Source organism: Haloarchaeobius salinus (assembly GCF_024464185.1).
Lineage (GTDB): Archaea > Halobacteriota > Halobacteria > Halobacteriales > Natrialbaceae > Haloarchaeobius > Haloarchaeobius salinus.
The window spans coordinates 1-56,603 of sequence record NZ_JANHAU010000006.1; the positions used below are offsets into that span (position 1 = coordinate 1).

The window sequence follows — 56,603 nt, forward strand, 5'->3', positions numbered from 1 at the left end:
TCGTCGAGACCGACCTCGGCGTCGCCGAGATGACGCTCGACGACCAGCACGGGGCGGTCAGTGCGTTCGGGCCCGACGAGTTCCCCGACCTCCACGAGTACACCACGGCGTACCTGCGAGACGCCGACGCCGTCGACTACCCGGCTGCCGGCGGTCCGGACGACGACCACCCGGCGGACGAACACCTATAAGTCGGCCCCGGGCACTACCGGTAGGTGTGACAGCCTCCTTCGTCCCGTCCGTTCGAACGAACCGCATCGCCGGCCGACCGACGAGCCAGTCGTCAGTCCACAGATGAAGGGGCTGATACTCTCCGGCGGCCGCGGAACGCGCCTGCGCCCCATCACGCACACCGGCCCGAAGCAGCTCGTCCCGGTCGCGAACAAACCGGTCATCCAGTACGCCATCGAGGACCTCCATGAAGCCGGCGTCACAGACATCGGCGTCGTTCTCGGCAACGTCGGCCGCGAGGCCATACAGGAGTTCCTCGGGGACGGCAGCCAGTTCGGCGTCGACATCACCTACATCGTGCAGGGCAACCCGCTCGGACTCGCCCACGCCGTCGGCTGCGCCGAGGAGTTCGTCGACGGCGACGACTTCGTGATGTACCTCGGCGACAACATCCTCAACGACGGCATCACAGAACTCGTCGACAGCTTCCGCGACGGCGACTACGCCGCCGGGCTGGCGCTCCAGCATGTCGACAACCCCAGCCAGTTCGGCATCGCCACCGTCGACGACGACGGCGACATCACGTCGCTCGTCGAGAAGCCCGACGACCCGCCGAGCGACCTCGCCATCATCGGCGTCTACGTCTTCTCGCCGGCCATCTTCGACGCAGTCGCGGCCATCGAACCGTCCGCCCGTGGCGAACTCGAAATCACTGACGCTATCCACCTCCTGCTCGAAGAGGGTGGAGCTATCGACTCCCACGTCGTCCAGGGCTGGTGGAAGGACACCGGCAAGCCCGAGGACATCCTCTCGGCGAACCGGCTCGTCCTCGACGACATCGACGCTTCGCGTGACGGCACCATCGAGGACGGCGCAGAGGTCGTCGGACAGGTCGACATGCACGAGACGGCGGTCATCGAGTCGGGTGCGGTCGTCCGGGGTCCGACCAGCCTCGCCGCCGACGTGACCGTCGAGTCCGGCACCTACGTCGGTCCCTACACCTCCGTCGGCGAGCAAAGCCGGCTCGCCAACGTCCAGATCAGCAACAGCGTCGTCATCGGGGACAGCGACATCACCACGGACGAGGCCATCGTCGACAGCCTGCTCGGCCGTGGCACGACCATCGGCTCCTCGGCCGAGATGCTCCCGGAGGGCCGTCGCCTCGTCGTCGGCGAGAACTCGAAGCTCCGACTATGAAGGTCTACACACTCACCTGTCCGGACTGTGGCACCGTCGTCGCCGCGAACGAACTCGAGTCCAACCGGGTCCAGAAGTGCCCCGGACTGGACTGCGAGAACGTGCTGCGCTTCGAAGATCTGTCGGCGGAGGCCCGGGAGCATATCCTGCGCCACGCCGAGAAGTACGACATCTGAGTCCGTCCGTCCCCCGGTTCGTCGAGGCTGTGAGCACCGTCTCCCCCGACCAGAATACTGATAACGCGCGCTGGATTCGGGTCAGGTATGCGGCTACTGGTCACCGGCGGCGCGGGGTTCATCGGGTCGAACTTCGTCCATCACTGCATCGAGGAGACGGACCACGAGGTGGTCACGCTCGACGCGCTCACGTACGCGGGAGACAGGCGTAATCTCGAGGGCGTGCTCGACCACGAGCGCCACCGCTTCGTCGAGGGCGACGTACGCGACACGGAGCTGGTCGACGAACTCGTGGCGGAGGTCGACGCGGTGGTCAACTTCGCCGCGGAATCGCACGTCGACCGGTCCATCGACGGCGCGGCGGAATTCGTGGACACGAACGTGGGCGGGACACAGACCCTGCTCGCGGCGTCGACCGAACACGGCGTCGATCGGTTCCTCCAGGTGTCGACCGACGAGGTGTACGGACACATCCTCGAGGGCGAGTTCGACGAGGACGACTGCCTCGACCCGCGGAACCCCTACGCGGCGACGAAGGCCGGCGCGGACCTGCTCTGCCGGAGCTACGAGCGCACGCACGACCTGCCGGTCGTCATCGTGCGCTCCTCGAACAACTACGGCCCGCGCCAGCACAGGGAGAAGCTCATCCCGAAGTTCATCGAACTCGCCGCCGACGGGGAGGACCTGCCGGTGTACGGCGACGGGACGAACGTCCGCGAGTGGACCTACGTCGAGGACACCTGCCGGGCGTTCGAGCTGGTCCTGCGCGAGGGCGGAGTCGGCGAGATATACAACGTCGGCAGCGGCGAGGAGCGCCAGAACATCGAGATCACGCGGACCATCGTCGACCTCGTCGGCGCGGACGAGGACCAGATAACCTTCGTCGAGGACCGCCCGGGCCACGACCAGCGATACGCCCTGAACACCGAGAAGGTAGAGGCACTCGGCTGGGAGCCGGAGTGGTCGTTCGACGAGGGTATCGAAGCGACGGTCGAGTACTATCTGGGCTGAGTCCGTCGGCACCACAGATGCCACCCCAGCCGGCACATCGGCACCCTTATCGGCGCGCCGGAGGTACGGCGAGCCAGCTATGGGCGACGACGGCCGGACGGTCATCCTGCTGGGCGACTACGACGGCGACTACTACCGCGAGGTGTCGCTGCGCGACGGCCTCCGCTCGCAGGGGGTCCGAGTCCACGAGTGTCGCTACCGGGCGGCCCCGCTGTTCATCGGGCCGAAGAAACTCGCGCTGCTGCCGGTGTTCTACTTCCGCATCTGGAGAGGCATCCGACAGATTCGACGGGAGACGGGTGACGATGTCGACGCCATCGTGCTCACGAAGTTCAACCCGCTCATCCTGCCCATCGCGGCACTGCTGGCCTGGCGGCTCGGGGCGACGCTTGTCTACGACCTGTTCGTCTCGCTCTCCCGGACGGTGGAGATGCACGGCTACGCCGACTGGAAGGCGAAGGTTGTCTACTGGATCGAGTACCTCGCCCTCCGGTTGCCGGACCACAACCTAACCGAGACCGACGCCTTCGCCGACCTCTATAGCAATTTGTACGATATTCCACGTGAGAAGCTGCTAGGGGTGCCAATCGGGGCCGACGACACCTGGTTCCACCCGGACAATGACGAAGGAGCTTTCGACGACTTCACCGTCGTTTACTGGGGCAACTTTCTGCCCCACCACGGGCTAGATACAGTTGTCGACGCTGCCGGGCAGCTTCAGGACGAGGGCGTCCGCTTCGAGCTCTACGGCGAGGGACCCGAGGACGAGCGCGTCCGGCGAGCCATCGACGAACGTGGGCTCGACAACGTCGCCATCCACGGTAGAGTTCCCTGGGAGGAACTCTCGGTCGCGGCAGCTGGTGGTGACGTGGCGTTGGGCATCTTCGCCGACGACCCGCGCTCTGACGCGAGCATCACGAACAAGGTGACCGAGGGTGTCGCCGCCGGCACCGCGGTCGTGACGATGGACGCCAGCGGCATCCGCGAGTGGTTCGAGCACGGTGAGGACATCTACCTCGTCCCGCCCACCGACGGCGAGGCGCTCGCCGAAGCGGTTCGGACGCTGCGGGACGACCCCGAACTCCGCGAACGAATCGGCGCTGCAGGGCGGGAGACGTACGAGGAGGTGTTCTCCGTCGAGCGGATCGGTCGGACCATCGTTACGTACCTGGGCTGGGAGCCGGCCGCGTAGCTTGGCAGGCGTCGCCGCCGACGCTCATCCCAGATCCACGCCGACGCCGGAGAAGTACTCGCGTGCGGGCTGTTCCTCCCCGCCCTCGGGCTGGACGTGCTCGACCAGCACCGCGCGGTCCGCGGCGACGACGAGCACACCCTGTCCTCGCGTGCGGGCGACCCGGCCCGGAATCCCCCGTACGTCCTCGTCGGGCACGCTCGTCTCCGTGATTTCGAGTTTCGCCTCGTCGTGGTGGGTGTACGCACTCGGATAGGGGCCGGCGAGCGACCGGACGAGGTCGTGGACGTTGCGTGCGGTCATGTGCTGCCAGTCGATCTCACCGTCGCGCGGCCGGCGGCTGTGCCAGTAGGTCCCCTCCCCGTGGGACTGTGGTGTCCGTTTGACGGTCCCGTCGTCAATGGCGTCGACCGCGTCGACGAGCATCCCCGGGAACAGCTCGTTCGTGCGTTCGACCACGTCGACGATGGTGTCCTCTTCGGCGATGTCGAACCGCTCCTGAGCAACGATGTCGCCGGTGTCGATTCCCTCGTCGGCGAACAGGACAGCGATGCCGCCCTCCTCCTCCCCGTTGATGAGCATCCAGTTGAGCGTCGAGGCGCCCCGGTACGACGGCAGTTTCCCGCCATGGAGGTTCAGCGTTCCCTCGGGGGCGACGTTCAGGACCTCGGAGCCGAGGATCTGGCTGTAGCCAGCCATTACGGTCAGGTCCGGTTCGTGGTCGGCGAGCGTCCGGACGACCTCGGGGTCGTTCACGTCCGCTGGCCGGTGGACCGGGATGCCGTGCTCCTCGGCGACCGGGACCGGCGAGCGATACCAGTCCTCGGTACTGTCGGCCGGCGGTGCGACGACGGCCACGATCTCGTGGCGGGAGTCGAGCAGTGCTTCCAGACACAGCGTCCCCCGTTCCTTGTTCCCGAGGAACAGGACGGAGCAGCTCATCGGAGGTCGTCGAGGGTGTTGACGAGCGTCTCGACGACGTACTCGCGCTCCTCGGCAGTCATCGTCGGGTACATCGGCAGGGTCACGATGTCGCGGGCGACCTGCTCGGTCGTCGAGAGGTCGTGGCGCTGGTACTCCGGACCCTCGTACCTGGGCTGCTCGTGCACCGGCGGGTAGAAGTGCGCCGACGCACCGACGCCGGCGTCGTTCATGCGTTCGAGCAGCTTACCGCGGTCGATTCCCGCACCGGTCAGCACGGTGTACATCTGGTAGACGTGCTCGCGGCCGTCGGGGACGGTCGGCGTCTCGATGCCGTCGACGTCGGCGAGTGTCTCGTCGAAGTACGCGGCGTGCTCCTGACGGGCCGCGTTCATCTCGTCGAGACGCTCCATCTGCTCGACGCCGAGGGCGGCGTGGACGTTGCTCATCCGGAAGTTGTAGCCCGCCTTCGTCGCAGCACGGAACCACGACTTGTCGGCGTCCTCGCGGTCGAACGTCGTCGAGGGCACGCCGTGGCCGAGCAGTGTGCGAACCTCCTCGGCGAGCTCCTCGTCGTCGGTAGTGAGGACGCCTCCTTCGGCGGTGGTGATGTTCTTCGTCGGATAGAACGAGTAGCAGCCCGTCGCGAACGTACCAGCAACCTGACCGTCGTAGGTCCCCCCGATAGTCTCGGCGGAGTCCTCGATGACGTGGAGGTCGTGCTCGTCAGCGATGGCCATGATGCGGTCCATGTCGCAGGCCAGCCCGCCGTAGTGGACCACCATGATGGCCTCCGTCTCGTCGGTGATGGCTTCCTCGACCGCGTCGGGATCGATGTTGCGCGTCTCGCGGTCGATGTCGACGAAGACGGGCTCGGCCCCGCCGGTGACGATGGCGTTGGCGGACGCGACCCACGTGAAGCTCGGCAGGATGACCTCGCCGGTGATGTCGTTCGCCTCGACGGCGAGGTGCAGCGCGGACGTACAGGAGTTCAGGGAGACGGCGTGCTCGGCACCGACGTAGTCGGCGAACGCCTCCTCGAACTCGTCGTTCTTCGGGCCGTGGGCGAGCCAACCCGACCGGAGGACCTCCTCGACGGCGTCTACCTCTGCGTCGCGAATATCGGGGTCACACAGCGGAACTTCCATCTCGACTGTCCGCTTGGCCCCGAACAGAAAGACGCTTTTGGTCTCTCCGGCGGCGGGCGCGGCCGCACGCTCGGGCGGCTACTCGACGACGCCGACCGACCGGACGAACTCGACGTAGCGCTCCATCCCCTCCTCCAGCGAGAACCGCGGCTCGAAGTCCAGGTCCTCACGAGCCTTCGAGTTGTCCAGCGCGCCACGTTTTGGCCGGAAGTCGCCAACGGGCTTCGTCTCCGTCTCGACGCCGTCGACGTACTCCGCGATGACTTCGGCGAGTTCCTTCACCGTCCGGCCCTCGCCGTAGGTGACGTTGTACGTCTCGTTGGCGGCGGCGTCCTCGGTGAGTGCGAGGTCGAACCCCTGTGCGGTGTCCTCTACGTAGGTGAAATCGAGTACCTGCTGGCCGCCGTCGTGGAGTGCGAGGGGTTCGCCGCGGAGCGCACGCTCGACGAATATCTGCGAGACGCGACGGTTCACGTCGGTCGGGCCGTAAACGGCGGAGGGTCGGACGACGGTGAAGTCGAGGTCGCTGTTCCGGCAGAACGAGCGGGTGAGTGTCTCACCGGCGTGCTTCGCGCCACCGTAGACGCCCTTCGGATTTCGGGGATGTTCCTCATCAGCAGGACGGTACTGGAACTCGCCGTACACCATGCTGGAGGAGGTGTAGAGGAATCGCTCGACTGAGTCGGTCGCCTTCGCTGCCTCGAGCAGATTGACGGTACCCTGCACGATGGAGTCGACAGCCGCCTCGGGGTGGTCCTCGCAGGTACCCGTGATGGGGAGGTGTGCAAGGTGGGCAATCCGGTCGGGCTGGACGCGCTCGACCGTCTTCGCCACCTCGATGGGGTTGCGGGTGTCGCCCTCGAGGAACTCGACCTCGTCCTCGAGTCCCTCCATGCGGTGGTCGAGGTACGGTCGGTACTGGCGCGAGGACGGCGAGAGGTAGCTCTCGTAGGCGTCGAACGAGACGACGTCGTGGCCGGCGTCGACGAGGCGGCCGAGGAGGTGGGAGCCGACGAACCCGGCCCCACCCGTCACGAGCAGTTTCATGGTCAGTATGCGGCGGTAGGGTGACCCGCGCAATCAATGTTGTCCGTCGCGTCGGCGCCGTGTGGCGGTCGAAGCTACCGCCCGAGCAGCTGACCGAGCCTGTCGAGCTGTTTTCGGAAACGGAAGCCGGGCGTGAAGAAGAACTGGTACAGGCTGAGACTCGGGACCGAGAGCGCGTACCGGAGCGCGAGCGTGGCGCTCCAGCCGTCGACCTCGCGGGCCTGCCGGAACAGCTCGTAGGCGCGCTCCTTCTCTCCGACGTAGAGGTAGAGGCTGCCGAGCGTCTCCAGCTCGCGGGCGTAGCCCTCGGGGATCGTCCGGAAGTCGTCGCCGAAGCGTTCGAGCTTGGTCTCCCGGGCGTAGATGTCCTTCTGTACGTCCTCGGTCGAGGCGTGGGTGGTGATGCGGTCGTCGTGGACGTAGTAGCGCAGGCAGGGCACGTCGACGTGGGTGACCTTGTACTCCTTCGTCAGTCGCCGGTAGAGGTCCTGGCCGCTCCCACGGGGCAGGTCGTCGAACTCCCCGACGTCGTCCATCGCGCTCATGCGGAGCATGATGGCCGAGGGCATCCCGAGCACCGAGCCCGAGCCGTGGCGGAGGAGGTCCATGTACACGTCGCCCTCGCAGGTCGGACGGAACGTCTTGAACGTCTCCCCGGTGTCCATGTCGACGTGCTCGACGACGCCGGTGCAGAGGCCGTACTCTTCGCCTGCGGTCTCCATGCGGTCGACCTGTGCCTCGAGCTTCTCCGGGAGCCACTCGTCGTCGTCGTCCAGGTAGGCGATGTACTCGCCCTCGGCAACCTGGAGCGCGGTGTTGAACGTCGGCCCCGGCCCCTTGTTCTCCTCGTGGCGGATGTACCGGACGTGGTCGTGCTCCTCGGTATAGGGCTCGACCACCTCCGGGGTACGGTCCTCGGAGTGGTCGTCGACGACCAGCAGCTCGTAGTCGTCGTACGTCTGGGCGAGGACGCTGTCGATCGCCCGCTGGACGAGGTCGGGTCGTTCGTACGTTCGGACGACTGCCGTGACGGTCGGGTTCTCTGCCATGAGTTCCTCGGAGCCCGGAGCTCCAGTCGTTGCGTGGGGTAATCGCACCGGCTATTTAAGCCTGGCAGTCTCGGGACGAGTAACCGGAAGGTATTTTCGCCGCACGCGCCGACACGTCCCACAGCGACCGTGCCACGAAACGTCCTTTTTCTCGTTCTCGACTGTCTGCGAACCGACGCCGTCACCCCGGAGACCGCGCCGACGCTCTCGACGCTCGCCGCCGAGAACCCGAGCTTCGAGTCGGCCATCGCGCCGGCGAACTGGTCGCTTCCCTCCCACGCCTCCATCTTCACCGGCGAGTACGCCCACGAGCACCACGTCTACCATCGCCGGCACGAGATGGACGCCTTGCCGCTCGTCGACGCGATGGGCGACCGGGGCTACCGGACGGTGGGCGTCACCTCGAACATCTACTTCTCCCGCGGGCAGGGCTTCGAAACGGGGTTCGACGAGTTCTACGAGACACGCCGCCCGCTGAACCCGCACGGGCTGAACCCATTCTCGGCGGTCCGGGACCGTGAACCGCTCGAAGGCCCTGGGGCACGGACGTACCTCCAGGTACTCGGCGACGCGCTCCGAGACGACCGCCCCGTCGCCAGCCTCGGCAACTACCTCAGGGCGGTGGCCATCGAACTCGACCGGCGATACGACTACAAGCGTCGGCTACCGGGGTTCGACGCCGACGACTACGGCTTTCTCACCGAGGGTTCGGACCGGTCGGAGTCGATACTCGTCGACCTGTTCGACCGCAGTGCGGGCGACGCACAGCCGTTCTTCGCGTTCGCGAACTTCATGGACACACACTACCCGTACGAGCCCGTCCAGGAGTACCTCGACGCCGTGACCGACGGCGAGTACTCCGTCGGGGATGTCAGGGACCTCGACCCCGATGTCGCCCAGAGCTGGGTGTTCCTCGACGAGCACTACGGCGGGACGCTCGACGAGGACGACCTCGACCTCGTCCGGGCCGCCTACCGCGCCGAGGTCCGGTGCGTCGACGACCGCATCTCGCGGCTGCTCGACGCGCTCGAACGCAACGGGCTCCGCGAGGAGACGCTCGTCGTCGTCACTTCCGACCACGGTGAGGTGCTCGGCGAGACGGACCTCCGGGGCGAGCGATCGATGGGCCACCTCGACTCGCTGAGCGAACACCTCCGGACCGTCCCGCTCGTCCTGTCGAACCCTGTCCTCGACGGCGGGACGGTCGAACGACCGGTGCCGCTCCACGGGCTCACGAACCGCCTGCTCGACGAGGGGACCGACTGGCTCGACTCCGACGGGTCGGTCGGTGAGTTGCTCGCCGTCGACGGCGAGCCGGTGTTCTTCGAACTGCCGGCGAACCCGTTCCACGAGTCGTCGTACGACAACTACGAGCACGTCCCTGACTGGTACGCGGTGCGGGAGGCGAAAACCCACACCGTCCTCGGGATCGACGACGGCTGGTTCGTCGCCGCCCAGTCCGACGGCACCGTCACGGCGTGGGAAGGCGAGACCGAGCGTGATGTCGACGACGCACCGGCAGCGCTCGTCGCCGCGACCGAGGACGCGGTAGCGGCGTTCCCCGGTGAGAACACGGCCGACGACGGCCAGATGTCGGGCGACCTCCAGCAGCAGCTGGAGGACCTGGGCTACATGTGACGTCACCACGCCCTGACCCGTCAGCCGCCATCGTAACCGTGATAGGACCGTCGCCGAATCCCTAAGCCGATGGAGTCGACTGGCGACGTGACCGTCGTCGTACCGACGTACGACCGTCAGGAACTACTGGAGCGGGCGCTGGACTCGGTGCGGAACCAGACGGTCCGACCGGAGCGGGTCGTCGTCGTCGACGACGCCTCCCCCGACCCGGTCAAGTCGTTCGTCGACGACCTGTACGACGCCGACGAGCTTACCGTCGACGTCGTCCGGCACGATGAGAACCGTGGCGCCGCCGCCGCCCGGAACACGGGTGTCGAGGCCGCCGACACCGAGTACGTCGCGTTCCTCGACTCGGACGACTACTGGGACGAGGTGAAGCTTGCGGCCCAGCTCGCGGTGTTCGAGACGGACGACGTTGGACTCGTCTACTGCGACCAGTACGTCGTCGAACCGGACGGTGCAGTCCAGAAGTCGGGCAAGGAGCTCCCGGACGGCGACGTCTGGCCCCCGCTGCTCGACGGCTGGACCGCCCCGAACACGTCGACGCTCGTCTTCGACCGGGACACGTTCCGCGACCTCGGCGGATTCGACACGAGCCTCGACAGCTGCCAGGATCACGACCTCTGGATGCGCCTCGCCCGCGAGGGTGTCCGCGTCGGCGTCGTCGAGGAGCCGCTGTCGTACTTCGCCCGTGACGCCGACGACCGCATCTCCCACGATTACCCCGCCCGGATGGACGGCGTCGACACGTTCCTCGAGAAGTGGCACGGGCCGATCGCCGAGGCCCAGTCGGAGCGGGCGTTCCAGCGCTTCGCGGCCGATTACCGTGCGATGGCCGCACTCCCCATCGCCTACGGGGCCTTGCTCCAGCGCGACCTCGGGACGTTCGTCGAGGTCGTCCGCAGGTACCTCCTGTTCAACCGGTCGACCTACCGGCTCGCGCTCGGGTCGCTGCCGACACTACTCCGCCGACTCGTCCGATGAGTCGGCGACTGGGATCGGGCTGGACGTGTCCACCGCGTCCTGTTTGGTCGCGCGGAGGAACGTCGTCCCACCCCGTTCCTCGATGGCCGTCGTCTCGAAGCCAGCGGCGTGTAGCCGTCCTTCCACCGCGTCGTTCGAGACGCCGTGTTCGTGGTGGACCTCGACGAAGAGGACGCGACAGTGGTCGGTGGCGAGCAGCTCCGGCATCCCGTCGAGCACGCCCAGTTCGGCGCCCTCGACGTCGATCTTGAGCACGTTCGGTGCCGGACCGCCGTCGGCCACGAAGGAGGCACCACGGGCGGTGTCGACCTCGACGGCGTCCTCGGCCTCGTCGACGAGGCTGTGCTGGCCACCGCCGGACTGGTCACCGTGAAGATGGAGGTGCGCGGTGCCGTCGCTGTCCCCCAGCGCCACCCGTTCGACCTGCACGTTCTCGATGTCGTTGAGGGCGGCGTTCTCGTCGATTCGCCGGGCGTTGTCCGGGTGTGGCTCGAACGCGACGACCGTCCCGTCGGGTGCGGCGAGCGCGCCGACGACCGCGTAGGTCCCGACGTTGGCGCCGATGTCCCAGACCACGTCGTCGTGCTGGACGGTCTCGACGAACGCCTCGAGGACGGCCTCCTCTCCGATCATTGTCGTCACGCGGTCGTACTCGATGCGACTGTCGACGTGGAACTCCGCCTCGATTCCTCCGACACGCAAGATCCCGGTGTCGGACGAGAACCGGTAGCCGAGCGAGGTGAACGCCGTGAGGAGCTTGATGTAGAGGGAGACGAAGACCCCGTGGAGGCCGAGCTGCTTGCTGACGCGTTTCACTCGCGGTGTGTACAGCCGGGGGAGGGTCCGCGCGAACAGTTGCTTGACCGCCGGGAGCATACCAGTACCTAGACCAGGCGCTATTTGAACCTGTTTCAACGGTCGCGGTTCGATATCCACTGCCGGGGCGGTCGGGGACAGTAGAAACACGTAAACCCCGGGGCTGGATAGTTGCCGGCGACGATGTTCGGAGTCGAGCGACGAGTCACGGGTGCGGTCGACCGGCTGCTCGGCTCGGAGATGGTCCGGTGGGTGATCGGCCGCCGGACGCTCGATCGGCCGGCGCTATTCGAGGCGTCGACGACCGGGGTCGAGAGCGTACACCGGTACGGCCACGCCGAAACGGTCTCCTTCGAACGGCAGGTGGCGCTTGATCCCGTGCCGAGCCGACTTGCCATGCGTCCGGTGTCGACGGACACGCCACCCTGGACCGTCCTTGAGTGTTCGGACGTCCAGCTCGTCGGTCCCGAGGGGCTGACGTTCCTCCCCGACGGGCGGGTCCTCCTCGAGAATTCGCTTGGCTGGAACAAGCGGGTCGGCGTGAGCGCGGCCCGGTCCGTGCTCGAACGGACGCTTCCGGTCCGGCGCGACGGGCACGCGGCGCGCTCGGTCGACACCGCCGTCTCGCTCGTCGGCCCTTGGACGGACAACTTCTACCACTGGCACTTCGACTACCTCGTCCGGCTGGCCGCCCTCTCGTCGTACACGGCCACGTCAGGCAAGGAGCCGCTACTGTTGCTCCCACCGGAGACGAGCGACTGGATGCGGGACGCACTCTCGCTGGTCGGCTACGACGAGTCCGACTGGCGCGTCTGGGACGGTCGGCGGACGAACGTGGACCGACTCGTCGTCCCGGCGCTTCCGCGCGAGACGGAGGGTTCGGCGCCCCGTCTCCCGAACCACTACTACTCGCTCAACCCCGACGCCGTCCGGTGGCTGGGTGAACGGATGCGATCGCACGTCGCCGATGACGTGCCGAGCCATGCACCGGACACAGGCCGGCTCTACGTCAGTCGCCAGGGTGGGGACAGCCGACGGGTCTCGAACCTCGACTCGTTGGCACCGCTGCTAGAGACGTACGGGTTCGAACGGTTCCGGCCGGAGGAACACTCCGTCGCCGAACAGGTCGCCACGTTCGCCGACGCTGACGTCGTGCTCGGCGTCCACGGGGCGGGACTGACGAACCTGCTGTTCGCCACGGACGCGACCCTCGTCGAGCTGTTCGGATCGTACGTCAACCCCGTGTTCTACGCGCTCGCGGTCCAGACGAACAACGAGTACGCCTGTGCTGGATTCGAACCACGCGGCGACGACCTCCACGTCGACCCCGACCGGTTGCGGGCGCTGTTCGATCTTGCCGGCGTGGCGCCGGTCGCGTGATACGACCGTTCAGAATGGAACCTCGAAGGGGATATTGTCCGCTACAGTGACCCGGAACTTCGGGGAGATGGCCAGGAGCGACCCGAAGTAGACCGCCGCACCGACGCCGACGAGACAGACGACGTAGGCCGCGTTGAACCGGGTGAGTGGGTGACCCTCCGTGACCGCTCGGACTCCGTAGACGACCGCTCCCATCGCCAGCGCGGCGACCCACTGCCGACCAATCTCGCTGGTGGGCACGGACACGTCAAGCAGCCGATTGACGTACCCGGCGGCGAGGACGATGCCGATGACGCCGGAGGCGAGGGTCGCCACCGCCGCGCCGACCCAGCCGTACTGGGAGATCAGGACCACGTTCAGGACGACGTTCGACCCGATGAATAGCGCGTTCGTCCGGAACGCGAGGTCCGGTCTGTCGACCGCGTTGAGCGTGTTCAGGAGCTGTTTCGTGTACGTATAGACCAGTAACGCGAACAACAGGATGGTAAGTACCTCGGTCCCGATGGCGAACCCGTCCCCGTAGATACGGAGCAGGCGGTCACCGACGACGAGCCCGCCGACGAATCCCGGGATGAGGAACAGGCCCGTGAACGTGAGCGCGTCCTCGGTGAGCCTCGCCACCGCCGCGTCGTCGTTGTCGGCGCTTGATACCTTGCTCATCTCGGGAAACATTGTCGTACGGATAGCGTTGCCGAAAATGTCGAGGACGAGTCCGATGGACCAGGCCGCCGAGTAAACCCCGACGAAGCTGGAGGCAACGAACGCCTTCAGCAGCAGGATGTCGAGCGTGTTGAAGACGCGGGACTGGACGTTGCCCAGCCAGGAGAACTTCGCGAAGTCGAACAGGGACTCGAAGTGCCGACGGGAGGGGAGCTTTGGTCGGGTGTCGATGAATCGGAAGGAGACGATACCGGGGACGAACCGCGAGAGCGCGTAGGTCGCGAGCATCGCCTGGAGGCCGAAGCCCGCCAGCAGCAGGCCGATCTGGAGACCACTCCTGACGAGCTGGGCGACCGTCGCCAGCACAGAGGTCACGTGGACAAGGTGCCGACCTTGGAGGGCGGCACTCCCGAACGCGTTGAGTAGCGCTGCGAGCACAATGACCACGAGCACGACGGCAACCGAGGACCCAACGTACCTGTCGACCCAGCCCTGGAACAGCAGCGTCAGGACGACGATCAGCAACGCGATAGTCCCCATGGAGAGGAGACCCGCACCGAGGTACTCGCCGACTTCGTCGCCCTCGCTGAGCCGCTTCGTGATAGATTCGGAGAGGCCGACTTTTCCGACGAGGGTGAACCAGGTGACCAGGGCCAGCACTGCAGCGTACTGGCCGAGGACGGCCTCGCCGAGTATCCGAGCGAACACGACGGTGGCGACGAACCCGATGATCGAGCCGAGGAACTTCGAGGCGAAGAAGACCGCAGATGTCTGTCCGAGACGCATCTACTATCGTCTCCAACTCAAGCGAATCTCGCAGTCGACTCCACGCGTGGGCCGATTCCGGGTCACGGTCACTCCTCGTAGTCGTCCAGCAGGTTCGGTGTCAGAATGGCATAAACGTAGCCGAAACCCACCATCGCGGTGAAGACGAACAGTGCGGCGAGCTGTTTCACCTTCGCCAGCTCGGGCTCCCTACCGAGTGAGACGAGCCGTTCGGGGACGTGTTTCGTGAGCAGGTCCGCGAGGTACTCGTTCTTGTCGCCCGACGCTTCGGGAATGATGTGGTCCATGATGCGCTTCGAGTAGCCCTGCCAGAACGATCGGCTGGCGAGCCACCTGAAGTCGCCGCGGTACTCGAACAGCTTGTGGTGGACCTTCGCGTCGGTGTTGTAGACCACACCGCGCCCGTACTCGCGTCTGATGCGTGCGCCCACGGTGGACTCGTGGGCCTGGATGTGCTTGTCGCCCTTGCGGCCGGTGTTCTCGTCGTAGCCGCCGACGTTCAACAGCACCTCGCGTCGGAACGAGATGTTCGAGCCGTACGTGTTGCGCAGCTCCTCCATGTGCTCGCCGAAGCCCTTCTCGTCACAGCCGACGAGCCAGTAGAACTCGTCGGGGAAGAAGTCGGGCTTTGCGACCTGCCAGTCGGGGAGCACCTGTCCGCCGACGGCGACGGCGTCGGTTTCCTCGTACGTTTCGACGAGGGTTTCGATCCAGTCGGGTTCGGCCTCGGCGTCGTCGTCGATCATGGCGACGACCTCGCCCGTCGCGAGTTCGGCACCCTTCGTCCGGGAGTAGGAGATGCCCCGGTTCTCGTCGTTGCAGTGGATGCGCACGGTCTCCTCGTCGCCGAAGTCGGTGACTGCACGTTCGTGGACCTCCTCGTTCCCGTCGATTACCAGGACGATCTCGATCTCGTCGTATGTCTGGTTCAGAACACTTTCGACAGCTTCGGAGAAGACCTCGTAGCGGTCCGTCGGGTACGTACAGATGACGACGGAGACGTTCATCGTTCGGATTCACCCCCGAAGCGCGAATAAGCGTTTTGCATCGCGCTTTTCCCAACTTGTTCCTCTCCGAAACGATTACACAAGGCTTATTCGTGGCTTCAGACTTTTCCCGTACAATGAGTACGTCGACCGGAGAGGAGACCGAAACCGAGGACGCGACCTCGGGCTCCCTCCTCGAAGCCTTCGAACGCTGGTATCACGTGCCGAGCGTGGGCCTGATTATGCTGTTCATGCTCTGGGTCAGGCTCCAGCCGCTCGACAAGTTCACGCGGAACGGGCAGGTGTTCTTCGCCGGAAACGACGCCTGGTACCACTACCGGCAGGTGTCGTGGACCGTCCGGAACTGGCCGTGGACGATGCCCTACGACGTCTATACCCAGTACCCGACAGGCACCAGAGCCGACCAGTTCGGCACGCTTTTCGATCAGATCGTCGCGACTGGTGCTCTCATCGTCGGGCTCGGTGACCCGTCCCAACAGACGATCGGCATGACGCTGCTCGTCGCCCCGGCCGTCTTCGGTACGCTCGTCGCCGTCCCCACCTACTTCATCGGGAAGCGACTCGGCGGCCGCTCGGGTGGTGTCGCCGCCGCGCTGGTCCTCGCACTCCTCCCTGGCGTCTTCCTCCGCCGCAGCACGGCTGGGTTCTCCGACCACCACGTCGCGGAGGTTCTCTTCCAGGCCTTCGGGGTGCTCGCTGTGATGGTCGCCCTCCGTTCGGCAGAGCGCGAGAAGCCAGTCTTCGAACTGCTGCTCGACCGGGACTGGGCCGCCCTCCGCGGGCCGACGAAGTGGGCTGCACTCGCCGGCCTCGCAGTCGGTCTCTACATGTGGGTCTGGCCGCCGGCAGTCGTCATCGTCGGTATCCTCGGCGTCTTCTACACCATCGCCCTCGTCGTCGAGTATCAGGCCGGCCGATCCCCCGACCACCTCGCCTACACCGGTGTCGTCATCGGCCTCGTGAGTGCGGTGCTGGTGCTTCTGAGCATCGACCAGTTCACTCTCGGCGTCACCTCGCTCTCGCCACTGCAGGTCGGTATCTCGCTCGGTCTCGCTGCCGGCTCGGCGTTCATCGCCTACCTCGCCCGCGTCTGGAACGGGCTGGAGGTCCAGACGCTCCGCGCTGTCGTTCTCCCGCTGAGCGCAGCGTTGTTCCTCGCGCTCGTGCTGGCTCCTCTCTTCGGGTTCACGTTCCTCCCGTATCCGTTCGCGATCGTCTTCCTCATCGCGGGACCGCTCGCGTTCGGGTCCTACTACGTCCACGATGATGAACGCCGCGCCCACTTCCCGCTCGCGGTCGGCTCGCTACTGGTACTCGGCCTCGCCGGCGCTCGATTCCTCGTGCCGCCGGTGTACAACCGGCTGGTCTCCAGCCTCAAGCAGACGGTGGCCCTGAGCGTCAGCGACAACATACTGACTATCGGTGAGGCGCAGTCCGTCGTCGGGGCGGGCGAGCCGTTCTTCCAGACCGCGACGGAGTTCTTCGGCTCGCAGTACGGACTGAGCTACATCCTGGCCCTCGTCGCGCTCGTCTGGCTCCTCTCCTACCTGTATCTCGGTGAGGAGTACCGCGCCGAGCACCTGCTCGTCGCCGTCTGGACCGTCTTCGCGTTCCTGATGGCGCTGACGCAGGTCCGGTTCAACTACTATCTCGTCGTCCCCATCGCGGCGCTGAACGGCTGGTTCCTGGGCCGTATCGTCTCGTTCATCGGAATCAAAAACATCACCGACGAGACGTTCGACATCGAACCCTACCAGGTCATCGCCATCATCTCTGTACTGATGCTCGTGCTCGTGCCTCTCGTCCCGCCGGCGAACATGACCTCCACGACTGTCGATGCCCAGGCGAGCGACCTCTCTCCGGGCTCGGTGCTCATCTGGAACGAGAGCACCGAGTGGATGCAGCAGAACACGCCCCAGCCCGGACAGTACGGTGATGCGGAGAACGAACTGGGCTACTACGACCGCTACCCGAATCAGGACGACTTCGAGTACCCCGAGGGAGCGTACGGCGTGATGTCGTGGTGGGACTACGGCCACTGGATCACAACCAAGAGCGAACGCGTCCCGGTGGCGAATCCGTTCCAGGGGAACGCCGAGATCGCCTCCGCCTACCTGCAGGCCCAGGACGAGACGCGTGCGAACCTCCTGCTCGAGGCGCTCCCGAATAGTGACGATACCGACCAGCGGCTCTACAACCTCAGCAACGACGAGCTCCGGAGCCTCATCGACGAACAGACCGAGCAGGAGGCCAGCGAGGACACGCAGTACGTCGTCATCGACTACCAGATGGCCGGCGGCAAGTTCGGTGCCATCGCGACCTGGACCGGCCCGGGCCCGGGATCGTACTACGACCAGCGGTCGAACGTGACCGTCGGCGGGGAGCAGGCCGCCCTGCCGACCCGCTCTGAGTCGTACGAGAACACGATGCTCTCCCGGCTCTACTTCGACGACGCCGGGGGGATGGAGCACTACCGACTGGTCCACGAGGCGTCGAACCAGCGCGTGTTCACGTCGATCGCGCTCAACGAGTCCGGTACACTCCAACCGACGCAGTTCGTGAACCAGCCGCTCCCCGTCCAGCAGTTCTTCCAGTACCAGCTCAGGCCGCAGTACGAGACGTACAACACCCAGGCCGAGTCCACGGTGAAGACCTACGAACGGGTTCCCGGCGCGACGCTCTCCGGACAGGCCGACGTGAGCAGCCCGACGAACGTCACCGCGCGTGTCGAACTCACCTCGGACACCCTGAACCGGACGTTCAACTACACCCAGACGGTCCAGACCGACGGTGACGGCAACTTCGATATCACCGTCCCGTACGCGACCAACGACGAGCTGGGCCCCGAGGACGGCGCGACCGACGTGGCGGTCGAGGCGACGGGTGACTACGAGGTCACCTACGGCAACGAGTCCGCGCGGGTGTCCGTCCCCGAGACGGCCGTCGTCAGCGAGGACAGCTCGTCCATCGAGGTCACGTTCGACGGGAACGCCTCGACGTCGTCTGACGGCTCCGAGGAGTCCACCGACGAACAGGTACGAACCGACGGCGCGCTCCTCCCCGTCCGCCACCACGCACCGCTGGCGTAGCGAGCCGAAAGCGAACTGTTTTCCCCGCCCCGGGCGGTAGCCACGGTCGATGCGTTCGTCACTCTCCGTCTACCTGAAGGGGTTCCTCATGGGTGCGGCCGACACGGTCCCCGGGGTCTCCGGTGGGACCATCGCGCTCATCACCGGCATCTACGAGCGGCTCATCACGGCCATCACCGCGGTGGACCCTGCAGACCTGCGGCTCCTCTTCGGACTCCACACGGCCGAGGGACGGACCGACTTCCGCGACCTGCTCCTCCGTGCCGACGCGGTGTTCCTCGTCACCCTCGGGCTGGGCATCGCCACGGCGGTGCTGACCCTCTCGCGCGTGCTCGACCACACACTCGAGCGGTTCCCGGCCATCACGGCGGCGTTCTTCTTCGGGCTCATCGGCGCGTCGGCGGTCGTGCTCTACTCCGAGGTGGACGTGCAGTCGCCGCGTCGGCTGGCCGTCGCCGTGACCGGAATCGTGCTCGCGGCCGCCCTGTCCAGCCTGCCGGAGAGCGCGGTCGGGAGCTCGTTGCCGGTCGTGTTCCTCGCCGGGGGGATTGCCGTGTGTGCGATGATACTGCCCGGGATCTCCGGGTCGTTCCTCCTCCTCGTCCTCAACCAGTACGAGTACATGATCTCGAACCTCACGGCGTTCGTCGACGGGGTCATCGCGCTCGCACGGGGGGGCGAGGTCCCTGCGCTCGCCGAGTCCGGCGCAGTCGTCGTCACGTTCTGTTCAGGTGCGCTGCTCGGCCTGCTGACGATGGCACGGGTGGTGAAGTGGGCGTTCGAGGAGTTCCGCGCGGGCACCCTCACGTTCCTCGTGAGCCTGATGGTCGGCGGCCTCGTGAAGCCGCTCTCGACGATCTCGGCCGAGGCCGACGTGGGTTCCGTCTCCGCGCTCGCGCCGATCGTCCTGTTCGCACTCATCGGCGGGGGCCTCGTCCTCGCCGCCGACGCGGTCACGGACGATATCGACTACTAGCAGCGCCGGCCCCGGCCGAACCGATTGGTGATTACTGCGAGCGATTAGAACTGCCCGGGCGTTCAGCAATACTTGTAGTTTTTGGCTGCATCATTGTCAATTAGCAGCATTATTCCACGTTTGATTTGTTTTCCTCGGAAGACACGAAAACACGTTTACCAAAACGGTAAAAAACCGTGAAATTTTATAAGTAATATTAAGATAATTTGATGTATGTGCCCGCGCACCATGCAGTTGCAATGTCGAACAAAGGCACGATGTCCGACTGGCTGTCCGAGCACCCCCGAATGATCGGCGTCCTGTTCATGATCGGCCTGCTGCTCATGCAGGCGGCTCCTGTGGTCGCGACTGGAGCCGAGGCGAGCCCTGGTCCGTAAAACCGGTAGCAATTAGAGGTTCTACTGGAAGTTGACGGTCCCGATAGTGTTGTTCCAGTAGAGTTCATTCTCGAACTCGACAGGCGAGATAGTCCAGGTTAGATAGTCGACGAGCTCCTGTTCTTCGAGTTCAAGCGTCTTCATCCGTCCGGGGAGGAGATAGTACTCCTCGACGGAGTCAATCGTCGGGACCGTCCGAGATCCGAGCTGTAATTCCTTCGTTGGGTAGGTCTGGATACTGAGTTCGAACGTATCGGTCTCACCTGATTCGACGTGACAGACCATCGGTGGTCCACCATCGGACTGGACTACGTCGACGGACCCGTCACCGACGACGAGGTACTGCTCCCCGATGTGGGTGTGTTCATGCACGAGTTCGATAGCTGCGCGTAACGGGAACCCCAGGTTCAAGAAGTGAGCGACTGCGTGTCCGATTTCGACGGCGTGCTCGTTTACGACATCGCCTAGCGTCGCCACGCCACCGAAGGAACCCTTTTCGACGAGTGCTTCGGCTTGTTCGAAGGAGCGACACGCATTGAGGAGGAAGACGTTCACTCCAACCGTTTCGAGCTCGCGTACGTCGAGCTCTCCGTCTGTACACCGGAGTCCAGTTGGCGTCGCATGACCAATGTAATGGAGGAAATCGCAGGAGTTCTCTGTCAGGAGTTCGGCGAGTTCGTCCTGTGGCACTCCGAAATGGGAGTCAATGTTGTAGGGTTGGTCGTCCCTGTCACCGTACACGTCGTCCAGGGTCACCTGCTCGTCGAGCATCCGAGGGTCGTTACAGACCACAGTGATATTGATTGACTCGCTCCGTTGGCCCTGTTCGAGCTGGTGCTCGAAGGAGTCCACCGAGGCTTTGGACGCGCCCATCGGAAGTTGGTCCCCGAACCAGGCGTGTTCAATCGATTCGTCGTTGACCTCCGGCTCGATGAGCTGCAGCGATACTTCCTCCGGTGCGGAGTTCCGCGCAGACCGTCGTACCCGAGTTGCTGAACCCGCGGTAGTCGCCGTACGTGATACGGATCTCGTCTGTCCTCGGGTGGAACGAATCACTCCCAAATCGTTCACGATATGGGGGATTGCCGAGACCTGATCTGGCGTGTTCGGAAGATGCGCAGTCAGGCACCACCGTGGGAGGTGTGGTTCCACGACCTCTTGCGGGACCGCTAGATAGGCCTCCAGTTGTTCCGAGAGGGGGCGACCATACATCGACGCAATGTCGAACGGAAGCTCCGGCTCGATTTGTTTGCGCTCGTAAAGGTCGACTTGGTGAATACCCTCGGTCCTGACGATACAGTCCAGGAACAGCATTCGCTTCAACAGGTCTGCGACGTCGTCCTCGAACCAGTGCCCTGTGGCGAGGTCGTGTTCGAAGCGTTCCGTTCGCAACGTCGGTGCATTGCCGGGAACGAGGTTCGCGCCGAGATAGAACGCGAGTGGCGTTGCCGGATAGATGTAATCGAACTCGGGGGGGATCACTATTTCCACGCCTGTATCCGGCGGTGAGAACCCACGGGGGATATCGAGCTCGTCCCCCAGTTCGACGAGTGGTGGATGTCCGCGGAGTGTTGGATACGAACGCTCTGATGCTGTCGTCTTCAACGCGGACGATAGCGTACTCAATGACTGCATTACGTCGTCCGGATCTTCTGTTGTGGTAATACTACCCGCCGGATGCTTGTGGTAAGTGCGGACGCCGAACTCGACGACCGTCGGATCGGTGAAAGATAGCCGCGTCGAATCCGCTCCTTTCGTGATGTTCGGAGCCCCTTCGAACTGCCAGTAGAGTTTCACAGGTGCGGAGATGTCGAGACTGTACCCGTTCGCCTCGAGTTCCGTGGTCGTATGGGCACTCACTGGGCCGTCATACGTACCACACTCGCTCCGGATGTAGACCTCCTCGGCTCTGGCGATCGATAACTCGCTCGCCTCGATAGTGAACGCCTTGTCGACGGGGAACTCGAAGGACTCGGGGTTCGTGGGTGTCGGTGAGACGGGCGCGTCAGTCACGACCTGGAGGCGTCGCTGTTTGATTTGGTCCGTGATGGCGACGCCGCAGGGATCGTCCGTTTCCTTGTAACTGACCTTCATGGTGTTCCGACGGTGCCTTCGACGGGTGTACCGCGAGGGGCCCCTGACGACCGAGCCACCACCCTCGTGCCGTCTCTCTGGGGGAGTAGGGTGAGGTTTCAGCCGGTCGTGAACGGCCGGGTCGTGCCAGGGGTGCCGCCGACGTTGTTAGGTGTAGATACCCCTCGTGATACTTAAATTTCCTGCTGGTGGTGGTATCATCTGAAAATTAGTAATGGTGGGTTATCGGGGGCAGGGCGGGGGTGACGGGAGGGTCAGGCCGGGAGCGACCGGTCCGTGAGTGCTGCCTCGATGACCTGCAGGGTGTGCTTGACGGGGGAGCCGCTGCCGTGTTCCATCTGCATCGCGCAGGTCGGACACTCGGTCAGGCCGGTCTCCGGTTCGGCCTCGTCCATGTGCTCGAACATCTCCTCGCCGATGGCCATCGAGGTGTCGTAGTTCTCGGACTTCCAGCCGTAGGTGCCGGAGATGCCCGAGCAGGACTCGCCGACGTCGTGGGCGTCCACGTCGTCGAGGTTGGAGAGCACCGCCGTCGTCTGACCGTCCAGTCCCTGGTTGCGAGCGTGACACGGTGCGTGGTAGGCGAAGTCGGGTGCGTCGACGTCGTCGACGGCCGCGAGCTCGCCGTCCAGGTCCTCGTGGATGCGGAGGTACTCGACGGCGTCATAGGTGTGCGCCGAGACGCGCTCGGTGTCCGCGAAGTCGAACAGCTCGGGGTACTCCTGCCGGAGTGCCATCGAGCACGAGGTACACGAGCAGACGACGTCGTAGCCGTCGTCGACGAGGTCGGCGAACGTCTCGACGTTGAACCGTGCGGCGCGTCGGGCGTCGTCGAGCATTCCGTTGGCGAACATCGGCGTGCCCGAGCAGCGCTGCTCCGGGACCGCGACCTCGTAGCCGAAGTGCTCGAAGACGCGGACCATCGCCTTGCCGACCTCTGGGGTGTTGTAGTTCGCGTAGTCGCCGTGGAAGTAGGCGACGCGCCTGTCCTCGCTCTTGACGGCCGCGCCGCCGCGGGCCGCCCACCACTCGCGGAAGGTCTCGGTCGCGAACGCGGGGAACTCGCGCTCGCTGGTGATGCCGAGGAACTGGTCGTTCACCGCCTGGACGAGCGAGTTGCCCATGACGGCGTTGGTGAGCCGCGGGAACATGGAGCCGAAGCGGGCCATCGTGCCGTAGTTCGCGAGCAGCCGGTTGCGCCAGTACTCGACCGAGAGCTTGCTCATCGACTCCTCGACGTACTGCGCGCGGGCCGTGTTGTGCATCTGGCTCAGCGGCACGTCTGAGGGGCACGCGCCGTCACAGCGCATGCAGTTCGAGCACTTCATGATGGAGTCGTCGATCTCCTGGTCCTCCTTGCGCGTGAGCCGCCACTGCTCCGGGCCCTGGAACTTCGGGCCGGGGAACTCGTCGTCCACCTCGGCGACTGGACACGACGAGTCGCACGTCGAGCACTTGTAGCAACTGTCCGCCCCGGGACGCAGGTCTGCGTCGCCCTCGGGGAACACCTGGATCGGTTCGAAGTCGTCCTCGTTGTCCGTACTCATGTCTGGTTCACTGCCGTGGCTGCCCGTGTCCCTGCTCGCCAGCCCGTCGCCAGCGAGACGCCGCTCGCCGCCTTCTGCATCGCCGTGTCCGCACCCCCGACGACCGCGCCGGCCGCCCGGAGGTTCTCGTACGCGACCGACCCCTCAGCGTCCAGGGCCCGCCCGTCGGCGTCGATGCGCACGCCGAAGCGGGCGAACGCGTGCTCGCCGAACGCGGGTTCCTCGGACCAGTCGTACCGGTCCTCGGGGTGTGGCACGTGGAGGTCGAAGACGGGTTCGTACACCCGGTCGCGTTCGGAGTCGATACCCTCGCCGACGAGTCCGCCGGTCGCGAGGACGACCTGCTCGGGTGCGTACGGCACGCGTGCACCGTTGCGGTCGACGACGACCGACTCGACTCTCTCTCCATCCGCCTCGAAGTCGACCACTGGAACCCCGGTGACGAGCTCCACACCCGCGGCCTCCAGTTCGTGTCGGAGTAGGTTCCGGAGTCGCGTGCCGGGGATGCTCGGCGGGCCGGTCGGCACCTCGAACACCGACACCGGTTCGCCGGCCGCGTCGAAGCGCGCCTCCAGCTCGTCCCTGACGAAGGCGGGGTCCTCGCCGAACACTGCCGGGAAGCCGACGCGGTCTGCACCCTCGACCTTCGGCGCGATCTTCTCGACGAGCGCGTCGCGGAACGCCTCGTCCTCTGCGAGGAGCTTCGCGTGTCTGGTCCGCTTGGCGTCGTCGCGCAGGCGTGGGAACCGGACCGTGACGCCCCGCACGTCGCCCGGTACTGTCGCGTCCAGTGACTCCGCCGCACGCTTGGCGTCGAAGTCCGGGTCCGTCGAGATGCCGACGAGCAGCGTCTCCCGGCCGTCGCCCGCGACGCCGGGGGCGACGCTCGCGGGGTACCGGAGCGTCGGTTTGACCGTTCCCTGCGTGGTGGGGACGAGCGCGTTCCGGTCGCCCCCACGGTAGCGGTCGCCGGTCACGTCGTCGAACAGGGCGAGCCCCTCCCGGAGCGCGTCGGTGCCCACGACCGAGTAGGGATGCTCGTCTGGGAGGTCGTCGATGGCCGCGAACGGGTCCGCGACGAGGTCGCCGTCGACCCGCCCCAGCACGTCCACGAGGCCCGAGGCCTGCTTCAGCGTGCTCTCGGACTTCGAGACGAGGGTGACCCGTGCGCCCTCGCGCGCAGCCGACAGCGCGGCGACCGACCCCGCGAGCCCGCCACCGACGACGAGCACCTCAGTCGCGATCATGGGTCCCTCCGTCGGTGGCGGTCCGTGTCGGCGTGGCGAAGGCGTCCCAGTCCACGTCCGAGTCGTCGCCGTCGCGGTTCCAGGTCGTCGCGTGGAGGGTGTGGTTCAGCATCGCCTGCGAGAGCTGCTCGCCCCAGAGCGCGTGCCGGTGGCCCTTCCAGCGCTCCTGCCAGAGCTCGTCGAGGGACGCCTCGGCGGTGTCGGCGTCGTACTCGGGGTGGAGCTCGTTCGCGAGGCGGTGACAGCAGAAGCCGCCCTGGCAGTTGCCCATCGAGGCCCGGGTCCGGAGCCGCACCGCGTTGAGGTCTGTGCCGGCCTGGCCGATGGCGTGCTGGACCTCCGCACGGGTGACTGCCTCGCACTCGCAGAGCACCGGGTTCGGCTCGTCGGTGCCGAGGACGTCCGGCGCGTACGAGCCGAGGCGCTGCTTGCTGCGGCGGGCAACGGGCGAGCGCAGGCCGTAGTCGGCCATCGCCTCGTCGAGCCGGTCGAGGTTCTCGCTGCCCGGTAGGGGTTCGTCGGCGGTCGCACACGACGCGCGCACGCCGAGGCGGTCGCAGACGTGGTCGGTCACCTTCTCGGCCATCAGCCGGTAGGTGGTGAACTTCCCGCCGACGACCGTCGTCAGCCCCTGCAGGTCGTCGCGGTCCGCGTGGTCGAGCAGGAAGAAGTCCCGCGTGATGTCCGTCGGGTCCGTCGTCCCGGTGTCCGGCGGCTCGTACAGCGGCCTGACGCCCCAGAACGAGCGGATGGTCCGCGCGTCGGAGAGGATGGGGACGAGCTTCGACAGCTCGTCGATCATGTGGTCGACCTCCCAGCCCTCCTCGGGGTAGTCCTCGGGGTCGTCGACCTCCTCGTCGGTGGTGCCGAGGATGGCCGTCGTCTCGTGTGGGACGACGATGTCGGCGTCGCCCTTCGGCTTGCACCGGTTCACGACGGTGTCGACCTGGCGGACGTTCATGACGACCATGACGCCCTTCGACGGCCGGACCTCGACGTCGACGCCGGCCATCTCGCCGAGCTGGCCGGACCACGCGCCGGCCGCGTTGACGACGTGCTCGGCGTGGATCTCCTCCGTCTGCCCGGGGAGCCCGTGCTCGCGCTTGCCCGGCCCGGAGTCGTGTTTCACGCGGACGCCCGTGACCTCGTCACCGTCGGTGAGCAGGTCGACGACCTCGGCGTGGGTCTCGATGCGCGCGCCGTGGTCCTCGGCGGAGACGGCGTTCGCGACGACGAGTCGGAACGGGTCGACCGCGCCGTCGGGGACCTCGATGGCCCTGTCGATGTCCTTCGCGAGGTACGGTTCGACCTCGCGGGCCTCCGCGGCGGAGAGCACCTCCGCGGGGATGTCGCACTCCCGACAGCCCTGGAGCTTCTCCTCGAAGTATTCGTCCGTGTCCTCCGGGCGCTTGACGAACAGCCCGCCGGTCATCTCGACGCAGTGGCCGGCGATGTCGCGCAGGACGCGGTTCTCCTCGATACACTCCCTCGCGCTCGCCTGGTCGGCGACGGCGTAGCGGCCGCCGCTGTGGAGCAACCCGTGCATGCGCCCGGTGGTGCCGTGCGTCAGGTTGCCCTGCTCGACGAGCGTGACGTCGACCCCGCGCATGGCGAGGTCGCGTGCGATGCCCGTGCCCGTGGACCCGCCGCCGACGACGAGTACTTCGGTGGTCGTTGCCATCCGGTTATCGACACTGCGGACCGCGAGTACTTCATTGTTTACCCTGGTGCCCGCACCAGCAGTAATACACTCTCCTGCGAGGCTGGAAATCGGAGAGAATCCAAACGTGTTCGGTGAATTAGACCGCCAGCGGCCGTAAGACTGTTCTGATTGTGAACATCACGCACAAGTTTTATCAGGGTTTACCATAGTGTTTACTACTGGTTGTGGGCCAACAGTAAACATCGGCCCGCGGACACGGAGGAACCTATGGCAGGCAAGCACTACGTCGGCGCGATAGACCAGGGGACGACAGGGACTCGCTTCATGGTGTTCGACCACGCTGGACAGGTCGTCGCCAACGCATACGAGAAGCACGAACAGATCTACCCGGAACCCGGCTGGGTCGAGCACGACCCGATGGAGATCTGGGAGAACACGAAGTCGGTCGTCGCGACCGCACTGGAGCAGGCCGATCTCGCTCCGGAGCAACTCGCCGCGCTGGGCATCACGAACCAGCGCGAGACGACGCTGCTCTGGGACGCGGCGACCGGCAGACCGGTCCACAACGCCCTCGTCTGGCAGGACCGGCGGACGACAGACCGCGTCGAGGAGCTCGAGTCCGAAGGGAAGGTGGAGTGGATCCGGGAGAAGACCGGCCTCGAGGCCGACGCCTACTTCTCGGCGACGAAGGTCGAGTGGCTGCTCGACAACGCCGACCCGATGAAGTTAGAGCGCACGGTACCCCAGGACCTGCGGGACCGAGCGGAGGGCGGGGAGCTCCTGATGGGGACCATCGACAGCTGGCTCATCTACAAGCTGACCGGGAACCACATCACGGACGTCACGAACGCCTCCCGGACGATGCTGTACGACATCCGGGAGATGGAGTGGGACCACGAGCTCCTCGAAGAGTTCGACGTGCCCGAGGAGTTGCTGCCCGAAGTCCGGCCGTCGAGCGACGACGCGACCTACGGCAGCACCGACCCCGAGGGCTTCCTCGGCGCGGAGGTGCCCGTCTCGGGCGCACTCGGCGACCAGCAGGCCGCGCTCTTCGGGCAGACCTGCTTCGACGAGGGGGACGCGAAGAACACCTACGGCACGGGTTCGTTCTTCCTGATGAACACGGGGGAGGAGGCCGTCGAGAGCGACCACGGGCTGCTGACGACGGTGGGCTTCCAGCGCTCGGGCGAGCCCGTCCAGTACGCGCTGGAGGGTGCCATCTTCATCACGGGTGCGGCCATCGAGTGGCTCGAGGACGTCAAGCTCATCGACGACCCGGTCCAGACGGCCGAGCTCGCCCGGAGCGTCGACTCGACCGACGGGGTGTACATGGTCCCGGCGTTCACGGGCCTCGGTGCGCCTCACTGGGACGGTCGCGCGCGCGGGACCATCGTCGGGATGACGCGGGGGACCGAGCGCGAGCACATCGTCCGTGCGACGCTCGAGTCCATCGCGTACCAGACCCGCGACGTGGCCGAGGCGATGGAGGCCGACGCCGGTATCGACATGGGTCGGCTCCGCGTCGACGGCGGCGCGGTGAAGAACAACTTCCTCTGCCAGCTCCAGGCCGACATCCTCGGCACCGACATCGTCCGGCCCGAGGTCGACGAGACCACCGCGCTCGGTGCGGCGTACGCCGCCGGGCTGGCCGTCGACTACTGGGAGACGGTCGACGAGCTCCGGGAGAACTGGCAGGTCGACCGCGCGTTCGACCCCGAGGGGGACCAGGACGAGCTCGACGCGAAGTACGACCGCTGGGGTGACGCGGTCGAGCGCAGCCTGAACTGGGCGCAGGACGGGGGTGACTGACGATGTTCGAGCTCGCGATCCAGACGACGGTTCCGGTCGTCGGCTACACGCTCGAAAACTTCCTGCTGCTGCTCATCGCGGCCGCAGCCGGCGGCGCGTTCGGGGCCGCCATCGGTGCGCTGCCCGCGTTCATCTTCACGGGTTTCGTCGTCTTCCTCGGCGAGGGCATCGCGATCCTCAACCGGCAGCTCGGTGGCGAAGCCCTCGCGGTCGGGCAGGGTGAACTCGCAGCGGGCCTGACGGGCATCATCGGCTTCGGTGCCGTCACCGGCCCGCACATCGCCTTCGCGGGCGGTGTCGCGGCGTCGGCCTACGCCGGCAAGAAGTACCCCGAGATGGAGCCCGACGGCTGGGACTACCACTTCGGGAAGAACATCCTGTACGCCTTCGGCACCAAGCCGGACATCCTCGCCGTCGGTGCCGTATTCGGCGTCTTCGGGGCGGTGTTCAACCAGTTCGCCGGCGCACTCCTCGTGGTCAGTGGCACCGGCGTCACCGACTCCATCGCGCTGACCGTCGTCGTGAGCGCGTTCCTGGCGCGGGTCGTCTTCGGCTACCCCATCGTCGGGAAGTCGGCCGGCTCCAGCATCCTCGACATGTCGCCGTTCGAGCGCGAGGAGCCCCGCACCGCCACCGACGGCGGTGAGGACGTCGAGGCTCCCATGGAGCACGAGGGCCGTCTGGCGACCGAGCCGTGGCTCCCGCACCAGTACAGGTGGTCGGGCGTCACCGCCATCGGCCTCGTCGGGGGCATCCTCGGCGGGTACATCTACATCCTCACCGGGAGCATCTTCCTCGGCTACGCCATCTCGGCGATGAGCCTGCTGTTCCTGCAGCTGGGCGTCGAGAAGATCCCGGTGACCCACCACATCACCCTCATCGGGGCGGTCGGTGCGGTCGTGCTCCTGCCCGACTTCGGCCCGGTCGTCGCGCTGCTGGCGGCCGGCGGCTTCGGCGCGGTGAGCGGCCTGCTCGGCGAGGTGACCCAGCGCATCTTCTACGCGCACTCCGGGACCCACGTCGACCCGCCCGCGATGGCCATCGCCATCGCCATGGTGGGCGTGGCGATCCTCGAGATCGTCGCGGTGCTGCCGAACGCGGGCTACCTCTGAGCCGTGACCACCTTCGACGACGGAGGCTCTCGACGCGTCCTTCGGCGCTGTGCCGAGGGTTTTTAGCGTCGGGGCGGATTGAGCTACGACTACCGAACCGACCCAACGCATGGATATCGAAGCACGAATCAGACGACGACAACGGCGCAGCGGCGAGCCCCGTATCGTCCAGGACTACGACGCCCTGTCGCCGGTCGTCCACGTCGAAGAGCCGTCGGGCCGGGGGCCGGTGCTCGAGCAACTGCTCGACCACCTCGACCCGATCTTCGAGCGGTCGCTGCCACCGACAGCCTACGTCTGGGGGGACGGGGGAGTCGGCAAGTCGGCCGTCGTCACCGCCCTGTTCGAGCACCTCGACCGGATGCTGACCGGGACCGGGAGCGTCATCCACACCACGACACGTGCCCGCTCGACGCCGGCACCCGACTTCGTCTACGTCGACGCACGGGTCGACGACAGCGAGTTCGGCCTGTACCACACGGTGCTCGACGGACTCGTCGACGAGCAGGTGCCGAAACAGGGCGTGCGGACGGACTCGCTGCGGTCGCGGCTGATGGAGCGCCTGTCCGGGACGGACCGTGCCGTCGTGGCCGTCGACCACGTCGACGAACTCGACACGCTCGGGTTGGCGACGCTCCACGATGCGTTCGACGGGATGGACGACCGACTCAGCTGGATCGCGGTCGGGCGGACCCCGCCCGAGGAGCTCTCGAGCGAACTGCTGCCGCCAGAGCACATCCACGTGCCGCCGTACCAGCAGCACGCGCTCGTCGACCTGCTGACCGGCAGAGCCTCGGACGGACTCGCCCGCCAGTCGTTCGACCACGAACAGATCAGGCGCGTCGCGGAGTGGGCGGAGGGGGACGCCCACGACGCGCTCACCGCGCTGTTCGGGGCCGCGGAGGTCGCGACGGGCGAGGGACACGGGCGCATCCACGAGCGCGACCTCGGGGCCGGTCTCGACGCGGTTCCCCGGCCGACGGTCGCGCTCGGACGCGTGTTGACGCTGCCGGAGAACAGACAGCTGGTGCTGCGGACGCTGGTCGACCTGCCCGACGAGGCCACGACATCGGTGGGGGAGGCGGCGGAGTCAGTCGCCGCGGCACCGGGTGTCGACCTCTCGCCCTCGACGGTGAAACGGTACCTGTACGAGCTGGCGGAGGAGGGTATCACGGAGCGCGTGACGACGGAACGCCGGGCGGAGAGCGCGGGCCGGCCGCCCAGTCGGCTCGAACCGCGGTTCCCGACGCTCGTGTTCAGTCGACTGTACGACCTGCAACGCGAGTGAGATCCGAGGCTTCTGTCTCCTGTCCCGCGTCGACGGGACCGCATTCGACGTCGACGTCCCGATGGTGTATCAGGCATTGTTCCGCCTGGAAGGCCCGAAGACGATCGACGAAAGCTACGGCCAGGGCGTCGACTACGGCCACGGCGCAGGCGACCTCGAGGAGTCGACACATCACGTGTCCGTGAGAGAGGCCGGCCGCCAGTACCCTGAACAGAAGTACGTGAATCACGACACATATCGTGCCGTCCCCGAGGACTTCGACAAGATGGCAGACTATGACGTCGACGAAACGACCTGGTTCGTCACGAACCACTGCACGGGCCACGAGGTGCTTCCCGTCTTGAACGATCCACCGGAAGGAGAGCTGTGCGTCGAGAAGATTTACAGCCAGGGGATCCCACCACAGCAGTTCAGCATCGAACCCCCGGACTGGCCGCCATCTACCCCCTCGGACACCTCCGAGTGGCCTTGCTCGACGCCGACCATAATTCGGATATCCGAAGACCGGTTTGCGGTGCTATTGACTTCTCACCCTTCGATTCAATCGTCGGTTAGTGAACGTTTCACGTTTTCACATAGTACTTGAGTTGTTATTCCGACCGGGACGGTGATTCAGTAATCACACAAAACTATCGAGGCGCTCGGCACGCTGGACTGGCCCTCGTAAGACGAACACCGCCCACGTCGAGAGTGTATCCGACTGACCGAGTACCGGTTCAGCTAGCCAGCCGAAATATCCCTTTCATCGGAGGCCAGCTCGAACCTGGGATGATCGGACGCCCCTAGATCACCGTGAATTTTCACACTCGGATTTTCGCCTTGAGAGACGTCGACAGCCTTCGAGCGGGGCGCTAGTTCGTTCTCCATTGTTTCACAATCGGGCAAAACACCCGCAAGAGGGATACTACGGCTGTAATTAACCTGAGTGTGAAACGCGAACCGCGGGGAGGCAACCTCCGTTCTATGAAAACAGATTTCGGGCATTCAGTGCCTGGGATACCCGAATATGTGCGTTTCAGAATTACCTGGGTTGCCAGTGAAAACAGCTACTGGCCCTTCCGAGATTCACACGCAGACCAAACCGCAAGACGGGGAACGATTGTGAAAATTCGGGTCAGTGGGCCAACCCATTCGACATGATGTCCGCACTCCCATCAATATCTCCTAAACAGCTTAGCTGAAGTCCCAAAACACATATTTCATCGGAATCGATCTCGGGCTGACTTTCTTCTCCGGCCGGAATACGCCCACACACAATCTTCACAATCGGTATTCACGGGTCTTCTTGCGGGTGGTTTCACCGATTGTGAAACTGAGCGCAGACGCCTAGCGAGGCTCTGGTATCTTCTGTGAGTCGCATATTGAAATTCTCTCGATGTGAAAATAGTACCACTTTTGACAGGGTTTGATGGGTGTGGAACTGCTGGCGTTGTTTGGAAGTCCGGCACCAATTACGCAGCAATCTCCTTGTGACCGCACCACCAGCTACTGAAGTACAGGCCATTCCCTGAGGACCAAGATCTGTGATTCAGAGGAACGACTTGAGACAGAGAAGCGACCTGAGGAGATCCGAGTCGACGGGCGACGGACCCAGTACGAACCTGGATTCACTCCCGTGAAATCACCGACAGTCGCCCCAATTAGTATTGCTTTAATACCACAATACTATGTCTGCGATTGTAGACGAAGGTCACTCGTTCGGGATAGGGCCTGGGCTGGGATCTCGATGACGGGTACCCACCCTACACCGGAACGTGAGTCATTTACCGTCGGTCACCCCAGGGGAGGTATGAGCCACGCCTCGCCGCTCGTCCTCGACATCGACGGTACGCTCACCCGACCCGAGGGCGGCATCGACCCGCGCGTCTTCGAGCCGGTCCGCGACTGGCCCGCACCCGTCGTACTGGCGACGGGCAAGGCGTTCCCGTACCCCATCGCGCTCTGTACCTTCGTGGCCATCGAGGAACGCGTCATCGCCGAGAACGGCGGTATCGCCCACGTGAACGACGAGGTGCTGGTCCACGGTGACCGCCAGCGGACCACCGCGGCCATCGAGGCGTTCCAGGACGCCGGCGGCGACCTCGGCTGGGGCGACGTCGACCTCGTGAACCGCTGGCGCGAGACCGAGGTGGCCATCCGTCTCGACGCCGACGAGGAGCTGCTCCGCAGTGTCGCGGCCGAGCACGGCCTGGAGGTCGTCGACACGGGGTACGCCTACCACCTCAAGCAGCCCGACATGTCGAAGGGACTGATGCTCGAACGGGTCGCGGAACTCATGGGCTACGAGCCGTCGGCCTTCGTCGCCATCGGGGACTCGGAGAACGACGTCTCCACGTTCGAGCGCGCCGGCCGGAGCTTCGCGCCGTCGAACGCCGACGAGCGTGCGCTTTCGGCCGCCGACGTGGTTCTCGACGGTGCCCACGCCGAGGGGACGCTCGCCGCACTCGACCGGCTTCGCTCGGCGGAGTGAGTCCAGCCGCGAACTGTACAGGGTCGTCGACGTTCAGGCGATGGGAACGCCCTGCCTGACGAGGTAGTCGCTGGCGCGGTCGATCTCGACCGGGCTGCCGACGAACCGGTAGGTGTCGCCCTCCTCCAGCATCGTCAGCACGAACTCCTCAGCGAGGCGGTCCCGCAGCTCCGCCGGCGTCCCCGCGGGGAGGACGATCTGCGTGCTGTCGCGCAACTGGGCCGGGTTCGGCATCGTCTATCTCGGCGTTTCTGACGGCGCTGTATGAACGTGTCGAAGTCGTGGTACGTGTCGGGGTCGGACAGGGTGGCGCGACGGCGTGGTCGACGAGACGAGTGGACAGGTTTTTCGGCTCCCACGGCCGAGAGTGGAACGATGGGGCTCGAAGAGGAGATCGAGGCGATCGAGGAGGAGATAGCCAACACGCCCTACAACAAGTCCACCGAGGCCCACATCGGGCGACTGAAGTCGAAGCTCGCCCAGAAGAAGGAGAAGCTGGAGAACCAGTCGGGCAGCGGCGGCGGGCAGGGCTACGCGGTCGAGAAACACGGCGACGCCTCGGTCGCACTCGTCGGCTTCCCCAGCGTGGGCAAGTCGACGCTCATCAACGCGATGACGAACGCCGACTCGGAGACCGGCGAGTACGAGTTCACCACGCTGACGGTCAACCCCGGTATGGTCGACATCAACGGCGCACACATCCAGCTGCTCGACGTGCCCGGTCTCATCGAGGGTGCGGCGGACGGTCGCGGTGGCGGGAAGGAAGTCCTCTCCGTCGTTCGAAGCGCCGACCTCCTCGTGTTCATGCTCTCCGTGTTCGAGATCGAGCAGTACGACCGACTTCGCACGGAGCTGTACAACAACAAGATCCGGATCGACCAGACGCCCCCACGGGTCACCATCCGCAAGAAGATCAAGGACGGCATCAAGGTGACCTCGACCGTCGACCAGCCGATGGACGACGACACCATCAAACAGGTCCTGCGCGAGCACGGCTACGTCAACGCCGACATCAACCTCGGCGAGGAGCTCGACATCGACCGGCTCATCGACGGCATCATGGACAACCGGGTGTACACGCCCTCCATCGTGACCATCAACAAGACCGACCTCATCGAGCCCTCCTACAAGGAACAGGTCGACGAGGAGCTGCGGAAGCGCGACATCGACCCCGAGGAGGCGACGTTCATCTCCGCCGTGGAGGAGAAGGGCCTCGACGCGCTGAAAGAGCGCATCTGGGAGCAGCTCGGTCTCATCCGGGTCTACATGGACAAACCCGGCCGCGGCGTCGACTGGGAGGAACCCCTCGTCGTGCCCGAGGGCGCGACCATCGAGGACGCCCTCTCGAAGCTCGGCGGCGACTTCGAGGACCGCTTCCGGTTCGCCCGTATCCGCGGCCCGAGCGCGAAACACGACGGCCAGCAGGTCGGCGAGGATCACGTGCTCGAGGACGAGGACGTGCTGAAGCTCGTGCTGCGCAAGTAGTCGACGGCGGCTTCTCCGCTCGCGTGTGCGTTAGGGTTCACTCGAAGCTCAGTCCCCCGAGTTCCGCATCCGCTACTGGTTTCAACGCGCTGGCCGTACGGCCGCCCATGCAGGCGACACTCGACCACACGATGATGCGCGTGGAGGACCTCGACGCCAGCCTCGACTGGTACACCACCCACCTCGACTACGAGGAGAAGGGGCGCTGGGAGGCCGACACGTTCACCAACGTCTTCCTCGGGCCCGAGGACGTCCACGAGGAGGGCGCGCTCCTCGAACTAACCTACAACCACGACGGCCGCACCTACGACCACGGCGACGCGTGGGGCCACATCGCCGTCCGCGTCGAGGACGTCTACGACGCCTACGAGGAGCTCATGGACGAGGGCGTCGAGGACTACCGCGACCCCGACTCCTGCGGCGGTTCCTACGCGTTCGTTCGCGACCCCGACGGCCACGAGGTCGAGATCGTCGAGCGCGACCACGGCGCGAAGTGGAGCCTCGACCACACGATGCTCCGCGTCGAGGACGCCGACGCCGCCATCGGCTGGTTCACCCGCAAGCTCGAGTACGGGCTGTTCCGCCGCGAGGAGTTCGACGACTTCGCGCTCTACTTCCTGAAGCCCGCGGACGCCGCCGACGAGGCGATGAGTGTCGAACTCACCTACAACTACGACGACCGCACGTACGACGTGGGTGACGCGTGGGGTCACGTCGCGGTCCGGTGTGACGACCTCCACGGGACGTGGGACGCCCTGATGGCACGCGGTGCCGAGGACTACCGCGACCCCGAGTCCTGCAACGACCGCTACGCCTTCACCAAGACGCCCGACGGACAGGAAGTCGAGATCGTGACGCGGGACTGAGAGCATCCCGGAGCACCGTTCCTGTCCTCGTTCGGCCGTCGGATTGGCAGTGAGTGGTGCGGGTCCGGGTCTTTATTTAAGTACTTTCTGGAGTACCGATCCGAAGAAACGAGAAGACGATTTCCCGCTCAGATACGGTCTGAGAGGGTGTGTTAACGGTTGACAACTTCCCAGTTCACCACAAAGCATTTATAACAATGGTTCGTGCGTTTGTGATGTACCCCTACCCACGGTGACAGTACTGACTACCGTTCGCGTCCCCCCACAGACGCCGAGCGAGAAAGGTGCTCGATCCACGCAGAACCCAAGCAACCTATGACAGGAACCAAAACAAAGATCCGTGGCCTCTTCCTGGCTGCGCTGATGATTACGTCCGTCTTCGCGGGCGTAGTAGCGTTCTCGGGAAGTGTCGCCGCGGCAAATGCATCCGACTACGATGCCGAGATTGACGAGGGCCAGGGCTACTGGTCCGGTCAGACTCTGGCAGAGACCGACGACTTCGCACAGGGCGAAAGCGTCGTCCTCGAACAGCAGCAGAGCAACGGTAACTGGCAATTCCTGACGTACGTGGACGTCGACTCCGATGACGACGTCGTCATCGAGACTGGCGACTACGAGACGGGCGACTACCGTCTGCGTCAGGAGTCCGGTGACAACACCGTCACCAACTTCACCCTGCGCGAGCAGACCGTGACCGCATCCGCGGACCCGGTCGAAGTTGAGAACGACGGTGCCGCCAACCAGTCCACCCTCACGATTACCTCGAACCGCCCGAGCTGGGGCCTCGTCATCGCGAACGACGACCTCACGCCGGACGAGATCAACGCCACCTTCCCGAGCGTCTCGGGTACGGCCGTTGACTGGGACGGCGACGGCTCGGCTGACGCCGACGACGAAGCCGACGCGTTCGAGATCACGAGCAAGACGTACGACACCAACGAGGACCTCGTCGGTAACTTCACCGGCGCCGCCACTGGCTCGTACGACTTCGAGTTCGCTGCGAACGACACCGGTGTCTCGGACACCGCGACGGTCAACGTCAGCGAGCCCGCGACCGGCACTGTCGGTCTCGGCAGCAACCTCTACACCGACGAGCTCGGTGACACCGCACAGATCACCGTCACGCTCGACGAGACCTCTCAGGGTATCGTTCGCTTCGGTAGCGCGTCCGACAACTATCAGGCGAACATCACTGTCACCGACGGTAACGGTGACGGTGAGGTCGTCGTCAACGTGAACACCTTCCTCATGGGCACCGGTGACTCCGAAACGTTCACCGTCGCCAACGAGGACGACTCCATCAGCAACGAGCAGTACGGTAGCCTCGGTGGCTCCCTGATTGCAACTGGTGGCTACAACGTCGAGGTCGCGACTGGCACGAACTACAACGTCAACTCGCAGAACGTCGGTACGTTCGACATCCAGCCGCGCTCGACCAACGCGCTCAACACCTGGACCGCTCCCGACGCTGCAAGCCTCTCCGGTGCAACCGCTGAGGACGTGGCAGCACTCGTCGAGGATGGCACCATCACCGAGGATGACACGGTCGCGAAGGGCGACTACATCATCCACGAGCTCGACGCAACGGGCCTCGAGGGTGTCGTCGCGAGCGACTCCAACGGCTTCTTCGGCGTCCTGAACGACAACGGCGCCACCTACAACGTGTCCCTCACGGTCACGGAAGTCGAGCCGGAGCGCAACCAGCCGCGCCGCACCGTCGACATCAACAGCTCGAACACCGCCGTCGTCGCTGGTGAGGACGTCTACTACCTCGTCACCCACACGGACGACATCTCCGCGATGCCCGCTCACGGCGAGTACACGGCCGAGTTCATGATCGCAGAGGAGAGCCCGCTGGCCTCCGCTGACGAAGCAGTGAACACGACCTGGGAGCTCGCAGAGGGCGCAATCGAGATCGACGCGAACGACGATGACGAGGTCATCGTCTCCGCCGAGGATGAGCAGACCATCTCCGGCGAGTCGACCTACGCACCCGGCACGGAACTCAACATCCGCGTCAACGGTCAGGACGAGGGCGTCGCCTTCCTGAAGCCGGCAACGGCAACGGTTCAGGAGGACGGCACCTGGTCCACCAGCGTCAACTTCAGCGACATCGCAGCTGGCAGCGAGTTCACGGTCAACGTGAACAACGGTGCCGCAACGGCTGACGGCTCCGTCGAGGAGGCAACCGCACCGGCCGCGTTCGAGGTCTCCGACCTCAGCGCACCCGGTACGGCGACCGTCGGTGACGAAGTGACCGCCACGGCCACCGTCGCGAACACCGGTGGCGAGGAAGGCACGACGACCGTCGAGTTCACCTTCGGCGGTGACGTCGTCGACTCCCAGGAGGTCACGCTCGCATCCGGCGAGTCCACGACCGTCGAGTTCAGCGTCACGGCTGACGTCGAGGCAGGTACCTACACGCACGGTATCTCCGCAGGCGACTCCAGCCAGACCGCTGAGATAACGGTCGAGGCGCAGCAGACGGCGACCCCGACGGCGACCCCGACGGCGACCCCGACGGCAACCCCGACGGCAACCCCGACGGCGACCCCGACGGCGACCCCGACGGACGCGCCGACGGACGACCCGACCGAGACTGACGACGGCGATGACGGTGGTCAGCCCGGCTTCGGTATCGGTGTCGCACTCGTCGCTCTGATGGGCGCAGCGCTCCTCGCGCTCCGCCGTCAGAACTAACGATCGCTAACTAACCGGACTTCCGTCCGGTCCTTCGCGGTACTTCGCTTTCTTTCGGACGCAACAACCGGCCAGCGACAGCTCGTTCTCGTGATCGTTCCGGCGGACAGCGACGCCACTTCCAGGCGAGAGCAGTCGTGAAAAGAGCGGTGTCGACGTCCCGTTACTGTTCGAGCAGCTCCTCAGACGCACCGGCGAGCTCGCGGAGCGCGTCGCTCTCGATGGGGTGGAGGTCGCCGGGGACGACGAGCAGGTGCAGTGGGTCGCCGAACTCGCGGTCTGCGAGTGCGCCGAGCGTGTCGGCGGCGACGAGTGGGTCCGGGCTTCCGGCACGAGCGACGACGACGCCGAGCGTGTCGGGCAGGTGCTCGGCGAGCAGCCCGGCGGCGTGGTCGGCGGTCATGTACTCCTCGTGTGCGGGGTCGTCGCCGTCGGGGCCGCGGCCGACCTTGATGTCGAGGTAGACGACGGTGTGGAGGCCACGCTCGCGGTTGTCGGCGATGGTGTCGAGGACGCTCCCCGGGACGCCGTCGCCACCGTGGGCGTACTCGAACGGGAGCGTCGTCGCCTTGCCGAACCGGTAGTTCTGGAGGCCGGTGAGCGAACTCGTCGCGGTCTGGGCGGTCGTGCCGTGGACGACCCGGGTGTCGATACCGCGTTCGTGGGCACGCAGCCGGAGGTCGACGTGCGTGGTCGAGATCATCGTGTCGCCGGCGGTGAGGAAGGCGACGTCCTGCTCCTCGGCCGTGTCGAGGATGTCCTCGGGGTGCTGTTCGACGCCGGCGCGGTCGCGCACCTCGATGTCGACTCCGTGGTACTCGGCGATATCCTCGATGGATGCCCCGACGAGCTTGCTGGTGTACAGTTCCGCGAAGGCCGCGTCGGCGGCCCGGAGCGCCGCCTGCCCCTCGACCGTGATTGAGCGTTCGTCGTACAGCCCGAGGCCGATGAACGTGAGCATACCCGTGTTCGGTTGGCCGGGCCGATAAGTTGGGCGTGTTCGACTCGACCATCGAAAGCGAAGGCGTTAGGGCCGCCGCGGGGTACGTCCGAGCATGGACGTCCCCTGCGTGCGCGTCGAGCAGTCCGAGGGCGAGGCGACGCGGCAGGTCCTCGCCGACGTCGGCGTGCTCGACGACGAGCACGGCATCACCGGCGACGACGGGTGGCTCTACCTCCCGGTGACCGACGCCGAGGCGGTACCCGACGAGTTCGCCGTCGTCACGCACGACGCGCCGGCGCGGCGGACGCCGACCACGCCCGCGGACATACTCGGGGAGGACCCGAGCTACGAGCGTCTCGGCGACGTGGCCATCGTGGACGAGGACGACCCCGAGCGGGCGCGTGAAATCGCCCGGGCCATCGTCGACTCGGACCTCCCCGTGAGGACGGTCGTCGACCGCGCCTCCGAGATCCAGGGCGAGCTCCGGGTGCGCGACTGGAACGTGCTCGTCGGCGACGACACCGAGACCGTGCACCGCGAGTACGGTCACGAGTTCGCCCTCGACCTCGATTCGGTGTACTTCTCGCCGCGGCTCGCGACAGAGCGCCACCGCGTCGTCGAGCAGATTCAGTCCGGCGAGCACGTCTTCGACATGTTCGCGGGCGTCGGCCCGTTCGCGGTTCCGGCCGCAGCGCGCGGTGCGGAGGTCGTCGCGGTGGACCTGAACGAGACGGCGGTCGAGTACCTCCGCGAGAACGCCCGCCGGAATGACGTGACGGACCGACTGACGGCCATCCACGGCGACGTCCGGGACGCGGCCGACGACTACCACGACTGGGCCGACCGCATCGTGATGAACCTCCCCCACAGCGCCGACGAGTTCCTCGACATCGCCGTCGCCATCGCTGGCGACGACTGCGTCCTGCACTTCTACGACATCCAGCACGAGGACGACCGGTTCGGGCCGGGCGAGCGCGCGATCCGGGCGGCCGCGGAACCGGAGTACCAGGTGGCCGTCGAGGAGCGCCACACCGTCCGCTCGTACGCTCCCCACGAGTACAACGTCTGCCTCGACGTTCGCCTGACGAAAGGGTGACGGCCGGGGCGATTCGCAACCCTTATTGTACTCATCGGACAACGAGAGAATGCGCGTCAGCGCCGGTGTAGCTCAGACTGGCTAGAGCGATTCCTTCGTAAGGAATAGGTCGAGGGTTCAAATCCCCCCACCGGCTTGCCTTCGGCAAGGCTGAAGTAAGGAACAGATAGTAGCCCGCCTACTTAGATTTTCCCTCAACGTGAGGCTAAATTTGAACCCGTAAATCAGCCCCTCTTGCAGGTTTACGCGACGGAAATTGATTGCTCCGACCGCACCGTTGCTGGGCCTTCTTGCTGTTGAGAGTAATTATTCTGCCTGCCATTTATCGTCGTTCGAATAGAGTGCGTTTGCGACGAAATCCAGAATCTGAATCCCTGTCTGGTATCCATACTTACTCCGTGAAGCGAACGCAGTTAGGATTGCAATTCCTACTGCTCCCTTCTTTAGCGCGGCTCTTGTGTTCCATGCATGGAGGACTTCTAATTTCTCCATAGGGTCGTTTCGGTGCTCGATACTATCGTAACAGAGGACCTCTGTAACGATTGTTCTCGCTGTCACGAGAATAGAGAAAATCAGCGCTACGAGACTGATTACTATACCTCCAAACGCAACGCCGAACACGTTCCCAACCAAGAGAGCAGATACACCTCCAATGAAGGTGAACGCAAACTCTCCGTTTTGTAGTGTTTTTTCTATCTTGACCTTTGCTTGGTCCATTTCTCGAAGGAGACTCCATCTGTCAGCGCCGGAATCCTTGTTTTCGCTTTCCACTATATGTAGAACATCGTCTCGGAATCGTCTCATTTCGTCCGGATCGCCGATATGGAATATGATTCTGCGGATTATCTCCTCAATATTTACTGCCTCACCGAGCCTACGGGGGAGGTCTAATACCCATAGAAGCACTGAAATGAGAACCAACAATGGGAATAGCAAGAGGAAGACAACTGCTGTGAATAGGATTGCAATTATCACCTTCTTCAGACGAGTGAACATACACAAGTTGGCGAGGCCCTCTCAAATATCTCTTAGGTGATTTCTCCGCCGTTCTGCCTTCTCGTCGTGGGTCCACTTGTCGTAGTGCTTGTCGAGGACACGCCCGGTCATGTTGACGCGTTAACTGGTCATGTCCTTGGGTTGGCCTGCATTTCGAGCGGCGGTAACGTAGCCCCGGCGGAGCGCGTGTGGACTTACGGACCCCGGACATTTTGAAGCGCCGTTCCACGTCGCGGCTTCGCACGTCTCGGGATCCTCGTCGAAAGGGCAGGCGTTCTCGTAGTGGCGCGGATGAGTGGCCGTGTAGATCATCCGCTGAATAATGGCCCGCGCTCGTCGGCCGTGGCTGGTTGCAATCAGTGGTCTACGTCCATAGTCGTCGGTCGCGTCGGGGCGGGTGTTCTTGAGGTAGCCCAAGATTGCGTTTCCGTCATCCTTCTCGATTAGTACGTCACGCTCGCCCCTCTGCTTCTTCTTTGGGGGGGTTCCAGTTTCGGGACGATGGCGAATCTCTAATGCTGGACGACTGTCGTCAAAGTCGCCCACGACCAATGCACGGAGTTCGCTTAGTCGCATACCGGTCTTCCAGAGGATGAGGAAGATAACGTGCCGGTCGCTCCCGTACTCGAACTTCCCGAGGTGTTCCAGGATCGCCGTCGCTTTCTCGCGGGTCAGCACGTCGTCGCAGATCTCGTCTTGTTCGTCTGTCGTAGGGATACGGACCAACTCCGAGAGTCCCTTCGGCACTGCCTGAATCGTCTCACAGAACTCGATGAAGCCCCTGATCGTCACCATATCGTTCCTGGCAGTTATAGTGGCGACCTCCGCCAAGCGCTTCTCGCGGAATTTCTGGAGGTGGTCAAAATCCAGGTCGCGGAGGTCTTCGATTCCTTTCTCGTCTAGCCATTCGCAGAATTGGGTGAGCGTCGTGTTGTAGTTGTAGAGAGTCTTCTTGCTTACGCTGTGCGACTTGTCTTCAAGTACCGGCTGTGACCGCCAGGCAGACGACGATGGCGTCGTCGGTGAGGACCGCCTCTCGGATGTCCTCGTGAAACGTGATCTCACCGTCTTCGAATCCCAGAACCGTCCCGTCGGTCTCGTGTGACATCGGCCCGTGCTCCGGACGGTGACTCCCCGAAACAGCCAGTCAGAACGGGCGTTACGTGTTCGTGAGGTGCCGGAACCCGTTCACGACCAGGACGATGGCGGCGGTGAGGATGCTCAGCACGATGATGGCGAGGATGATACCGAAGAGGACGTTGCTGAAGCGGCCCTGGATCTGCCCGATGACGTCGTTCGCGATGTCGAGAACGACGATCGAGGCGAGCAGGAAGGCCTGGATGAGTGCGAAGGGCTTGAGCCAGGCGTTCTGCTGGAGGAAACCGCCCTCGACGCGTTCCGGGCGTCGGAGCTCGCCGTCGGTGTCGGTGTTGTTGGCGCTCATGTGAACGCATCTCGAACGGAGAGGGATAAAAATTGCCTGATGTTCTGGTCAGTTCGGGGATGGGGAGTCCGTTTCGGGGTCGGAGGGCTCGACCGTGGTCCGGTCGGACTCCTCGACGGCTTCCCACGCGCGAGTGGTCTCCTCGTCCGGCCCGCCCTCGGTCTCGGCTTCGACCTTCTCGGCGAGGAGGTCGACGGCCATCCGGTTGGCACCTTCGGGGATGATGACGTCGGCGTTCTTCTTCGTGGGGTCGACGAACTGTTCGTGCATCGGCTTGACGGTGGAGAGGTACTGGTCGATGACGCCGGAGAGTTCGCGCCCGCGTTCGAGCACGTCGCGGCGGATGCGCCGGAGGATGCGCACGTCGGCGTCGGTCTCGACGTACACACGGAGGTCGCACATATCGAGGATGTCGTCGTCGTAGAGCGCGAAGATACCTTCGACGACGATAACGTCGGAGGGGGAGACGGTGACGGTCTCGTCGGTCCGGTTGTGGATCTCGAAGTCGTACTGGGGCATCTCGATGGGCTGGCCCATCAGCAGCGAGTCGAGCTGGTCGACGAGCAGCCCCCACTCGAACGCGTCCGGGTGGTCGTAGTTGACCTGTTCGCGCTCCTCCAGTGGCATGTGCGAGAGGTCCTCGTAGTAGTTGTCGAGGGGGATGCGCGTCACGGCCTCGCCCACCGTGTCCGCGACCTCGCGGGCGACGGTCGTCTTCCCCGCCCCCGTCCCGCCCGCGATGCCGATTACGAACGTCGGGATTGTCATCGTGGGTACAAGGTTCTGGGACGGGTTTGAATCTACGGATTCCCGTTCCGGGTCCGTTAACTGCCGTCGGCACCTCGGGGCGACCATGCGAACCACGAGCGGGCGGTTCCGCGCGCTTGCGAGTCCCCGGAGCGACGAGGAGTGGGTGTTCGTCTCGCTCCCGGCGCCCGGCGAGGACCCGGACGCACACGAGTACGAGCCGACGTTCGTCGCCGACTCGGACGCACTGGGGGACGTGGAGCCGGGTGCGATGGTGTCGGCGACGCTGGACTGGGAGGCGTCGCCGCCGACCGTATCGGAGCTCGAGGTCGAGCGCGAGACCCGGTACCGGTTCGTCCCGGAGACGACGAACCTGTTCGAGGCGGCACAGGATGCCTGGGCGGAGGCCGTGACGGGCGGCTCCGGGATGAACTCGACGGTGCTCCGGAACACCGACGGCGAGGAGACAGGGGTCTGCTACGTGTTCGGCGACCGCGGCGGCGAGCTCTTCGCGGAGTTCGAGCGCGGGACCCGACCCATCGAGCCGCTGGTGCTGCGGGTGAACCGGACGCGGGACGACGACGGGACGCCGCGGTCGGTGTTCGTGCTCGACCCCGTCGGCGACCCGTTCGTCGCGGTCGCGGTGGCGTTCGACCGCGAGGGGCTGCTCGCGCGGACGATGCGCGATACGTACCTCGACGACTGACCACACCGCCGATTCTCAGCTCCCGTACGAGAGCCGCTGGACCCGCCCGTCGGCGTACATGACGTATATCCCCTCGACGCCGTCGCCGTCGTGGCGGCCCATCTGGTGTCACTGGCGCTGTTCGGGGCCGACGCGGCCCACGGGCACGCACCGCTGGTGGTCCTCATGGTCGGCTACACCGTCCCCTCGCCGTGGGTCCGCTCCAGACCCGTCGGCGGGTGATTCGACGGACGAACCAGAACGGTTTTTTACAGGTTCTCGCTAGGGGATTGCATGCAACGCCGCCAACTCCTCCGAACGCTGCCCGGCCTCGCCCTCGCCGGTGCGGCGGGATGCCTCGGTGACGGTGGTAGCGAGGGCGACGGTACCGAGACGCCGACGGCCACCGCGACCCCGACCGAGACCGAAACGCCGGTGACGGACGGCCCCGACGGCGTCTACGTCCAGTCCTTCCTCGAAGGGATGGCGATGCCCGACTCGGGCATGGCGATGGCCGGCGACTACTCCTTCGCGCTGATGCTCGTGGTCCCCCACAACTTCTGGACGGTCACCGGCTCGGAACTCTCCGCACACCGGCGCGAGGAGAGCCAGTCGGTCCACCTGATGGTGCAGGTCTGGGACGAGGAGACCGGCGTGGTCCTGCCCGAGTCCGGCATCAGCGTCGAGATCCTGCAGGACGGCGAGACCGTCAGCGAGGAGGTCATCTACCCGATGCTCTCCCAGCGCATGGGCTTTCACTACGGGGGGAACTTCACGCTCGACGGCGACGGCAGCTACACCGCCCGCGTCTCCGCCAGCCCGCTGAACGCCGAACCCATGGGCTCGTTCGCCGGCCGGTTCGACGCCGAGGCCTCCGTGGACCTGCCGTTCGAGTACAACCAGGCGCTCCGCGACCAGATGACGGTCGAGGAGCTCGACCAGGCGGGCGACGCCGGGGCCATCCGTCCGATGGAGATGGAGATGATGCCCACGGGTATCGCCGCTCCGGCCGAGGAGCTCCCCGGCGAGACCGTCGGCACCCAGCGCGTCGACGACGCCGACCTCCTGCTGAAGTACGCCGAGAACGAGCTCGCCGGCGACGCCGGCGCGTACCTCTACGTCTCCGCGCGGACGCCGTACAACGACCTCGTCCTCCCGATGATGTCGCTGGATGCGACGGTCACGCGCGACGGCGACAGCGTCTACGACGACCAGCTGACCCGTGCCATCCACCCCGAACTCCAGTACCACTACGGCACGCGGGTCGACGGCATCGAGCCCGGCGACGAGGTCGAGGTCGAGGTCGTCACGCCGCCACAGGTCGGCCGGCACGAGGGCTACGAGACTGCCTTCCTGCAGATGGGCGGCGCGAGCTTCACGGTGTAGCGACAGTTCTTTCCCGGCGGCTTCCCCACGCAAACACATGCGCAGAGCACTCGCCCTCCTGCTCGCGTTCGCGATGGTCGCGTCGCTGGTTGCGACGCCCGTCGCGGCTCACGGGAGCCACGTCAGAGCGGACCCGCAGGTCTCCGACGACGGGACCATCGTGGTGGAATCGATGTTCTCGGTGAACGGTGGCTACCTCGTCGTCCACCAGGACCAGGGCGACCAGCCCGGCCGACCGGTCGGGGTCGCCGACATCGAGAGCGGTGCCCACTCGAACTACGGGATACAGATCGACCAGCAGTACTGGGACGAACACGAGGGGAACCGGACGTACTGGCTCGTCCTGCACCGCGACCAGAACCCCGACGACGGCGGGTTCGACCCGATGGTCGACAGCGCCGTCACGGGACTCCACGGGAGCTTCGTCGCCGCCCGCATCCCCGTCGAGAAGAGCACCGACGGCCCGGCCCGCGTCCTGGCCGCCGAGTACAACGGCCAGCGCATCGACTCGCCGTCGGTGACGCTCTCGCGCGTCCAGTTGAACCAGCCCGGCTACGTGGTGCTCCAGCGGGTCGAGAGCGGTGCGCCGGCCGACGTGATCGGCACCCGCGCACTCGAACCGGGAACCTACGACGACCTGTCCATCGACATCGACGACTCGCTGTTCGAATCGACGGACGTCGACGGCACCCAGAGCATCGCGGCGACGCTGCACACGTCCGACGGCGACGGCTCCTTCGAGACCGGCAGCGACGCGGTCGTCGCTCCCGACGGCCAGCCCGTCAGGACGTTCTTCAGCTTCTCGAAGGTGGCGAACGCGTCGGCGACCACACAGCCCCTCATCAACACGCCCGACGGCACCCAGCAGCAGACCCCCGCCGCCACGTCGGCCCCGAGCGAGACGGCGGTCACAGCGACCGAGACGGAAGCGTCGACCGGATCGACCCCCGGTTTCGGCGTGGTCGCCACGCTGATCGGGACGCTGCTCGCCGTGCTCGCGGTTCGCCGTCACCGTCGCTGAGCGTCGCTCATCCGGTACGTGGAGCCGGCGGTCGTTCCTCACCGACGGTCGTCGTCCGGGTGAGCACACAGCTATTTGATGGCGGTCGCCCAACGACGCGACGTGTCGAACAAACCGGGACTGGTCGCGTTGCGCGGGGCGCTGGCGAACTGGCGGCGGAACGCCGTCGCTCTCGTCCTCGTCGCGGTCCCGTTCGGACTCGCGCTCGTCGCCGGTTCGCGGGTCGCGCTGTACGGTGCCGCACTCGCCGCGTTCGTGGTCTGGATGGGCTGGTTCGTGCTGACGGCGGTCGACTGGCTGGAGCGGGCCGACTTCTGAGGCCCCGACGGGGGGAGTGGAGATCTGCCGGGGACCGAACGATTCTACTCGCTGCCCGACGCAGTAAGCACAATGCGAGAGACACTCGTCGACCTCCTGGCCGGGAACGCCGAGCACGCAGGTGCGTTCGGGGACCGGTTCGACGACGTGCAGGACGCACAGCATCCGGACGCGGTGACGGTCTGCTGTTCGGATTCTCGCGTCCTTCAGGACCACGTCTGGTGCAACGACCAGCCCGGACGGCTCTTCACCTGCGGGAACATCGGGAACCGCGTGGTTCAGGAGGGCGACGCGGGGCCGGTCGTGTCGGGCGACGTGCTCTACCCGCTCGTACACACGGGCACCGAGGTGGCGGTCGTCGTCGGCCACACCGGCTGTGGCGCGGTGACAGCGACGTACGACGCGCTGACCGAGGGCATCGACGAACCGTCGGGGATCGAGGCCTGCGTCTCCCTGCTCGCGGCCGAGCTCGAGTCCGGTGTCGAGTCCCTCCCCGACGACCTCGGCCGCGTCGACGCGGTCAACCATCTCGTCGAGTACAACGTCGACCGGCAGGTCGAGTTCCTGCTCGGGAGCGAGGACGTGCCCGACGACGTGACGGCCGTCGGCGTCGTCTACGACTTCCAGGACGTGTACACCGACCGTCGCGGCGAGGTCCACGTGGTCAACGTCGACGGCGAGCGCGACGTGGCGGCCCTGCGTGCGGCGCACCCCGAGGTCGCGGATCGGATCCGGCGGCGCTGGTCGTACTGACCCGCACGCGAGCGGCTCGGAAGCTGACGAGTATCCTGTAACATCGCTTAACCCCGTGCCCGTCGTAGTTCTACGCTGGTGACAGACACATGGAGAAGAACGTCGGCGGTTACGACCGCCTCGCCAGACTCGTGTTCGGACCGGCACTGCTCGTCGTCGGTGCCGCCGGACTGGCCGGCGTCCTGCCCATCGCGTCCGGGACGCCCGGACTCCTCGTCGCCGGGGCGCTGTTCGTCGTCGGGGCGGTGCTCCTCGTGACCGGGGTGACCCAGCAGTGCGTGCTGAACCGGCTCCTCGGCTTCGACTCGTACGGGGAGGGCGGCGAGACCACCCCGGAATCCGACCGGGCCGGCTCGGAGACGAGTCGCTGAGTGGTCCACCAGCTTGCCACGCCACTGTGGCGACGGGGACACAGCAGCGAGGGGACGCCGGTGCACCGGCGGACCGTCTGCGGCGGGCTGTCCACCCGGGTCTCGACGTCGTGCTCCCGTGAGCAGCGGTGCGCTGTACCGCCGCTCCGAAGCCCGTTCATCCTGTACCGGTGATTATATTTAGCACAACGATTAGTGAGTATTACCTTGACTGATAAACAGAGCGACGGACGGGACACACCCACCGGAACGGAGCGTTCCCGACGGACGGACGAACGGAAGCCATCAGGGCAGGAACGGGACGTTGCACCGGGAGCGCGCACCGACCAGCGGAACCGCGCGGAGGACCGGACCGGCGACCCTGCAGGACGAGCGGCCACGGAGGGTCGAGAACGGCGGACAGCACACCAACCGACCGGTTCCACGGGGTCTGACGGCACCGACGTCCTCGGCGAGCGGATCGCTGCGGAGCTCATCGACAACACGATCCTGTTCGTGCTCTACGTGGGCGTCACCATCGTGTTCGGCGGGCTCAGTCTCGTCGCCAGTGGCGCGTCGGAGGTGCTCGGGAGTGGTGGCATCATCGCCACCTTCCTCCTGGCACCGCTGTCGCTGTTCCTCTACAACTTCGGCCTGGAGGGGTGGTGGGACGGCCAGACCCTCGGGAAGAAGGCACTCGGTCTGAAGGTGGTGCAGGACGACGGCCGACCGGTGACCCCGCTCAAGGCGGGCATCCGAGCGATCCCGATCTTCGTCGCGGTCCTCGGGAGCATCGGTGCGTTCATCTTCGCGGCCCAGCTCGCGGTCGGTCTGGTGGTCATGGCCGTCACGGACGACAACCAGCGACTCTTCGACATCCTCGCCGGCACGGTCGTCGTCGACGAAGACGCGGTGTCGGTCCCCACGTAGACGGACACGTGTCTGAGACGACTCCCCCGGTCCTCACCGGTGCTCCCGCTGCTCCACCTTGTTCAGGTCGCAGACTGACGTTACGGATTTTGCGTATTTTGCCGCTGTACCAAGTATCTGGAGCTTGAGTGGGGTTAGAGAGCGCCCCAGATAGCGAGTAACCCGAACCCAACGATGACTGCACCCGCCAGTTGGTTCACTCGACGCATGACTGAACGTGTGAACCGCGAACGGAAGAGGCTCACACCGCCACTCAAGGCGAGCCACCAGAGCGCCGAGCCAAGGAAGACACCACCGACCAATACGGCTGCCTCGGAATAGTCCCCTGACACACCGACCCCTAATCCGGTGAAGATCCCGACGAAAGCGATGATGGTCACTGGATTAGTTATCGTCAGCAGGAACGTCGAACCGTAGTCTCTAGCGAGCCCCTGCACGTCCGAGGTGGACACTACTGTCTCTGCTGGCTCGGCACGGAGAGACCGTATGCCGAGATACAACAGAAGGAGTCCGCCTCCGATTCGAATACCTGTCCGGTGATCAAGCAGGAGCGCCGAAAGCACCGTGATTCCAAACCCTGCAATCGACCCGTACACGGCGTCCGCGGAAGCGGCCCCGAGTCCACTAACGAACCCCGAGAGGCGGCCTTTAGAAAGCGTTCGCTGGATGCACAGGACTCCGATCGGGCCGACCGGGGCCGCAATCGAGAATCCCAGAACGATGCCCTGAATCAGGATGTCGATTGTCGTTGTCGTTAATACGCATCACCTCACGACTGTTCGGAGGTGGGTATCATCTAAATACATTCCGAAGGTGTGAGACATGCTACCTATTGTTACGCTGTTCGACCTTGTTCAGTTCGATGAGCAGCCGGAAGATGGCCTTGACGAGGTTGGCGTCGACCTCGAAGCGTTCGGCGTTCTCCCCCGCGCGGTCCATCACCGCCTGCTCCTGCTGTTCGTCGGTGGTCGGCAGGCCCTCATCGGCTTTGACCTGCGCGATGGTGTCTGCGACGTACGTCCGTCTCGCGATGAGTTCGACGAGGTCGCGGTCTATCTCCTCGATCTCTCCGCGGAGTTCGTCGAGGGTCATGTCGTCCGGCAGCCGGTCTGTCGTGTCGTCGTGTGCCATGTGGTTCCGTCTCTCTCGTTCCAGTGTCCTGCGAGCGATTCGAGCGCGTCGGGGCTCCCGACGGCGACGTAGCTGGGGCCGGTTCCCGACAGCGAGACGCCGTCGACGGCCGGCATCCCCTCCAGCAGCGGCTCCGTCGGGAAGCCCAGCGCGCCACAGAAGGCGAAGCCGTTCACCGTCATCGCCTCGCCGTAGCGGCCGTCGAGGGCGAGGTCGGCGACGAGGTCCGCGAGCGGGGCGACCCGTCTGCAGCGCTCGACGTCGGCGTCGGCGCTGAACGCCTGCGCGTCGGGCCACCAGACGAGCACGTCCCAGTCGACGACCTCGTGGCTGAGGAGCTCGTCGCGCTCGTTGTCGGTGACGGTGACGCCGCCGAGCATGCTCGCGCTGGCGTCGTCGAACGCGCCCGTCACGGTGACGCCGGCGTCGCGTGCGGCTCGGACGCCGATGCGGCAGGCCTCGAGCGGGTCGGGCTCGACGCCGAGTGCGTCGGCGGTCGCCACGACGGTCGCGTTCGCCGCCGCGCTCGAGCTCTTGAGGCCGGCGGCCATCGGCACCTCGCTCTCCGTGCGGACCGTCGCGCCGACGGCACCGTCACCGTCGTCCCGCTCGTCGCCGCTCCCGCCCCACTCCGCGACCGCGAGTTCGGCGCAGCGTTCGACGAGGTCGGTGTCGGCGTCGGGTGCGTCCGCAATCTCTCCCCAGAACTCGCCGGTCGCGTCGAGGTCGACCGTCGCGGTCGTCTCGAGGTCGATGGCGAAGGCGGAGCCTCGTCCGGTCGCGAGCGCGTTGAGTACCGTCCCCGCGGCGGGGGCGACGGCGCGGCCCTGGCCGTCCATGGTCGACCGGATGACGAGGGGGAACTTGGCGGTTGTGGTGCTCCCCAAACCTGCCGGACCGATGGTAGTTCGTGCCGAGCTACCCCCCGTCGATACCGCCGTCCCGTCATCGCGTCGCTTTTGCCCGCCGCCGAACTACTCGCCATCATGAGCAACCGGAGCGACATCGCGCCGAGCACGCTCGGCGTCGAACTGCAGGAGGGCGGCGTCGTCGTCGAGTACACCGACGGCCGGGAGACGTTCTACAACGGCGTCCCCCAGAGGAAGGAGGAGTCGGTTCGCTGCCCGCCGGGCAAGCACGTCCAGATCCTCGTCACCGACCCGACCGAGACGGAGGGCGTCATGCTGTACGTCAACGACCGCAAGACCCACGACGACATCCTCGAGTCGACGGGCGTCGGCCGTGTCATCCTCGACCCCGGCGAGGCGGAGGAGGTGTTCCCGGGCGTCACCGCCCGCGCCGACGGCTACGCGGTCGTCGTCGAGGCCGACCCCGAGCAGGCTCGCGGCCGGGTCTTCGTCTTCGCCGAGGACGAGATGAGCGAGCACTCCTACGAGGTCGTCTGATGCCGCTCCAGCGTCGCTGGGAGCCGTTCGAGCGAAAGACGGTGGGCTCCGCCCCGGACCGCCTCGGCGTGTACGAACTCGGAGACCCGGACGGAACCGTCGTCGAGGTGGGCCACGGCGTCCTCCGCGACGAGCTCAAGGACGCGCTGGCGTACCGCGACGCCGCGAAGGTGCGCTGGACGACCGTCCAGACGCGCGAGCAGGCCGCCGACCTCGCGGCCGAGCACGAGTCGAAGCTCTGAGCCGGGCTACTGGATGTACGACGGGTCCTCCCCGTCACAGTCCGCCTCGTGCATCCTGGCGTCGTCCCGGTCGTCGAACAGCAGGCCGCAGTCCTCGCACTCGTACCAGGTCTCGCCGTCTCGCTGTGTCGTGGCGACCATGGTCGAGACAACGACGGCGAGATTCTTCCGTGTTTTCCCGCCCGTCGGTCCGTCGTCCCGAGGGGTCCTGCAACCGGCCTCCGGCACGACGGACGGCATCCGACACACCCGAGAGGGACAATTCTCAAGAGCGTCCGACCGAAAGCAATCGACATGAGTCCCGAGGGAGGGAAGGAGGTGCTGTTGACGGTGCGAGCCGCCGAGAAGCGCGACGCCGGGCGCGGGGTCGCGCGCGTCCCCGAGTCGGCGCGGCGCGCGCTGGGGGTGCTGAGCGGCGACACCGTCCTCGTCGAGGGGTCACGTCGCACCGTCCTGAAGGTGTGGCCGGCCGACGGCGACGTCCCCGACGGGGTCATCCAGATCGACGCCGACGCGCGGGCGAACGCCGGCGCGAACGTCGGCGACCAGGTGCGGGTGTACGCCGAGGAGGTCGAGGACGCGACGACCATCCGGCTCGCGCCGCCGGAGTCGTTGCGCGACGTGCCCGACGGCATCGTCGAGCGAGCTATCACCCGCGACCTGGAGGGCCACCCGGTGAGCGTCGGCGAGCGCATCCGGCTGGAGCGCATCGCGGCGGAGCCGTTCCGCATCGCCGAGACGACGCCCGAGTCGCCGGTCCGCATCACCGCAGGGACGCGCATCGTGGTCGAGACCTCGGAGGAGCCAGCGACGTCGAGAACCGGCGGAACCGGGGGTACCGCTGACCAGCCGCCGGGGACCGACGGGAAACCGAAGTCCGGCTCGTCGCCGTCGAAACCCCCGTCGGGCGTCACTTACGAGGACATCGGCGGGCTGGACGACGAGCTCGAACTCGTCCGCGAGATGGTCGAACTCCCGCTGTCGGAGCCGGACCTGTTCCGGAAACTCTCTATCGACCCGCCGCGGGGGGTCCTGCTGTACGGGCCGCCCGGCACCGGGAAGACGCTCATCGCGAAGGCCGTCGCGAACGAGGTCGACGCCTCGTTCCACCACGTCTCCGGCCCCGAGGTGATGTCGAAGTACAAGGGCGAGTCGGAGGAGAAGATACGCGAGACGTTCCAGGCCGCACGCGGGGACTCGCCGGCAATCGTCTTCTTCGACGAGATCGACTCCATCGCGGGCAAGCGCGACGACGACAGCGACGTGGAGAACCGCGTCGTCGCCCAGCTGCTCAGCCTGATGGACGGGCTGGAGTCACGAGGCGACGTGGTCGTCATCGGCGCGACGAACCGGGTGGACAGCATCGACCCCGCGCTCCGCCGCGGCGGCCGGTTCGACCGCGAGATCGAGATCGGCGTGCCCGACGAGAACGGCCGACGGGAGATCCTCGACGTCCACACCCGGGGGATGCCGCTGGCCGAGGACGTCGACCTCGACCGCATCGCGCGCCGGACACACGGCTTCGTCGGCGCGGACTTAGACAGCGTCGCCAGCGAGGCGGCGATGATCGCCATCCGGAACAGGCCCACCGAGGACCAGGCACGGAGCGAGTGGAACCGCAACCCGACGGTCGGCCGGGCGGACTTCGAGTCCGCACTCGCCTCCGTCGAACCCTCCGCGATGCGTGAGTACATCGCGGAGAAGCCCAACGTCGACTTCTCCGACGTCGGTGGGCTGGACGATGCGAAGGAGACCCTGCGCGAGGCCGTGGAGTGGCCGCTGGCGTACGGGCCGCTGTTCGAGGCCGCGAACACGACGCCCCCGTCCGGGGTCCTCCTGCACGGCCCGCCCGGGACCGGGAAGACCCTGCTCGCCCGGGCGCTCGCCGGCGAATCGGGCGTCAACTTCATCCGGGTCGACGGTCCCGAGCTGCTCGACCGCTACGTCGGCGAGTCCGAGAAGGCGGTCCGGAAGGTGTTCGAGCGAGCCCGCCAGTCCGCCCCGAGCATCGTCTTCCTCGACGAGATCGACGCCGTCGCGGGCCAGCGCGGCGGGGACACGAACGAGGTGACCGAACGCGTCGTCTCGCAGCTGCTGACCGAACTCGACGGGCTCGCCGAGAACCCGAACCTCGTCGTGCTGGCGGCGACGAACCGCAAGCACCACGTCGACGACGCGCTGCTCCGCCCCGGTCGGCTCGATACCCACATCCTGGTCCCCGAGCCGGACGAGGCTGGTCGCCGGAAGATCTTCGAGGTCGTCGTCGCGGGCCGGCCGCTCGGGGACGACGTGGACCTCGACGAACTCGCGGCCCGGACGGAGGGGATGACCGGCGCGGACATCGACGGACTCGTGCGGACCGCCTCGATGCGTGCGATCCGGGAGCTGGCCGAGGGCGTCCCGCCGGAGGAGGCAAACGAGCGCACGGCGGACCTCGTGGTCGAGATGGACGACTTCGAGGCGGCGCTGGCGCAGCGGCGGGAGACGTAGAGCGACTACGTGGGCTGAATCCACGCCACGGTGTCGCTCCGTGTGACGGTGTCGTCCTCCCTTCTGACGATCGCTGCGAGCTCGCCGGCGACCGGTGCGGGCACGTCGAAGCTGACCTTCTCTATCTGGCACTCGCAGAGGCTCTCGCCCGCATCGACGGTCGCGCCCTCGCGGGCGAACCAGTTCACGACGACGCCCTCGTCCTCCGGCTCGGCGTCGTCCGGCCAGACCGATTCGAGCGTGACGGCGACGCGGTCGCCGCCGTCGGGACTGGTCGGTCCGCGCCGCGTCGGCCCGTCTCCGGTCATCGTTCCGCCACGTCTCGCACGGCGGCCTCGATGTCTGCCGTCCCGGGCAGCACCTCGTCCTCCAGCGGTCGCGAGTAGGGGATTGGGACGTCAGCCGCCGCGACGCGCTCGACCGCATCGAGGGAGTCCAGTGCCTCGTCGGCGACGCGGGCGACGACCTCGCCGGTGACGCCGAACGAGCGGTAGTCCTCGTCGACGACGACGAGGCGGCCGGTCTTTCTCACCGATTCGACGACCGTCTCGGTGTCGAGCGGGACGAGCGTGCGCAGGTCGACGACCTCGGCGTCGACGCCATCGTCGGCGAGCGACCCGGCCGCCTCAAGCGCGCGGTGGACGTGCAGCCCGAGCGTGACGACCGTCACGTCGCTGCCCTCCCGTTTCACGTCGGCCTTCCCGAACGGGATGGTGTAGTCCTCCTCCGGGACGGGCGTCTTCGGGCCGTCGGGCGCGGGCATCCAGCCGATGCCCATCAGGCGCTTGTGGAACATGTAGACGACCGGGTCGTCGTCGCGGATGGCGTTGTGCATCAGCCCCTTCGCGTCGTAGGCCGTGGATGGGACGACCACTTTCATCCCCGGGAGATGGGCGAAGGTGCCGTACAGCGTCTGGGAGTGCTGGGCCGCGTCGTTGTAGGTGCCGCCGACGGCCGCGGTCAGCACCATCGGGACCGAGACGTTCCCGCCGCTCATGTACGTGTTCTTCGCCATCTGGTTGTACACCTGGTCCATCGCGACGCCGAAGAAGTCGACGAACATCAGCTCCGCGATGGGCCGCATCCCGGCCTGGGCCGCGCCGACCGCGGCGCCGAGGTAGGCCGTCTCGCTGATCGGCACGTCCATGATGCGGTCGTGGCCGAACTCGTCGAGCAGCCCCTGCGTGCTGTCGAAGATGCCGCCGTAGTCGGCGACGTCCTCGCCCATGTAGAACACCTCGTCGTTCGCGCGCATCTCGTGGGCGATGGCCTCGACCATGGCCCGGCTCATCGTCAGGTCACGCGTGACCGTGCCCGCCTCGCTCTCGCGCTCCTCGCCTTCGGTCGCCATCAGTCGTCACCTCCTGCCAGCTCGAAGGCAGGTTCCTCGTCGGTCACGCCCGATGGCGGGTTGACCCAGACGTCCTCGTGGGCGGCGGCCGGGTCCGGTTCGGGCTGTTCCTTCGCCCACGCGATGGCGTCGTCGACGCGCTCCTCGGCGGCTTTCCGGCTCTCCGCCAGCTCGTCCTCCCCGACACCGTGTGCACGGAGGGTGTCCGCGAGGCGCTCGATGGAGTCGCGCGCGGTCGCGGCCTCCTGGTCGGCCTCCGGCCGGTACGTCTGTGGGTCGCCCATGAAGTGGCCCATGCGCCGGTGGACCTGGACCTCCAGCAGCGTCGGCCCGTTGCCGTCCCGCGCCCGGCCGATGGCTCGCCCGGCTGCCTCGTGGACCGCCTCCACGTCGTCGTACTCGACGCGCTCGCCGTGGACCGCGAAGCCGTCGGCGCGCTTCGAGCCGTCCTCGACGTCGGTGACGCGCTCCTTCGGCATGCTGATGGCCCAGTCGTTGTCCTCGACGACGAAGACGACCGGCAGGTCGTGGACGCCCGCGAAGTTGAGCGACTCCAGGAAGCCCCCCTGGTCGATGGCTCCCTCGCCGAGGAAGGCCACCGCGACCGCGTCGGTGTTGCGCTTCTTCGCCGCGAGCGCCGCCCCCGCGGCCGGGGGACAGCCCTGGGCGATGATGCCGCTGCACGCGAAGTTCACGTCAGGGTCGAACAGGTGCATGTGCCCGCCCTTGCCCTTCCCGAGTCCGGTCTCGCGGCCGAATATCTCGGCGGTCATCCGCTTCAGATCCACGCCCTTCGCGATGGCGATGTGGTGCGGTCGGTGTGGCGCCGTCACCGTGTCGTCGTCGCGCAGGTGGTGACAGACACCGATGCCCGCCGCCTCGTGGCCGGCCGCGAGGTGCAGCTCCCCCGGAATCGGGCCGGCGGAGATGTCGAACGCCGGCTGTTTGCCCTCCAGGTACTCCTCCTGTAACCGCTCCTCGTAGTACCTGGCGGTCACCATGTCCTCGAACATCGCATGCAGGTTGGTCACAGAACTCATGCCCCTCTAGGGTGTCCGGCCATCGGCGAAAGTTATGAACCGGCTACTCCGTCAGAACGCTGGTTTCGAACGTCCGAACCGCTCGTTGCTGCCATCGAACCGTTGCCTCGCTCTGGACAACGGGACCGCCAATCTCGCTGTGATTCAGACCAGAACGTACCCGCCTAGCCAGGCGAGCAACGCGACCGACACCGTCGCGAGGGCGGTCGAGAGACCCGTCATCCGTTGCTCCCAGCGAGACGACCGTACCGTCAGCTGTCGCAGGAGGAGTCCGACGGCGAGCCCCAGGAGGATGACACCCCCTGCGAAGCGGTACGCGTACTGGAGCGTCGGCGGCTCGATGTACGGAACGGTCGCGGCGAACAGCA

55 protein-coding genes, 1 tRNA gene and 1 pseudogene (1 of these 57 running past the window's edge) are annotated in these 56,603 nt (G+C 66.0%); 31 read left to right on the forward strand and 26 right to left on the reverse strand.

All coding sequences use genetic code 11. The features are described 5' to 3' along the window. From NO345_RS16590 to NO345_RS16610, 5 genes are all read left to right on the forward strand, one after another. A partial coding sequence (locus NO345_RS16590; RefSeq protein WP_256301081.1) for a hypothetical protein occupies positions 1–191 on the forward strand: 191 nt, incomplete at its 5' end. 103 nt (positions 192–294) lie between these two features. Next, the gene (locus NO345_RS16595; protein ID WP_256301083.1) at positions 295–1,368 is read left to right on the forward strand and encodes a glucose-1-phosphate thymidylyltransferase; all 1,074 of its coding nucleotides are present in this window, start codon (positions 295–297) and stop codon (positions 1,366–1,368) included. Then, positions 1,365–1,544, forward strand: a complete 180-nt coding sequence (locus NO345_RS16600) for a hypothetical protein (RefSeq protein ID WP_256301085.1) — start codon at positions 1,365–1,367, stop codon at positions 1,542–1,544. The genes NO345_RS16595 and NO345_RS16600 overlap by 4 nt, the downstream gene beginning before the upstream one ends. An 87-nt stretch (positions 1,545–1,631) precedes the next feature. Next, positions 1,632–2,555 carry a dTDP-glucose 4,6-dehydratase gene (gene rfbB / locus NO345_RS16605; protein ID WP_256301086.1) on the forward strand — a complete coding sequence of 308 codons (924 nt, stop codon included), beginning with the start codon at positions 1,632–1,634 and terminating at the stop codon, positions 2,553–2,555. Positions 2,556–2,634: 79 nt separating this feature from the next. Beyond that, entirely contained in the window at positions 2,635–3,747 is a 1,113-nt protein-coding gene (locus tag NO345_RS16610) for a glycosyltransferase family 4 protein (RefSeq protein WP_256301088.1), read from the forward strand. A gap of 24 nt (positions 3,748–3,771) precedes the next feature. Here NO345_RS16610 and NO345_RS16615 read toward each other — a convergent pair whose 3' ends face one another. The 4 genes from NO345_RS16615 to NO345_RS16630 all read right to left on the reverse strand — a co-directional run bounded on the left by NO345_RS16615 (position 3,772) and on the right by NO345_RS16630 (position 7,912). Beyond that, positions 3,772–4,689, reverse strand: a complete 918-nt coding sequence (locus NO345_RS16615; protein ID WP_256301090.1) for a methionyl-tRNA formyltransferase — start codon at positions 4,687–4,689, stop codon at positions 3,772–3,774. Beyond that, a complete protein-coding gene (locus NO345_RS16620) occupies positions 4,686–5,816 on the reverse strand; it encodes a DegT/DnrJ/EryC1/StrS family aminotransferase (RefSeq protein WP_256301092.1) in 1,131 nt (376 codons plus the stop codon). The genes NO345_RS16615 and NO345_RS16620 overlap by 4 nt, the downstream gene beginning before the upstream one ends. 78 nt (positions 5,817–5,894) lie before the next feature. After that, positions 5,895–6,863, reverse strand: a complete 969-nt coding sequence (locus NO345_RS16625) for an NAD-dependent epimerase/dehydratase family protein (protein ID WP_256301094.1) — start codon at positions 6,861–6,863, stop codon at positions 5,895–5,897. Between the two features lie 74 nt (positions 6,864–6,937). Beyond that, positions 6,938–7,912: a glycosyltransferase family 2 protein gene (locus tag NO345_RS16630; RefSeq protein ID WP_256301096.1), complete on the reverse strand. Its 975-nt coding sequence runs from the start codon at positions 7,910–7,912 to the stop codon at positions 6,938–6,940. 129 nt (positions 7,913–8,041) lie between these two features. On the opposite strand from NO345_RS16630, the gene NO345_RS16635 reads away from it, so the two are divergent. Both NO345_RS16635 and NO345_RS16640 read left to right on the forward strand, forming a co-directional pair. Next, the gene (locus NO345_RS16635; RefSeq protein WP_256301098.1) at positions 8,042–9,550 is read left to right on the forward strand and encodes a sulfatase-like hydrolase/transferase; all 1,509 of its coding nucleotides are present in this window, start codon (positions 8,042–8,044) and stop codon (positions 9,548–9,550) included. 69 nt (positions 9,551–9,619) lie between these two features. Then, a complete protein-coding gene (locus tag NO345_RS16640) occupies positions 9,620–10,534 on the forward strand; it encodes a glycosyltransferase family 2 protein (protein WP_256301100.1) in 915 nt (304 codons plus the stop codon). Here the strand turns inward: NO345_RS16640 and NO345_RS16645 are convergent. Then, positions 10,511–11,410 carry an FkbM family methyltransferase gene (locus NO345_RS16645; protein ID WP_256301102.1) on the reverse strand — a complete coding sequence of 300 codons (900 nt, stop codon included), beginning with the start codon at positions 11,408–11,410 and terminating at the stop codon, positions 10,511–10,513. The genes NO345_RS16640 and NO345_RS16645 overlap by 24 nt on opposite strands. A gap of 123 nt (positions 11,411–11,533) precedes the next feature. Here NO345_RS16645 and NO345_RS16650 point away from each other — a divergent pair, with 123 nt between their 5' ends. After that, complete coding sequence (locus tag NO345_RS16650) at positions 11,534–12,730, forward strand: glycosyltransferase family 61 protein (RefSeq protein WP_256301104.1); 1,197 nt, start codon at positions 11,534–11,536, stop codon at positions 12,728–12,730. A gap of 9 nt (positions 12,731–12,739) precedes the next feature. Here NO345_RS16650 and NO345_RS16655 read toward each other — a convergent pair whose 3' ends face one another. Together NO345_RS16655 and aglG are read right to left on the reverse strand one after the other, a co-directional pair. Then, on the reverse strand, positions 12,740–14,176 hold the full coding sequence (locus tag NO345_RS16655) for a flippase (RefSeq protein WP_256301106.1): 1,437 nt from the start codon (positions 14,174–14,176) through the stop codon (positions 12,740–12,742). 68 nt (positions 14,177–14,244) lie between these two features. Then, positions 14,245–15,183 (reverse strand): glucosyl-dolichyl phosphate glucuronosyltransferase, encoded by a 939-nt coding sequence (gene aglG, locus NO345_RS16660; protein ID WP_256301108.1) that lies wholly within the window; start codon positions 15,181–15,183, stop codon positions 14,245–14,247. Positions 15,184–15,299: 116 nt separating this feature from the next. Here aglG and NO345_RS16665 point away from each other — a divergent pair, with 116 nt between their 5' ends. From NO345_RS16665 to NO345_RS16675, 3 genes are all read left to right on the forward strand, one after another. Then, positions 15,300–18,272, forward strand: a complete 2,973-nt coding sequence (locus tag NO345_RS16665) for an STT3 domain-containing protein (protein ID WP_256301110.1) — start codon at positions 15,300–15,302, stop codon at positions 18,270–18,272. Between the two features lie 49 nt (positions 18,273–18,321). Next, positions 18,322–19,248, forward strand: a complete 927-nt coding sequence (locus tag NO345_RS16670) for a DUF368 domain-containing protein (protein ID WP_256301112.1) — start codon at positions 18,322–18,324, stop codon at positions 19,246–19,248. A 239-nt stretch (positions 19,249–19,487) separates the two neighbouring features. After that, on the forward strand, positions 19,488–19,625 hold the full coding sequence (locus NO345_RS16675) for a DUF7503 family protein (protein ID WP_256301114.1): 138 nt from the start codon (positions 19,488–19,490) through the stop codon (positions 19,623–19,625). 21 nt (positions 19,626–19,646) lie between these two features. Here the strand turns inward: NO345_RS16675 and NO345_RS16680 are convergent, their stop codons facing one another. The 4 genes from NO345_RS16680 to glpA form a co-directional block, all read right to left on the reverse strand. After that, positions 19,647–21,719: a hypothetical protein gene (locus NO345_RS16680; protein ID WP_256301116.1), complete on the reverse strand. Its 2,073-nt coding sequence runs from the start codon at positions 21,717–21,719 to the stop codon at positions 19,647–19,649. A gap of 254 nt (positions 21,720–21,973) precedes the next feature. After that, complete coding sequence (locus NO345_RS16685) at positions 21,974–23,266, reverse strand: anaerobic glycerol-3-phosphate dehydrogenase subunit C (RefSeq protein WP_256301118.1); 1,293 nt, start codon at positions 23,264–23,266, stop codon at positions 21,974–21,976. Beyond that, on the reverse strand, positions 23,263–24,513 hold the full coding sequence (gene glpB / locus NO345_RS16690; RefSeq protein ID WP_256301120.1) for a glycerol-3-phosphate dehydrogenase subunit GlpB: 1,251 nt from the start codon (positions 24,511–24,513) through the stop codon (positions 23,263–23,265). The genes NO345_RS16685 and glpB overlap by 4 nt, the downstream gene beginning before the upstream one ends. Beyond that, positions 24,500–26,194: an anaerobic glycerol-3-phosphate dehydrogenase subunit GlpA gene (gene glpA, locus NO345_RS16695; RefSeq protein ID WP_256301122.1), complete on the reverse strand. Its 1,695-nt coding sequence runs from the start codon at positions 26,192–26,194 to the stop codon at positions 24,500–24,502. The genes glpB and glpA overlap by 14 nt, the downstream gene beginning before the upstream one ends. A gap of 249 nt (positions 26,195–26,443) precedes the next feature. Between glpA and glpK the strand changes: the two genes are divergently transcribed. From glpK to NO345_RS16720, 5 genes are all read left to right on the forward strand, one after another. Then, the gene (gene glpK, locus NO345_RS16700) at positions 26,444–27,985 is read left to right on the forward strand and encodes a glycerol kinase GlpK (RefSeq protein WP_256301124.1); all 1,542 of its coding nucleotides are present in this window, start codon (positions 26,444–26,446) and stop codon (positions 27,983–27,985) included. Between the two features lie 2 nt (positions 27,986–27,987). Next, complete coding sequence (locus NO345_RS16705; protein ID WP_256301125.1) at positions 27,988–29,097, forward strand: DUF7973 family transport facilitator; 1,110 nt, start codon at positions 27,988–27,990, stop codon at positions 29,095–29,097. A 109-nt stretch (positions 29,098–29,206) separates the two neighbouring features. Beyond that, positions 29,207–30,385, forward strand: coding sequence for a Cdc6/Cdc18 family protein (locus NO345_RS16710; protein ID WP_256301126.1), 1,179 nt, complete (start codon positions 29,207–29,209; stop codon positions 30,383–30,385). Positions 30,386–30,446: 61 nt separating this feature from the next. Further along, positions 30,447–30,971: a hypothetical protein gene (locus NO345_RS16715; RefSeq protein WP_256301128.1), complete on the forward strand. Its 525-nt coding sequence runs from the start codon at positions 30,447–30,449 to the stop codon at positions 30,969–30,971. A 1,203-nt stretch (positions 30,972–32,174) separates the two neighbouring features. After that, positions 32,175–32,855, forward strand: a complete 681-nt coding sequence (locus NO345_RS16720) for an HAD hydrolase family protein (RefSeq protein WP_256301129.1) — start codon at positions 32,175–32,177, stop codon at positions 32,853–32,855. A gap of 33 nt (positions 32,856–32,888) precedes the next feature. Here the strand turns inward: NO345_RS16720 and NO345_RS16725 are convergent, their stop codons facing one another. Next, positions 32,889–33,089, reverse strand: a complete 201-nt coding sequence (locus NO345_RS16725) for a VNG_1110C family protein (RefSeq protein WP_256301130.1) — start codon at positions 33,087–33,089, stop codon at positions 32,889–32,891. Between the two features lie 141 nt (positions 33,090–33,230). Here NO345_RS16725 and NO345_RS16730 point away from each other — a divergent pair, with 141 nt between their 5' ends. The 3 genes from NO345_RS16730 to NO345_RS16740 all read left to right on the forward strand — a co-directional run bounded on the left by NO345_RS16730 (position 33,231) and on the right by NO345_RS16740 (position 37,906). Beyond that, a complete protein-coding gene (locus NO345_RS16730) occupies positions 33,231–34,340 on the forward strand; it encodes an OBG GTPase family GTP-binding protein (protein ID WP_256301132.1) in 1,110 nt (369 codons plus the stop codon). Positions 34,341–34,447: 107 nt separating this feature from the next. Beyond that, positions 34,448–35,206 carry a VOC family protein gene (locus tag NO345_RS16735; RefSeq protein ID WP_256301134.1) on the forward strand — a complete coding sequence of 253 codons (759 nt, stop codon included), beginning with the start codon at positions 34,448–34,450 and terminating at the stop codon, positions 35,204–35,206. A gap of 315 nt (positions 35,207–35,521) precedes the next feature. Continuing rightward, entirely contained in the window at positions 35,522–37,906 is a 2,385-nt protein-coding gene (locus NO345_RS16740; RefSeq protein ID WP_256301136.1) for a DUF7827 domain-containing protein, read from the forward strand. A 163-nt stretch (positions 37,907–38,069) separates the two neighbouring features. On the opposite strand, the gene dph5 is transcribed toward NO345_RS16740, so the two are convergent. Next, entirely contained in the window at positions 38,070–38,867 is a 798-nt protein-coding gene (gene dph5 / locus NO345_RS16745; protein WP_256301138.1) for a diphthine synthase, read from the reverse strand. Between the two features lie 94 nt (positions 38,868–38,961). Between dph5 and NO345_RS16750 the strand changes: the two genes are divergently transcribed. Together NO345_RS16750 and NO345_RS16755 are read left to right on the forward strand one after the other, a co-directional pair. Beyond that, a complete protein-coding gene (locus tag NO345_RS16750) occupies positions 38,962–39,945 on the forward strand; it encodes a class I SAM-dependent methyltransferase (RefSeq protein WP_256301140.1) in 984 nt (327 codons plus the stop codon). A 61-nt stretch (positions 39,946–40,006) separates the two neighbouring features. Further along, positions 40,007–40,081, forward strand: a tRNA-Thr gene (locus NO345_RS16755). Positions 40,082–40,251: 170 nt separating this feature from the next. On the opposite strand, the gene NO345_RS16760 is transcribed toward NO345_RS16755, so the two are convergent. The 5 genes and pseudogenes from NO345_RS16760 to udk all read right to left on the reverse strand — a co-directional run bounded on the left by NO345_RS16760 (position 40,252) and on the right by udk (position 43,153). After that, a complete protein-coding gene (locus NO345_RS16760; RefSeq protein WP_256301142.1) occupies positions 40,252–40,941 on the reverse strand; it encodes a hypothetical protein in 690 nt (229 codons plus the stop codon). A gap of 120 nt (positions 40,942–41,061) precedes the next feature. After that, a pseudogene (locus NO345_RS16765) lies at positions 41,062–41,892 on the reverse strand (tyrosine-type recombinase/integrase); the annotation flags it as partial. A 25-nt stretch (positions 41,893–41,917) separates the two neighbouring features. After that, entirely contained in the window at positions 41,918–42,049 is a 132-nt protein-coding gene (locus tag NO345_RS16775) for a hypothetical protein (RefSeq protein ID WP_256301524.1), read from the reverse strand. Between the two features lie 51 nt (positions 42,050–42,100). Continuing rightward, positions 42,101–42,385, reverse strand: a complete 285-nt coding sequence (locus NO345_RS16780; protein WP_256301144.1) for a hypothetical protein — start codon at positions 42,383–42,385, stop codon at positions 42,101–42,103. A 48-nt stretch (positions 42,386–42,433) separates the two neighbouring features. Continuing rightward, positions 42,434–43,153, reverse strand: coding sequence for a uridine kinase (gene udk / locus NO345_RS16785; RefSeq protein ID WP_256301146.1), 720 nt, complete (start codon positions 43,151–43,153; stop codon positions 42,434–42,436). An 85-nt stretch (positions 43,154–43,238) separates the two neighbouring features. Here udk and NO345_RS16790 point away from each other — a divergent pair, with 85 nt between their 5' ends. From NO345_RS16790 to NO345_RS16820, 7 genes are all read left to right on the forward strand, one after another. Further along, positions 43,239–43,838, forward strand: coding sequence for a DUF6663 family protein (locus NO345_RS16790; protein WP_256301148.1), 600 nt, complete (start codon positions 43,239–43,241; stop codon positions 43,836–43,838). A gap of 273 nt (positions 43,839–44,111) precedes the next feature. Further along, positions 44,112–45,203 (forward strand): DUF7350 domain-containing protein, encoded by a 1,092-nt coding sequence (locus NO345_RS16795; RefSeq protein WP_256301149.1) that lies wholly within the window; start codon positions 44,112–44,114, stop codon positions 45,201–45,203. Positions 45,204–45,240: 37 nt separating this feature from the next. Next, a complete protein-coding gene (locus NO345_RS16800; protein ID WP_256301151.1) occupies positions 45,241–46,224 on the forward strand; it encodes a DUF7282 domain-containing protein in 984 nt (327 codons plus the stop codon). Between the two features lie 102 nt (positions 46,225–46,326). Then, a complete protein-coding gene (locus NO345_RS16805) occupies positions 46,327–46,542 on the forward strand; it encodes a hypothetical protein (protein WP_256301153.1) in 216 nt (71 codons plus the stop codon). A gap of 72 nt (positions 46,543–46,614) precedes the next feature. Continuing rightward, positions 46,615–47,295 (forward strand): carbonic anhydrase, encoded by a 681-nt coding sequence (locus NO345_RS16810; RefSeq protein ID WP_256301155.1) that lies wholly within the window; start codon positions 46,615–46,617, stop codon positions 47,293–47,295. An 89-nt stretch (positions 47,296–47,384) separates the two neighbouring features. Continuing rightward, a complete protein-coding gene (locus tag NO345_RS16815) occupies positions 47,385–47,666 on the forward strand; it encodes a YgaP family membrane protein (protein ID WP_256301157.1) in 282 nt (93 codons plus the stop codon). A gap of 207 nt (positions 47,667–47,873) precedes the next feature. Continuing rightward, positions 47,874–48,575: an RDD family protein gene (locus NO345_RS16820; RefSeq protein ID WP_256301159.1), complete on the forward strand. Its 702-nt coding sequence runs from the start codon at positions 47,874–47,876 to the stop codon at positions 48,573–48,575. 134 nt (positions 48,576–48,709) lie between these two features. On the opposite strand, the gene NO345_RS16825 is transcribed toward NO345_RS16820, so the two are convergent. The 3 genes from NO345_RS16825 to NO345_RS16835 form a co-directional block, all read right to left on the reverse strand. Continuing rightward, on the reverse strand, positions 48,710–49,318 hold the full coding sequence (locus NO345_RS16825; RefSeq protein WP_368407891.1) for a LysE family translocator: 609 nt from the start codon (positions 49,316–49,318) through the stop codon (positions 48,710–48,712). Positions 49,319–49,400: 82 nt separating this feature from the next. After that, positions 49,401–49,706, reverse strand: coding sequence for a chorismate mutase (locus NO345_RS16830; protein ID WP_368407889.1), 306 nt, complete (start codon positions 49,704–49,706; stop codon positions 49,401–49,403). Then, positions 49,664–50,545, reverse strand: coding sequence for a shikimate kinase (locus tag NO345_RS16835; RefSeq protein ID WP_256301161.1), 882 nt, complete (start codon positions 50,543–50,545; stop codon positions 49,664–49,666). The genes NO345_RS16830 and NO345_RS16835 overlap by 43 nt, the downstream gene beginning before the upstream one ends. A gap of 147 nt (positions 50,546–50,692) precedes the next feature. Between NO345_RS16835 and NO345_RS16840 the strand changes: the two genes are divergently transcribed. Then, a complete protein-coding gene (locus NO345_RS16840; RefSeq protein ID WP_256301163.1) occupies positions 50,693–51,112 on the forward strand; it encodes a DUF5796 family protein in 420 nt (139 codons plus the stop codon). After that, on the forward strand, positions 51,112–51,354 hold the full coding sequence (locus NO345_RS16845) for a DUF7508 domain-containing protein (protein WP_256301165.1): 243 nt from the start codon (positions 51,112–51,114) through the stop codon (positions 51,352–51,354). Before NO345_RS16840 ends, NO345_RS16845 begins: the two co-directional genes overlap by 1 nt. A gap of 6 nt (positions 51,355–51,360) precedes the next feature. Here the strand turns inward: NO345_RS16845 and NO345_RS16850 are convergent, their stop codons facing one another. Further along, positions 51,361–51,495, reverse strand: coding sequence for a DUF7128 family protein (locus NO345_RS16850; RefSeq protein ID WP_256301167.1), 135 nt, complete (start codon positions 51,493–51,495; stop codon positions 51,361–51,363). 153 nt (positions 51,496–51,648) lie between these two features. Between NO345_RS16850 and NO345_RS16855 the strand changes: the two genes are divergently transcribed. Beyond that, positions 51,649–53,844, forward strand: a complete 2,196-nt coding sequence (locus NO345_RS16855) for an AAA family ATPase (RefSeq protein WP_256301169.1) — start codon at positions 51,649–51,651, stop codon at positions 53,842–53,844. A 5-nt stretch (positions 53,845–53,849) separates the two neighbouring features. Here NO345_RS16855 and NO345_RS16860 read toward each other — a convergent pair whose 3' ends face one another. The 4 genes from NO345_RS16860 to NO345_RS16875 form a co-directional block, all read right to left on the reverse strand. Next, entirely contained in the window at positions 53,850–54,152 is a 303-nt protein-coding gene (locus NO345_RS16860) for a lipoyl domain-containing protein (protein WP_256301170.1), read from the reverse strand. Beyond that, the gene (locus NO345_RS16865) at positions 54,149–55,195 is read right to left on the reverse strand and encodes an alpha-ketoacid dehydrogenase subunit beta (RefSeq protein WP_256301172.1); all 1,047 of its coding nucleotides are present in this window, start codon (positions 55,193–55,195) and stop codon (positions 54,149–54,151) included. The genes NO345_RS16860 and NO345_RS16865 overlap by 4 nt, the downstream gene beginning before the upstream one ends. Continuing rightward, on the reverse strand, positions 55,195–56,208 hold the full coding sequence (locus NO345_RS16870) for a thiamine pyrophosphate-dependent dehydrogenase E1 component subunit alpha (RefSeq protein WP_368407892.1): 1,014 nt from the start codon (positions 56,206–56,208) through the stop codon (positions 55,195–55,197). The genes NO345_RS16865 and NO345_RS16870 overlap by 1 nt, the downstream gene beginning before the upstream one ends. A gap of 171 nt (positions 56,209–56,379) precedes the next feature. Continuing rightward, positions 56,380–56,603, reverse strand: partial view of a metal-dependent hydrolase gene (locus NO345_RS16875; RefSeq protein WP_256301175.1) — the end only. 733 nt of this gene lie beyond the right edge of the window; only the last 224 of its 957 coding nucleotides appear in the window; the start codon falls outside the window, past its right edge; the stop codon is at positions 56,380–56,382.

Coding starts and splice junctions, on each gene's coding strand:
- glpA (WP_256301122.1), bottom strand. CDS start 26,194: ATGGCAACGACCACCGAAGTACTCGTCGTCGGCGGCGGGTCCACGGGC.
- glpK (WP_256301124.1), top strand. CDS start 26,444: ATGGCAGGCAAGCACTACGTCGGCGCGATAGACCAGGGGACGACAGGG.
- NO345_RS16610 (WP_256301088.1), top strand. CDS start 2,635: ATGGGCGACGACGGCCGGACGGTCATCCTGCTGGGCGACTACGACGGC.
- NO345_RS16865 (WP_256301172.1), bottom strand. CDS start 55,195: ATGGCGACCGAAGGCGAGGAGCGCGAGAGCGAGGCGGGCACGGTCACG.
- NO345_RS16740 (WP_256301136.1), top strand. CDS start 35,522: ATGACAGGAACCAAAACAAAGATCCGTGGCCTCTTCCTGGCTGCGCTG.
- NO345_RS16870 (WP_368407892.1), bottom strand. CDS start 56,208: ATGTTCGAGGACATGGTGACCGCCAGGTACTACGAGGAGCGGTTACAG.
- NO345_RS16845 (WP_256301165.1), top strand. CDS start 51,112: ATGCCGCTCCAGCGTCGCTGGGAGCCGTTCGAGCGAAAGACGGTGGGC.
- NO345_RS16650 (WP_256301104.1), top strand. CDS start 11,534: ATGTTCGGAGTCGAGCGACGAGTCACGGGTGCGGTCGACCGGCTGCTC.
- NO345_RS16795 (WP_256301149.1), top strand. CDS start 44,112: ATGCAACGCCGCCAACTCCTCCGAACGCTGCCCGGCCTCGCCCTCGCC.
- NO345_RS16665 (WP_256301110.1), top strand. CDS start 15,300: ATGAGTACGTCGACCGGAGAGGAGACCGAAACCGAGGACGCGACCTCG.
- NO345_RS16815 (WP_256301157.1), top strand. CDS start 47,385: ATGGAGAAGAACGTCGGCGGTTACGACCGCCTCGCCAGACTCGTGTTC.
- NO345_RS16860 (WP_256301170.1), bottom strand. CDS start 54,152: ATGACCGGAGACGGGCCGACGCGGCGCGGACCGACCAGTCCCGACGGC.
- NO345_RS16810 (WP_256301155.1), top strand. CDS start 46,615: ATGCGAGAGACACTCGTCGACCTCCTGGCCGGGAACGCCGAGCACGCA.
- NO345_RS16600 (WP_256301085.1), top strand. CDS start 1,365: ATGAAGGTCTACACACTCACCTGTCCGGACTGTGGCACCGTCGTCGCC.
- NO345_RS16685 (WP_256301118.1), bottom strand. CDS start 23,266: ATGAGTACGGACAACGAGGACGACTTCGAACCGATCCAGGTGTTCCCC.
- NO345_RS16750 (WP_256301140.1), top strand. CDS start 38,962: ATGGACGTCCCCTGCGTGCGCGTCGAGCAGTCCGAGGGCGAGGCGACG.
- NO345_RS16735 (WP_256301134.1), top strand. CDS start 34,448: ATGCAGGCGACACTCGACCACACGATGATGCGCGTGGAGGACCTCGAC.
- NO345_RS16710 (WP_256301126.1), top strand. CDS start 29,207: ATGGATATCGAAGCACGAATCAGACGACGACAACGGCGCAGCGGCGAG.
- NO345_RS16760 (WP_256301142.1), bottom strand. CDS start 40,941: ATGTTCACTCGTCTGAAGAAGGTGATAATTGCAATCCTATTCACAGCA.
- rfbB (WP_256301086.1), top strand. CDS start 1,632: ATGCGGCTACTGGTCACCGGCGGCGCGGGGTTCATCGGGTCGAACTTC.
- udk (WP_256301146.1), bottom strand. CDS start 43,153: ATGACAATCCCGACGTTCGTAATCGGCATCGCGGGCGGGACGGGGGCG.
- NO345_RS16780 (WP_256301144.1), bottom strand. CDS start 42,385: ATGAGCGCCAACAACACCGACACCGACGGCGAGCTCCGACGCCCGGAA.
- NO345_RS16835 (WP_256301161.1), bottom strand. CDS start 50,545: ATGGACGGCCAGGGCCGCGCCGTCGCCCCCGCCGCGGGGACGGTACTC.
- NO345_RS16720 (WP_256301129.1), top strand. CDS start 32,175: ATGAGCCACGCCTCGCCGCTCGTCCTCGACATCGACGGTACGCTCACC.
- NO345_RS16595 (WP_256301083.1), top strand. CDS start 295: ATGAAGGGGCTGATACTCTCCGGCGGCCGCGGAACGCGCCTGCGCCCC.
- NO345_RS16850 (WP_256301167.1), bottom strand. CDS start 51,495: ATGGTCGCCACGACACAGCGAGACGGCGAGACCTGGTACGAGTGCGAG.
- glpB (WP_256301120.1), bottom strand. CDS start 24,513: ATGATCGCGACTGAGGTGCTCGTCGTCGGTGGCGGGCTCGCGGGGTCG.
- NO345_RS16625 (WP_256301094.1), bottom strand. CDS start 6,863: ATGAAACTGCTCGTGACGGGTGGGGCCGGGTTCGTCGGCTCCCACCTC.
- NO345_RS16775 (WP_256301524.1), bottom strand. CDS start 42,049: ATGTCACACGAGACCGACGGGACGGTTCTGGGATTCGAAGACGGTGAG.
- NO345_RS16680 (WP_256301116.1), bottom strand. CDS start 21,719: ATGAAGGTCAGTTACAAGGAAACGGACGATCCCTGCGGCGTCGCCATC.
- NO345_RS16645 (WP_256301102.1), bottom strand. CDS start 11,410: ATGCTCCCGGCGGTCAAGCAACTGTTCGCGCGGACCCTCCCCCGGCTG.
- NO345_RS16705 (WP_256301125.1), top strand. CDS start 27,988: ATGTTCGAGCTCGCGATCCAGACGACGGTTCCGGTCGTCGGCTACACG.
- NO345_RS16615 (WP_256301090.1), bottom strand. CDS start 4,689: ATGAGCTGCTCCGTCCTGTTCCTCGGGAACAAGGAACGGGGGACGCTG.
- NO345_RS16725 (WP_256301130.1), bottom strand. CDS start 33,089: ATGCCGAACCCGGCCCAGTTGCGCGACAGCACGCAGATCGTCCTCCCC.
- NO345_RS16855 (WP_256301169.1), top strand. CDS start 51,649: ATGAGTCCCGAGGGAGGGAAGGAGGTGCTGTTGACGGTGCGAGCCGCC.
- NO345_RS16790 (WP_256301148.1), top strand. CDS start 43,239: ATGCGAACCACGAGCGGGCGGTTCCGCGCGCTTGCGAGTCCCCGGAGC.
- dph5 (WP_256301138.1), bottom strand. CDS start 38,867: ATGCTCACGTTCATCGGCCTCGGGCTGTACGACGAACGCTCAATCACG.
- NO345_RS16800 (WP_256301151.1), top strand. CDS start 45,241: ATGCGCAGAGCACTCGCCCTCCTGCTCGCGTTCGCGATGGTCGCGTCG.
- aglG (WP_256301108.1), bottom strand. CDS start 15,183: ATGAACGTCTCCGTCGTCATCTGTACGTACCCGACGGACCGCTACGAG.
- NO345_RS16630 (WP_256301096.1), bottom strand. CDS start 7,912: ATGGCAGAGAACCCGACCGTCACGGCAGTCGTCCGAACGTACGAACGA.
- NO345_RS16675 (WP_256301114.1), top strand. CDS start 19,488: ATGTCGAACAAAGGCACGATGTCCGACTGGCTGTCCGAGCACCCCCGA.
- NO345_RS16840 (WP_256301163.1), top strand. CDS start 50,693: ATGAGCAACCGGAGCGACATCGCGCCGAGCACGCTCGGCGTCGAACTG.
- NO345_RS16670 (WP_256301112.1), top strand. CDS start 18,322: ATGCGTTCGTCACTCTCCGTCTACCTGAAGGGGTTCCTCATGGGTGCG.
- NO345_RS16655 (WP_256301106.1), bottom strand. CDS start 14,176: ATGCGTCTCGGACAGACATCTGCGGTCTTCTTCGCCTCGAAGTTCCTC.
- NO345_RS16620 (WP_256301092.1), bottom strand. CDS start 5,816: ATGGAAGTTCCGCTGTGTGACCCCGATATTCGCGACGCAGAGGTAGAC.
- NO345_RS16640 (WP_256301100.1), top strand. CDS start 9,620: ATGGAGTCGACTGGCGACGTGACCGTCGTCGTACCGACGTACGACCGT.
- NO345_RS16730 (WP_256301132.1), top strand. CDS start 33,231: ATGGGGCTCGAAGAGGAGATCGAGGCGATCGAGGAGGAGATAGCCAAC.
- NO345_RS16715 (WP_256301128.1), top strand. CDS start 30,447: ATGGTGTATCAGGCATTGTTCCGCCTGGAAGGCCCGAAGACGATCGAC.
- NO345_RS16830 (WP_368407889.1), bottom strand. CDS start 49,706: ATGGCACACGACGACACGACAGACCGGCTGCCGGACGACATGACCCTC.